Origin of the sequence: Roseateles sp. (assembly GCF_019237615.1) — a bacterium.
Lineage (GTDB): Bacteria > Pseudomonadota > Gammaproteobacteria > Burkholderiales > Burkholderiaceae_C > Pelomonas.
The window spans coordinates 1-43,539 of record NZ_JAFAGT010000099.1 but is presented as its reverse complement, the minus strand read 5'-3'; the positions used below and the strand labels follow the sequence as shown (position 1 = coordinate 43,539).

43 protein-coding genes and 1 tRNA gene are annotated in these 43,539 nt (G+C 69.2%); 21 read left to right on the top strand and 23 right to left on the bottom strand.

Going from position 1 to position 43,539, the window contains the following annotated elements; translation table 11 throughout:
• The coding region (locus JOY88_RS21400; RefSeq protein ID WP_293504673.1) for a class I tRNA ligase family protein at nucleotides 1–1,209 on the top strand (1,209 nt) is incomplete at its 5' end.
• Here JOY88_RS21400 and JOY88_RS21395 read toward each other — a convergent pair.
• Nucleotides 1,151–2,128, bottom strand: a complete 978-nt coding sequence (locus JOY88_RS21395) for an NAD(P)-dependent oxidoreductase (protein ID WP_293504672.1) — start codon at nucleotides 2,126–2,128, stop codon at nucleotides 1,151–1,153. The two genes, JOY88_RS21400 and JOY88_RS21395, sit on opposite strands and share 59 nt — an antisense overlap.
• 84 nt (nucleotides 2,129–2,212) lie before the next feature.
• Here JOY88_RS21395 and galU point away from each other — a divergent pair, with 84 nt between their 5' ends.
• Complete coding sequence (galU, locus tag JOY88_RS21390; RefSeq protein WP_293504671.1) at nucleotides 2,213–3,085, top strand: UTP--glucose-1-phosphate uridylyltransferase GalU; 873 nt, start codon at nucleotides 2,213–2,215, stop codon at nucleotides 3,083–3,085.
• 5 nt (nucleotides 3,086–3,090) lie between these two features.
• On the opposite strand, the gene JOY88_RS21385 is transcribed toward galU, so the two are convergent.
• Genes JOY88_RS21385 through cysM form a run of 3 tightly spaced genes read right to left on the bottom strand, consistent with a single transcriptional unit; the run spans nucleotide 3,091 to nucleotide 4,814 of the window.
• Nucleotides 3,091–3,318: a sulfurtransferase TusA family protein gene (locus tag JOY88_RS21385; RefSeq protein WP_056196293.1), complete on the bottom strand. Its 228-nt coding sequence runs from the start codon at nucleotides 3,316–3,318 to the stop codon at nucleotides 3,091–3,093.
• Nucleotides 3,319–3,322: 4 nt separating this feature from the next.
• Nucleotides 3,323–3,865, bottom strand: a complete 543-nt coding sequence (locus JOY88_RS21380; RefSeq protein ID WP_293504670.1) for an NUDIX domain-containing protein — start codon at nucleotides 3,863–3,865, stop codon at nucleotides 3,323–3,325.
• A 52-nt stretch (nucleotides 3,866–3,917) separates the two neighbouring features.
• The gene (cysM, locus tag JOY88_RS21375; protein ID WP_293504669.1) at nucleotides 3,918–4,814 is read right to left on the bottom strand and encodes a cysteine synthase CysM; all 897 of its coding nucleotides are present in this window, start codon (nucleotides 4,812–4,814) and stop codon (nucleotides 3,918–3,920) included.
• Nucleotides 4,815–4,905: 91 nt separating this feature from the next.
• Here cysM and JOY88_RS21370 point away from each other — a divergent pair.
• Both JOY88_RS21370 and JOY88_RS21365 read left to right on the top strand, forming a co-directional pair.
• Nucleotides 4,906–4,990, top strand: a tRNA-Leu gene (locus JOY88_RS21370).
• Between the two features lie 55 nt (nucleotides 4,991–5,045).
• Nucleotides 5,046–5,627 (top strand): rhomboid family intramembrane serine protease, encoded by a 582-nt coding sequence (locus tag JOY88_RS21365; RefSeq protein ID WP_293504668.1) that lies wholly within the window; start codon nucleotides 5,046–5,048, stop codon nucleotides 5,625–5,627.
• Here the strand turns inward: JOY88_RS21365 and JOY88_RS21360 are convergent.
• Nucleotides 5,624–6,487 carry an NAD-dependent epimerase/dehydratase family protein gene (locus tag JOY88_RS21360; RefSeq protein ID WP_293504667.1) on the bottom strand — a complete coding sequence of 288 codons (864 nt, stop codon included), beginning with the start codon at nucleotides 6,485–6,487 and terminating at the stop codon, nucleotides 5,624–5,626. The two genes, JOY88_RS21365 and JOY88_RS21360, sit on opposite strands and share 4 nt — an antisense overlap.
• A 77-nt stretch (nucleotides 6,488–6,564) precedes the next feature.
• Between JOY88_RS21360 and JOY88_RS21355 the strand changes: the two genes are divergently transcribed.
• The 3 genes from JOY88_RS21355 to JOY88_RS21345 all read left to right on the top strand — a co-directional run bounded on the left by JOY88_RS21355 (nucleotide 6,565) and on the right by JOY88_RS21345 (nucleotide 9,435).
• Nucleotides 6,565–7,584, top strand: coding sequence for a CDP-6-deoxy-delta-3,4-glucoseen reductase (locus JOY88_RS21355; RefSeq protein WP_293504666.1), 1,020 nt, complete (start codon nucleotides 6,565–6,567; stop codon nucleotides 7,582–7,584).
• Nucleotides 7,584–8,312, top strand: coding sequence for a 2OG-Fe dioxygenase family protein (locus tag JOY88_RS21350; protein WP_293504665.1), 729 nt, complete (start codon nucleotides 7,584–7,586; stop codon nucleotides 8,310–8,312). Before JOY88_RS21355 ends, JOY88_RS21350 begins: the two co-directional genes overlap by 1 nt.
• A gap of 67 nt (nucleotides 8,313–8,379) precedes the next feature.
• On the top strand, nucleotides 8,380–9,435 hold the full coding sequence (locus tag JOY88_RS21345; RefSeq protein ID WP_293504664.1) for a Leu/Phe/Val dehydrogenase: 1,056 nt from the start codon (nucleotides 8,380–8,382) through the stop codon (nucleotides 9,433–9,435).
• Between the two features lie 124 nt (nucleotides 9,436–9,559).
• Here the strand turns inward: JOY88_RS21345 and JOY88_RS21340 are convergent, their stop codons facing one another.
• The 4 genes from JOY88_RS21340 to JOY88_RS21325 are packed head-to-tail and all read right to left on the bottom strand — an operon-like array spanning nucleotide 9,560 to nucleotide 13,117.
• The gene (locus JOY88_RS21340; RefSeq protein WP_293504663.1) at nucleotides 9,560–10,282 is read right to left on the bottom strand and encodes an ABC transporter ATP-binding protein; all 723 of its coding nucleotides are present in this window, start codon (nucleotides 10,280–10,282) and stop codon (nucleotides 9,560–9,562) included.
• Nucleotides 10,283–10,298: 16 nt separating this feature from the next.
• Complete coding sequence (locus JOY88_RS21335; RefSeq protein ID WP_293504662.1) at nucleotides 10,299–11,084, bottom strand: ABC transporter ATP-binding protein; 786 nt, start codon at nucleotides 11,082–11,084, stop codon at nucleotides 10,299–10,301.
• A 13-nt stretch (nucleotides 11,085–11,097) separates the two neighbouring features.
• The gene (locus JOY88_RS21330) at nucleotides 11,098–12,180 is read right to left on the bottom strand and encodes a branched-chain amino acid ABC transporter permease (protein WP_293504661.1); all 1,083 of its coding nucleotides are present in this window, start codon (nucleotides 12,178–12,180) and stop codon (nucleotides 11,098–11,100) included.
• 13 nt (nucleotides 12,181–12,193) lie between these two features.
• Nucleotides 12,194–13,117 carry a branched-chain amino acid ABC transporter permease gene (locus tag JOY88_RS21325; protein ID WP_293504660.1) on the bottom strand — a complete coding sequence of 308 codons (924 nt, stop codon included), beginning with the start codon at nucleotides 13,115–13,117 and terminating at the stop codon, nucleotides 12,194–12,196.
• Between the two features lie 296 nt (nucleotides 13,118–13,413).
• On the opposite strand from JOY88_RS21325, the gene JOY88_RS21320 reads away from it, so the two are divergent.
• Together JOY88_RS21320 and JOY88_RS21315 are read left to right on the top strand one after the other, a co-directional pair.
• Entirely contained in the window at nucleotides 13,414–15,297 is a 1,884-nt protein-coding gene (locus JOY88_RS21320; protein WP_293504659.1) for a sensor histidine kinase, read from the top strand.
• Entirely contained in the window at nucleotides 15,290–16,630 is a 1,341-nt protein-coding gene (locus JOY88_RS21315; protein ID WP_293504658.1) for a sigma-54-dependent transcriptional regulator, read from the top strand. The genes JOY88_RS21320 and JOY88_RS21315 overlap by 8 nt, the downstream gene beginning before the upstream one ends.
• Here JOY88_RS21315 and JOY88_RS21310 read toward each other — a convergent pair.
• Genes JOY88_RS21310 through JOY88_RS21290 form a run of 5 tightly spaced genes read right to left on the bottom strand, consistent with a single transcriptional unit; the run spans nucleotide 16,627 to nucleotide 22,491 of the window.
• On the bottom strand, nucleotides 16,627–17,535 hold the full coding sequence (locus tag JOY88_RS21310; RefSeq protein WP_293504657.1) for an amino acid ABC transporter substrate-binding protein: 909 nt from the start codon (nucleotides 17,533–17,535) through the stop codon (nucleotides 16,627–16,629). The genes JOY88_RS21315 and JOY88_RS21310 overlap by 4 nt on opposite strands.
• Nucleotides 17,513–18,811 carry a replication-associated recombination protein A gene (locus tag JOY88_RS21305; protein WP_293504656.1) on the bottom strand — a complete coding sequence of 433 codons (1,299 nt, stop codon included), beginning with the start codon at nucleotides 18,809–18,811 and terminating at the stop codon, nucleotides 17,513–17,515. The genes JOY88_RS21310 and JOY88_RS21305 overlap by 23 nt, the downstream gene beginning before the upstream one ends.
• Complete coding sequence (gene lolA / locus JOY88_RS21300; protein ID WP_293504655.1) at nucleotides 18,808–19,413, bottom strand: outer membrane lipoprotein periplasmic chaperone LolA; 606 nt, start codon at nucleotides 19,411–19,413, stop codon at nucleotides 18,808–18,810. The genes JOY88_RS21305 and lolA overlap by 4 nt, the downstream gene beginning before the upstream one ends.
• Nucleotides 19,410–21,806, bottom strand: a complete 2,397-nt coding sequence (locus JOY88_RS21295) for a DNA translocase FtsK (protein ID WP_293504654.1) — start codon at nucleotides 21,804–21,806, stop codon at nucleotides 19,410–19,412. Before JOY88_RS21295 ends, lolA begins: the two co-directional genes overlap by 4 nt.
• Before the next feature lie 16 nt (nucleotides 21,807–21,822).
• Nucleotides 21,823–22,491 carry a Crp/Fnr family transcriptional regulator gene (locus JOY88_RS21290; protein ID WP_056196243.1) on the bottom strand — a complete coding sequence of 223 codons (669 nt, stop codon included), beginning with the start codon at nucleotides 22,489–22,491 and terminating at the stop codon, nucleotides 21,823–21,825.
• Between the two features lie 163 nt (nucleotides 22,492–22,654).
• Between JOY88_RS21290 and trxB the strand changes: the two genes are divergently transcribed.
• The 3 genes from trxB (at nucleotide 22,655) to rpmG (ending at nucleotide 24,235) form a co-directional block, all read left to right on the top strand.
• The gene (gene trxB, locus JOY88_RS21285; RefSeq protein WP_293504653.1) at nucleotides 22,655–23,614 is read left to right on the top strand and encodes a thioredoxin-disulfide reductase; all 960 of its coding nucleotides are present in this window, start codon (nucleotides 22,655–22,657) and stop codon (nucleotides 23,612–23,614) included.
• Nucleotides 23,615–23,796: 182 nt separating this feature from the next.
• Nucleotides 23,797–24,030, top strand: a complete 234-nt coding sequence (rpmB, locus tag JOY88_RS21280; protein ID WP_268153841.1) for a 50S ribosomal protein L28 — start codon at nucleotides 23,797–23,799, stop codon at nucleotides 24,028–24,030.
• 34 nt (nucleotides 24,031–24,064) lie between these two features.
• Entirely contained in the window at nucleotides 24,065–24,235 is a 171-nt protein-coding gene (rpmG, locus tag JOY88_RS21275) for a 50S ribosomal protein L33 (RefSeq protein WP_025564431.1), read from the top strand.
• A gap of 106 nt (nucleotides 24,236–24,341) precedes the next feature.
• Here rpmG and JOY88_RS21270 read toward each other — a convergent pair whose 3' ends face one another.
• The 3 genes from JOY88_RS21270 to JOY88_RS21260 form a co-directional block, all read right to left on the bottom strand.
• The gene (locus JOY88_RS21270; protein ID WP_293504652.1) at nucleotides 24,342–24,839 is read right to left on the bottom strand and encodes a DUF3016 domain-containing protein; all 498 of its coding nucleotides are present in this window, start codon (nucleotides 24,837–24,839) and stop codon (nucleotides 24,342–24,344) included.
• 98 nt (nucleotides 24,840–24,937) lie between these two features.
• Complete coding sequence (locus JOY88_RS21265; protein WP_293504651.1) at nucleotides 24,938–26,149, bottom strand: DesA family fatty acid desaturase; 1,212 nt, start codon at nucleotides 26,147–26,149, stop codon at nucleotides 24,938–24,940.
• Between the two features lie 156 nt (nucleotides 26,150–26,305).
• Entirely contained in the window at nucleotides 26,306–27,568 is a 1,263-nt protein-coding gene (locus JOY88_RS21260) for an RsmB/NOP family class I SAM-dependent RNA methyltransferase (protein WP_293504650.1), read from the bottom strand.
• A gap of 26 nt (nucleotides 27,569–27,594) precedes the next feature.
• On the opposite strand from JOY88_RS21260, the gene JOY88_RS21255 reads away from it, so the two are divergent.
• Nucleotides 27,595–28,239 (top strand): DUF1345 domain-containing protein, encoded by a 645-nt coding sequence (locus JOY88_RS21255; RefSeq protein WP_293504649.1) that lies wholly within the window; start codon nucleotides 27,595–27,597, stop codon nucleotides 28,237–28,239.
• Here JOY88_RS21255 and purN read toward each other — a convergent pair.
• A complete protein-coding gene (gene purN / locus JOY88_RS21250) occupies nucleotides 28,232–28,864 on the bottom strand; it encodes a phosphoribosylglycinamide formyltransferase (RefSeq protein WP_293504648.1) in 633 nt (210 codons plus the stop codon). The genes JOY88_RS21255 and purN overlap by 8 nt on opposite strands.
• Nucleotides 28,865–28,948: 84 nt before the next feature.
• Here purN and trpS point away from each other — a divergent pair, with 84 nt between their 5' ends.
• From trpS to JOY88_RS21235, 3 genes are read left to right on the top strand one after another with little or no spacing between them, the layout of a single operon-like run.
• A complete protein-coding gene (gene trpS / locus JOY88_RS21245) occupies nucleotides 28,949–29,935 on the top strand; it encodes a tryptophan--tRNA ligase (RefSeq protein WP_293504674.1) in 987 nt (328 codons plus the stop codon).
• A complete protein-coding gene (locus JOY88_RS21240; RefSeq protein WP_293504647.1) occupies nucleotides 29,932–30,339 on the top strand; it encodes a DUF3717 domain-containing protein in 408 nt (135 codons plus the stop codon). The genes trpS and JOY88_RS21240 overlap by 4 nt, the downstream gene beginning before the upstream one ends.
• Nucleotides 30,336–31,679 (top strand): MATE family efflux transporter, encoded by a 1,344-nt coding sequence (locus JOY88_RS21235; protein ID WP_293504646.1) that lies wholly within the window; start codon nucleotides 30,336–30,338, stop codon nucleotides 31,677–31,679. The genes JOY88_RS21240 and JOY88_RS21235 overlap by 4 nt, the downstream gene beginning before the upstream one ends.
• Here JOY88_RS21235 and JOY88_RS21230 read toward each other — a convergent pair.
• The 5 genes from JOY88_RS21230 to ettA all read right to left on the bottom strand — a co-directional run bounded on the left by JOY88_RS21230 (nucleotide 31,651) and on the right by ettA (nucleotide 36,511).
• The gene (locus JOY88_RS21230; protein WP_293504645.1) at nucleotides 31,651–31,893 is read right to left on the bottom strand and encodes a hypothetical protein; all 243 of its coding nucleotides are present in this window, start codon (nucleotides 31,891–31,893) and stop codon (nucleotides 31,651–31,653) included. The genes JOY88_RS21235 and JOY88_RS21230 overlap by 29 nt on opposite strands.
• A gap of 135 nt (nucleotides 31,894–32,028) precedes the next feature.
• Complete coding sequence (locus JOY88_RS21225; protein ID WP_293504644.1) at nucleotides 32,029–33,393, bottom strand: sensor histidine kinase; 1,365 nt, start codon at nucleotides 33,391–33,393, stop codon at nucleotides 32,029–32,031.
• A 10-nt stretch (nucleotides 33,394–33,403) separates the two neighbouring features.
• Nucleotides 33,404–34,123, bottom strand: a complete 720-nt coding sequence (locus tag JOY88_RS21220; RefSeq protein WP_293504643.1) for a response regulator — start codon at nucleotides 34,121–34,123, stop codon at nucleotides 33,404–33,406.
• 91 nt (nucleotides 34,124–34,214) lie between these two features.
• The gene (locus JOY88_RS21215; RefSeq protein WP_293504642.1) at nucleotides 34,215–34,700 is read right to left on the bottom strand and encodes a Spy/CpxP family protein refolding chaperone; all 486 of its coding nucleotides are present in this window, start codon (nucleotides 34,698–34,700) and stop codon (nucleotides 34,215–34,217) included.
• A gap of 146 nt (nucleotides 34,701–34,846) precedes the next feature.
• A complete protein-coding gene (gene ettA, locus JOY88_RS21210; RefSeq protein ID WP_293504641.1) occupies nucleotides 34,847–36,511 on the bottom strand; it encodes an energy-dependent translational throttle protein EttA in 1,665 nt (554 codons plus the stop codon).
• Nucleotides 36,512–36,604: 93 nt separating this feature from the next.
• On the opposite strand from ettA, the gene JOY88_RS21205 reads away from it, so the two are divergent.
• The 5 genes from JOY88_RS21205 to JOY88_RS21185 form a co-directional block, all read left to right on the top strand.
• Entirely contained in the window at nucleotides 36,605–38,173 is a 1,569-nt protein-coding gene (locus JOY88_RS21205; RefSeq protein WP_293504640.1) for an ABC transporter substrate-binding protein, read from the top strand.
• A gap of 177 nt (nucleotides 38,174–38,350) precedes the next feature.
• Entirely contained in the window at nucleotides 38,351–39,832 is a 1,482-nt protein-coding gene (locus JOY88_RS21200; RefSeq protein ID WP_293504639.1) for a DEAD/DEAH box helicase, read from the top strand.
• 2 nt (nucleotides 39,833–39,834) lie between these two features.
• Nucleotides 39,835–40,479: a Rossmann-fold NAD(P)-binding domain-containing protein gene (locus tag JOY88_RS21195; protein WP_293504638.1), complete on the top strand. Its 645-nt coding sequence runs from the start codon at nucleotides 39,835–39,837 to the stop codon at nucleotides 40,477–40,479.
• Nucleotides 40,476–42,347 (top strand): bifunctional tRNA (5-methylaminomethyl-2-thiouridine)(34)-methyltransferase MnmC2/FAD-dependent 5-carboxymethylaminomethyl-2-thiouridine(34) oxidoreductase MnmC1, encoded by a 1,872-nt coding sequence (gene mnmC / locus JOY88_RS21190; RefSeq protein ID WP_293504637.1) that lies wholly within the window; start codon nucleotides 40,476–40,478, stop codon nucleotides 42,345–42,347. The genes JOY88_RS21195 and mnmC overlap by 4 nt, the downstream gene beginning before the upstream one ends.
• Before the next feature lie 104 nt (nucleotides 42,348–42,451).
• A partial coding sequence (locus tag JOY88_RS21185) for a methyl-accepting chemotaxis protein (RefSeq protein ID WP_293504636.1) occupies nucleotides 42,452–43,539 on the top strand: 1,088 nt, incomplete at its 3' end.

The following is a 43,539-nucleotide window of genomic DNA, read 5'->3' as shown; positions in this document are numbered from 1 at the left end:
CCGGTCGACCTCATCGACGGCATCGCGCTCGAGCCGCTGCTCGAGAAGCGCTCGACCGGGCTGCGCCGGCCGGAGACCGCCCCGCGCATCCGCCAGGACACGGCGCGCGAGTTCCCGCACGGCATCCCGGGGTTCGGCGCCGACGCGCTGCGTTTCACGTTCTGCTCGCGCGCCACGCTCGGGCGCAACATCAACTTCGACACCAAGCGTTGCGAGGGCTACCGCAACTTCTGCAACAAGCTCTGGAACGCCACGCGCTTCGTGCTCATGAACACCGAGGGCGCCGACTGCGGCCTGAAGGAGCACACCAAGGACGAGTGCGCGCCCGGCCAGCCCTTCCACGGCTACCTCTCGTTCTCGGCCGCGGACCGCTGGATCGCCGGCGAGCTGCAGCGCGTCGAGGCCGCCGTCGAGCAGGCGTTCGCGGAGTACCGGCTCGACCAGGCGGCGCAGTCGCTGTATTCGTTCGTGTGGGACGAGTACTGCGACTGGTACCTCGAGATCGCGAAGGTGCAGCTGCAGTCGGGCACGCAGTCGCAGCAGCGCGCGACGCGGCGCACGCTGATCCGCACGCTCGAGGCGGTGCTGCGCCTGCTGCATCCGATCACGCCGTTCGTCACCGCGGAGCTCTGGCAGCGCGTGGCGCCCGTCGCCGGCCGCGCGACGGGCACGGCGCACGGCATCGTCACGGCCGCGTACCCCGAGGCCCAGCTCGGCAAGGTCGATGCGGCCGCGGATGCGTGGATCGGCAAGCTCAAGGCCGCGGTCACCGCGGTGCGCAACCTGCGCGCGGAGATGAAGCTCTCGCCGTCCGACAAGGTGCCGCTCTACACGACCGGCGATGCAGGTTTCGCGGACGAAGCGACCGCCTTGTTACGGACGCTAGCCCGCGTCTCCGACGTCACCGCCTTCGCCGACGAGGCGTCGTTCGCGACGGCGGCCGCGAACGCGCCGGTCGCGGTCGCCGGCGACCTGCGGCTCGCGCTGCACGTGGAGATCGATGTCGAGGCCGAGCGCAACCGCCTCGACAAGGAAATCGCGCGACTCGAAGCCGAGATCGCGAAGGCTCAGGCGAAGCTGGCCAACGCCTCGTTCGTGGCGCGCGCACCGGCCGCCGTCGTCGCGCAGGAGCAGCAGCGCGTCGCCGAATTCACGGCAACCATGTCGACGCTTCGAGATCGAGCGGCTCGATTGGCGACAACGGCCTGAGCTCGCGAAAGCCCGACGCGCGCTCGCTCAGGATCTCGTCGATGCGCCGCGCCACCGCCCAGGCGCTGCGCAGCCGCGACTCGCGCGTGGTGCTCGCCACGCGCGGGGTCACCTGGAGCGTTTCGATGCCGTGCAGAGGCCTGCCCTCGTCGAGTGCGCCCGGCTCCAGGCTGTCGAGCCAGACCGCCGCCAGCCGACCGCTCGAGAGCGCGTTCGCGAGCGCGGCCTCGTCGAAGAGACCCGAATGCGCGGTGCTCACCAGCACCTGGTGCGGCTTGCAGAACGAGAGGAAGCGATCGCCGAGCAGCCCGTGGTAGCGGCTGAAGTAGTTGAGCTGCACGCACACGGCATCGCACTGCATGAGCAGCTTGCGCAGGCCGAGCGGCGCCACGCGCCAGCGCTCCCACACGGGGTCGGTGGCGTGCAGCGACGGGTCGTAGCCGCACACCTTGGAGCCGAACGCCGCGAGCAGCGTCGCCATCGAGCGCGCAGCCGGCGCCATGCCGACGAGGCCCACCGTCGCACCGCCGAGCTCGCGACCGATCGGGATGCCGTCCGTGCCCGGCACCGGCACGCGGCGCAGCAGCGAGAGCAGCGCGCCGATCATGAACTCGGCTTCGGCATGCGCCGTGGCCGTGGGGCTGCGCACGACCTCGACGTCGGCGCGCGCGCATGCCTCCAGATCGATGTTCTCGGCGCCCGCGCTCACCCGACCCACGGCCTGCAGCACCGGCGCGTGGTGCAGCGCCTGGTTGTCGATGGTGACCGTCGGCGCGACGATGGCCGCGCGCACGCTGTACAGTGACTTGCGGAACGCGCGCGGATCGTGCGCGAGCTCGGGCGCATGGGTCACGCGGTGGCGGGCCTTGAGCCACTGCATGACCTCCGCTTCCAGCGTATCGACGATCAACAGGTCCATGCGCGCTCGCTGCCGGTGGGCACATCGGTTGCCGGCACGCCGCGCGCGCTCCCCGTGTTCCCTGCCTCGAAGGATTCTACGAACATGCCGCTCCCCGTCCGGAAAGCCGTCTTCCCCGTCGCCGGCCTCGGCACGCGCTCACTGCCAGCGACCAAGGCGATCCCGAAGGAGATGCTTCCGGTCGTGGACAAGCCGCTGATCCAGTACGCCGTCGAGGAGGCCTATGCCGCCGGCGTGCGCGAGATGATCTTCGTGACCGGCCGTCACAAGCGCCCCATCGAGGACCATTTCGACATGACCTTCGAGCTGGAGGTGGCGCTGGAGAACGCCGGCAAGCAGGATCTTCTGGACGTCGTGCGCAGCGTCAAGCCCGACGACATGGAGTGCATCTACGTGCGCCAGCCCCAGGCGCTGGGCCTGGGTCACGCCGTGCTGTGCGGCCAGCGCCTGGTGGGCAACGAGCCCTTCGCGGTGCTGCTGGCTGATGACCTGATGGTGGGCGAGACGCCCGTGCTGAAGCAGATGGTCGAGCAGTTCGCCGACTGGCGCGCCTCCATCCTGGCCGTGCAGGAGGTACCGGCCGAGCACACGCGCCGCTATGGCATCGTCGCCGGCACCCAGGTCAACGACTTGCTGCTGGACGTGAACCGCATCGTCGAGAAGCCCGCACCCGAGGTGGCACCGTCTCGCCTGGGCGTGGCCGGCCGCTACCTCCTGACGCCGGGCGTATTCCACGAGATCGCCAACCAGCCGCGCGGCGTGGGCGGCGAGATCCAGCTGACCGACGGCATCGCCGGCCTGCTGCGCCGCGAGAAGGTGTTCGCCTACCGCTACGAGGGCAAGCGCTACGACTGCGGCAGCAAGGAAGGCTTTCTGCAGGCCAACGTCGAACTGGCGCTCGCCCACCCGCAACTGGGCGCAGGCTTCCGCGAGTTCCTCAAGGGGCTGCCCCTCTAGCGCTTCTAGCGCCGGCGCAGCACATGGATGAACTCGTCGCCCGACGAGTTCTGCTCCACCAGTTCGTTGCCCGTCTGGCGCGCAAACGCCTGGAAGTCGCGCATCGAGCCGGGATCGGTCGCGACGACACGCAGCAGCTCGCCGCTGAGCATCTCGGCCAGGGCCTTCTTGGCCTTCAGGATGGGCAGCGGGCAGTTCAGCCCCCGGGTGTCGATCTCGCGTTGGACGTCCATGGGCTCATTCTCGCTTCATGTTCGCCGGGTCCAGCCATTGCGGCTCTATGCCCTTGCGGCGCAGCCAGGTCGCCAGCGCCTGGCCCGTGCCCTGGGGCCAGCAGCGCACGGCCTCGGGCGCGAACAGCTGGTACTCGGCCAGCTCGGGCGACAACCGGATCTCGCCGCGAGCCGCCGCGTGGTAGGCGATGATGACCTGGTTCATGCGCTGGAAGTCCCAGACGCCCAGCAGGCTCAAGCCGTCGACCGCCAGCGCGGTCTCCTCGGCGATCTCGCGGCGTATGCCTTCCTCGGGCGACTCTCCGGCCTCCATGAAGCCCGTGATCAGCCCGAAGAAGCGCCCCGGCCAGGCCGCATTGCGGGCCAGCAGCACCTGGCCGCCGCGATCAGTGCATTCGATGACGGCGGCCAGCACCGGCGTCGGGTTGTTCCAGTGCGTGAAGCCGCAGGCGGCGCAGCGCAGCCGCTCCTTGTCCCCGCCGTCCTCGGCCAGAGTGATGAACGCCATCTCAGCCGCACAGTCCGGGCAGAAGCGGTAGGGCTTCATGGGCGCCCCATCCCCGAGAGGGAGCAGGCCTCTTCAGGCAGCCGGGCCGGCCTCATGCGGGGAACACGCCCGTGGACAGGTAGCGGTCGCCGCGATCGCAGACGATGAAGGCGATGGTCGCGTTCTCGACCCGGCGCGCAATCTGCAGCGCCACCCAGCAGGCGCCCGCCGCCGAGATGCCCGCGAACAGCCCTTCCTCGCGGGCCAGGCGGCGCGCCATGTCCTCGGCATCGCTCTGGCTGACCAGCACCAGTTCGTCCACGCCGCTGGGGTCGTAGATCTTGGGCAGGTAGGCCTCGGGCCATTTGCGTATGCCCGGGATGCGTGAGCCCTCCGCCGGCTGGGCGCCAATGACGCGTACGGCCGGGTTCTTCTCCTTCAGGAAGCGCGACACGCCTGTGATGGTGCCCGTCGTGCCCATGGCGCTGACGAAATGAGTGATGCGGCCGTTCGTGTCCTGCCAGAGCTCGGGGCCGGTGGTCTCATAGTGCACGCGCGGGTTGTCGGCGTTGGCGAACTGGTCCAGCACGCGCCCCTTGCCCTCGCGGGCCATCTGCTCGGCCAGGTCGCGGGCGTACTCCATGCCGCCGGTCTTGGGCGTCAGGATGAGCTCGGCACCGAAGGCCTTCATCGTCTGCGCGCGCTCGATGGACAAGTCCTCGGGCATGATGAGCAGCATGCGGTAGCCGCGGATGGCGGCCGCCATCGCCAGCGCGATGCCGGTGTTGCCCGAGGTCGCCTCGATCAGCGTGTCGCCGGGCTTGATCTCGCCGCGCTCCTCGGCGCGCTTGATCATGCTGATGGCGGGACGGTCCTTCACGGAGCCGGCCGGGTTGTTGCCTTCCAGCTTGGCCAGCACCACGTTGCCGCGTGCGTCGTCGTCAAGCAGCCGCTGCAGGCGCACCAGGGGCGTGGCGCCGATGACATCTTCCAGGGTCGGGTAGCTCATGGCGGCGATTGTGGCAGCGACCACCAAACCTGGCGCTTGACGAGTGCATAATCCGCCCCTCGCCTTCATGGCGAGCAGCCGTTTCCGACGGGCCCGGGTGGCGAAATCGGTAGACGCAGGGGACTCAAAATCCCCCGCCGCAAGGTGTGCCGGTTCGAGTCCGGCCCCGGGCACCAGGCGAAACGGCCTCCTTCCCCCTTCAGCGCCTCGCCGGCGCACAGCCGCGACCTCATGCCTCCGTTGCCTTCGGTCACCAAAGCCTTCCTGCTGGCTTGCGTCGGTTTCTTCTGCTTCTTCGAGCTGTTCCCCGCCCTCGCGTTCTGGTTCGAGCTCTGGCCGCCTGCGACGGGCGCCTTCATGCCCTGGCAGCTGGTCAGCTACGCATTCCTGCACGGCGACTTCACGCACCTGCTGTTCAACATGCTGGGCCTGTGGATGTTCGGCGGTGAACTGGAGCGCGTCTGGGGCCCGCGGCGCTACGCGCAGATCCTCGTCGCCAGCACGCTCAGCGCAGCCATCGTGCAGCTCATCTTCACCTGGGCCATTGGCTCGGGCTCGCCGACCGTGGGGGCCTCGGGCGCCATCTTCGGCCTGCTGCTGTCCTTCGGCATGCTGTTCCCCAACCGCATCATCGTGCCGCTGATCCCGCCCATCCCGATGAAGGCCAAGTACTTCGTCGCCATCTTCGGCGGGCTGGAACTCATCCTGGGCTTCAGCCGCTCCAGCGGTATCGCCCACTTCGCCCACCTGGGCGGCATGCTGGGCGCATGGCTGCTGATCCACTACTGGCGCACGCCGCGGCGGCGCCGCTAAAGGCCGTCGCGCGGCGTCGGGTAGCGCAGCCTCAGGCGCAGCTCGCGCTTGAGCCTGTCGTTGCGCAGGCGGCGTGATTCGCTCCAGAAGCTCAACTGCATCGCGCTCATGCATTCGGCCGCCTCGGCACGCGTGATGCGCGCGGGGCGCGGCAGTGCGCCCAGATCGGCGGCCAGGTCGAAATAGTCGCCCATCAGCAGCTGGCTGTCGTCGCAGACGTTGACGACCCGCTGCGGCCGCACGCGCAGCAGGGCCAGCAGGCAGGCACGGGCCAGGTCGTCGGCGTGGATGTGGTTGGTGAAGACGTCATCCTCGCGCCGCAGCACCGGCGTGCCGCGCGCCAGCCGCTCACGCGGATGACCGCCCTCGCGGTCGCGGGCATAGATGCCTGGGATGCGCAGCAGCCCAATGCGCGTGCCATGCCGGCGCCCGAAGGCGCGCAACTGGGCCTCGGCGTCGACGCGTCGTCGCGCGCGGTCGGTCGCCGGGCTGGGTGCGCGGGTCTCGTCGATCAGCGCTGCGCCGCAATCGCCGTACACGCCCGTGGTGCTCGCGTAGACCAGCGCCGCGGGCGGCTTGCGCGACAGCGCCGCCAGCAGATGCCGCGTCCGCGGATCTGCATCGCCGGACGGGGCCGGCGGCGCCAGATGCAGCACGAAGTCCGCCAGGCCGGCCAGGCGCACCAGCGTCGCGGGCTCGTCCAGGTTGCCCGACAGCGGCACGGCGCCCGCCTGGCGGAGCGCGGCCGCCCGTTCCGGCGATGAGGTCAGCGCGAACACCCGCCAACGTCCGGCCAGCAGCTTCAGGACGCGCAGGCCGACGTCGCCGCAGCCGATGATCAGTAGCCTCGGGGTGGTCATTCGGGGGTCGGGCAAAATGGCGGGCAGTCTACGGCCCCGGAACTGTCATGCGGGGCCGCGTGTTTTTTCAGTTGCCCATGTCCCACCAGATCACCATCCAGCCCGCCGGCCGCGTCTACCAGACCGAGGGCGACGACACCCTGCTTGCCGCCGCCATCCGCAACGGCGTCGGCCTGCCCTACGGTTGCAAGGACGGCGCCTGCGGTTCCTGCAAGAGCAAGCTGCTCGAGGGCGCGGTCATCCACAGCACCCACCAGCCCAAGGCCTTGTCCGCCGAGGAGGAGGCCGCCGGCTTCGTGCTGACCTGCTGCGCCCGCCCGCAGACGGACTGCACCATCGAGGCGCGTACCGTGCCCGGCGCCGGGGAGTTCCCGGTGCTGAAGCTGCCCAGCCGCGTCACCGCCCTGCTGCGCCCGGCGCCCGACGTGGCCGTGCTGACGATGCAGCTGGCCGCCAACCAGAACTTCCAGTTCCGCGCCGGCCAGTACGTGGAGTTCATCCTGCGCGACGGCGCGCGCCGCAGCTACTCCATGGCCAACGCACCGCACACGCTGCCGGGCCAGATCGAGCTGCACATCCGCCACATGCCGGGCGGCAAGTTCACCGACCATGTCTTCGGCGCGCTGAAGGAGAAGGACATCCTGCGCATGGAGGGCCCGTTCGGCAGCTTCTTCCTGCGTGAGGACAGCACCAAGCCCATCGTGCTGCTGGCCAGCGGCACGGGCTTCGCGCCCATCAAGGCCATCATCGAGCGCGCTCGCCACATCGGATCCACGCGCCCCATGGTGCTGTACTGGGGCGCGCGCAAGGCTGCCGACCTCTACCTGAACGACTGGGCGGCACAGATCGCGGCCGAGTGGCCGACGCTGAGCTATGTGCCCGTGCTCTCCGAGCCCGACGCCGGCTGGGCGGGCCGCACCGGCTTCGTCCACCAGGCCGTCATGGCCGACCTGCCGGACCTGTCGGGCCATCAGGTCTATGCATGCGGCGCGCCCATCATGGTCGAGTCGGCTCACAAGGACTTCGTCGCACAGTGCAGGCTGCCGGACGAAGAGTTCTACGCCGACGCCTTCACCTCCGAAGCGGACAAGCACTGATGTTCGAGCCGCCGTGGACACCGCCTGACCAACTGGTCGATGCGCTCAAGCGCGATGGCGAGGCCGTCCTCGCCCCGGGCGCGCTAGGCACGCTGGGCGTGTCCGCGGCCGAGCTCGACGGCCTCAAGCACTGCTGGGACGACCTGCCGCCCGACGGCTATCTGCGCGACGGCGGCCGCTACCGCTTCCGCCGCCACGGCTGCTTCGTCGCCGACGGCGGCACGCTGACGCCCAGCCCCCACCGCGCCCATTGGCAGCCGCTGGACTACAACGCGCTGCACGGCGGCATCCAGCGCTGGTATGTGCCGCTGGCCCAGCAGATGGCCGATTCGCCCGCCTGGGCCGCGCTGCTGCTGGGCCTGGCCCGCATCGCCTCGGAGCTCAAGGGCGAGCAGCCCTGGTTCATCGAGGCCCACCCCTTTCGCATCGACACCAGCGACGGCATCGGCCGGCCCACGCCCGAGGGCGCACACCGCGATGGCGTCGACTTCGTGGCCGTCCTGCTCGTCGGGCGCCACGACATCAAGGGGGGCGAGTCGCGCGTCTTCGAGGCCGACGGCCCGGCCGGCCAGCGCTTCACGATGACGCAGCCCTGGACCCTGCTGCTGCTGGACGACGCCCGCGTCATCCATGAGACGACGCCCATCCAGCCGCTCGCCGCGGGCGCGCGCGGCTGGCGCGACACGCTGGTCATCACGCTGAGAAGCGGTGGTTTCCAGGGTCCTTAGAATCCGCGACGGCCACGCCAAAAGCGTGGCCGTTTCTTCATCCACTGCGCCAAAAGCGCCGACCGACATGACCTCGACGTCCCTCTTCGGCCTGCCCGAGCAAGCCCCCCATGAGCGCGTGCTGCTCGCCACCGACCCGGCCACCGGCCTCAAGGCCATCCTGGCCGTGCACAGCACCGCCCGCGGCCCCGCCTTCGGCGGCTGCCGCCTGTGGCACTACGACTCCGATGCCGCCGCGCTGAACGACGCGCTGCGCCTGTCGCAGGGCATGAGCCTGAAGAACGCGCTGGCCGACCTGCCCTTCGGCGGCGGCAAGGCCGTCATCCTGAAGCCGGAAGGCGCCTTCGACCGCCCGGCCCTGTTCGCCGCCTTCGGCCGCGCCGTGCAGTCGCTGGCCGGCGCCTACATCACCGCCGAGGACGTCGGCACGACCACCGCCGACATGCGCGGCATGCAGGCCGTCACGCCCTTCGTCAGCGGCATCCCGCGCGAGGGCGCCTTCGGCGGCGACCCCAGCCCCAAGACGGCCTGGGGCGTGTTCGTCTCCATCCGTGCCGGCGCCCGCCTCGTGCTGGGCCGCTCGTCGCTCGAAGGCGTGCGCGTCGCGCTGCAAGGCCTGGGCGCGGTGGGCTGGCACCTGGCTGAATTCCTGCATCAGGCCGGCGCCAAGCTGGTCGTCGCCGATGTGGATCAGGCCAAGGTGGAACGCGCCGTCGCCCAGTTCGGTGCCGTGGCCGCCCATGTGGGCGAGATCCTGGCGACCGACGTCGACGTGCTGGCGCCATGCGCACTGGGCGCGTCGCTGAACGAGCAGACCGTGCCGACCATCCACGCCAAGCTCATCGCCGGCGCCGCCAACAACCAGCTCGCCACGCCCGCCGACGGCGACGCGCTGCAGCGCCGCGGCATCTGCTACCTGCCTGACTACCTGGTGAACGCCGGCGGCATCATCAGCGTCGCACGCGAGTACCGCAACGAGGGCGAGGAAAGCGCCGTGATCGCCGAAGTCAGCAAGATCGCCGAACGCGTCGAGGAGCTGCTGCAGCGCGTGCAGTCCGCCGACTCCACGCCGGCCCGCGTCGCCGACGACTGGGCCCGCAGCAAGCTGGTGCGACCCACCTGAACCTCAAGCAAGACGCCTGGCTCTGCCAGGCGTTTTTTCATCAGGCAGCCGCCATGGAACTGGCTTCGCATGCCGCCGGCGCCCCCCTTGAGGGGGGAAGCGCGCGAGCGCCTCGGGAGGCCATCTACTCGCCGAGATAGGCCGCGCGCACCTTGGGGTCGTCCAGCAGCGCCCGGCCCTGGCCGCTCATCGTCACCTCGCCCGACTCCATCACATAGCCGCGGTCGGCCAGTTGCAGCGCGCGGCTGGCGTTCTGCTCGACGAGCAGGATGGTCACGCCCCGCTGGTGAATGTCGTTCACGACCTCGAAGATCTTGTCCACCATGATGGGCGACAGGCCCATGGACGGCTCGTCCAGCAGCAGCACCTTCGGGCGCGCCATCAGCGCGCGGCCCATGGCCAGCATCTGCTGCTCGCCGCCGGACATGGTGCCGGCCAGTTGCTTGGCCCGCTCCTTCAGCCGCGGGAACAGGCCGAAGACCTTGTCCATGTCCGCATCGATCTCGCCGTCGTTGCGGTTGTAGGCGCCCATCAGCAGGTTCTCGACGATGGTCATGCGCGTGAAGGTGCCGCGCCCCTCCGGCACCATGACCAGGCCCTTCTTGGCCAGGTTCCAGGCGCCCTTGCCCTTGACGGACTCGCCCAGATAAATCACGTCGCCAGCCGCGACGGGCTGCAGGCCGGTGATGGCCTTCAGCGTGGTCGTCTTGCCGGCGCCGTTGGCGCCGATCAGCGACACCAGTTCGCCCTCCTGCACCTCGAAGCTGACGCCCTTGACGGCCTGGATGCCGCCATAGGCCACCTTCAGGCCGTTGACCTTGAGCAGGGTTTGCTTTGCTTCTGCCATGTCATTCTTCTCCCGCTCAGTGCGGCTTGTGGCCGGCGCCCAGATAGGCCTCGATGACCTTCTCGTTGTTCTGCACCTCGGCCGGTGTGCCCTCGGCGATCTGCTTGCCGTAGTCCAGCACCGTCACGCGATCGCACAGACCCATGACCAGCTTCACGTCGTGCTCGATGAGCAGGATGGTGCGGCCGTCGTTGCGAATGCGGTCGATGAGCTCGCGCAGCACGACCTTCTCGGTCGCGTTCATGCCGGCGGCGGGCTCGTCCAGAGCGATCAGCTGGGGGTCGGTGGCCAGCGCCCGGGCGATCTCCAGGCGGCGCTGGTCGCCGTAGCTCAGCGTGCGGGCCTTGAAGTCCGTGTACTTGCCGATGCCGACATAGTCCAGCAGCTCCTGGGCGCGTGCCCTGATGGCGGCCTCCTCGGCCTTGAACCTGGGGGTGCGGAACACCGCGCCGATCAGGCCCGACTTGGTGCGGATGTGGCGGCCGACCATCACGTTCTCGATCGCCGTCATGTCTGCGAACAGGCGGATGTTCTGGAAGGTGCGCGCGATGCCGGCCTTGGCGACCTGGTGCACGGCCTGCGGTGTGTAGGGCGTGCCGCCCAGCGAGAAGCTGCCGCCGTCGGGCGTATACAGGCCCGTGATGACGTTGAAGAAGGTCGTCTTGCCCGCGCCGTTGGGGCCGATGAGGCCGTAGACCTGGCCGCGCTGGATCTGGATGCCGACGTCGGACAGGGCCTGCACGCCGCCGAAACGCTTGGACGCGCCGCTGACGTTGAGAACGATGTTGTCGTGAGTGCTCATGGTCGATCCCTCCTCACTTGCTGGCGGCAGGGGCCGACTTGCCATGCTCCGGCGACGGCCACAGGCCCCGCGGGCGGATCAGCATGATGACGATCATGGCCGAGGCCACCAGCAGCTGGCGCAGGATGGATGCGTCGATGCGGCCCCCCGTCATGTTCTGGATGTCGCCGGCCACGTAGCGCAGCACCTCCGGCAAGGCCGCCAGCATCAGCGCGCCAAGGATGACGCCGGGGATGTGGCCGATGCCGCCCAGCACCACCATGGCGACGATCATGACCGACTCCTGCAGGCTGAAGGATTCGGGCGACACGAAGCCCTGGAAGCTGGCGAACATCGCCCCTGACACGCCGCCGAAGGTGGCCCCCATGCCGAAGGCCAGCAATTTCATGTTGCGGGTGTTGATGCCCATGGCCTTTGCGGCGATCTCGTCCTCCCGGATGGCCATCCAGGCCCGGCCGATGCGCGACTGCTCGAGGCGGTAGCAGACGATGACGCTGCCGACGACCAGGGCCAGGAAGAGGTAGTAGTACAGCGTCACCGAGGGCAACGAGAAGTCGCCGATCTGAATCGATTTGCCGAGGCTGATGCCGAAGAAGTGGAAGGAGTCGATCTGGCCGATGCCGCGCGGGCCGTTGGTGATGTTGAGCGGGTACTCGAGGTTGTTCAGGAAGACGCGGATGATCTCGCCGAAGCCCAGCGTGACGATGGCCAGGTAGTCACCGCGCAGCTTCAGCGTCGGGGCCCCCAGCACGACGCCGAACAGCGCCGCGATGCCGGCGGCCAGTGGGATGACGATCCACAGCGGTGAGTGCAGCCCCTGCGGGAACGCGGCCTGGAAGGCCTCGAAGTTCTCGCTCAGGTGCGGGCTGGCCAGCAGCGCGAACATGTAGGCGCCCACCGCGTAGAAGGCCACGTAGCCGAGGTCCAGCAGGCCCGCGTAGCCGACCACGATGTTCAGGCCCAAGGCCAGCAGCACGTAGAGCAGCGCCAGGTCGATGATGCGCACCGGGCCGTTGCCGAATTGCTGCGCGAACAGCGGCACGACCAGCAGGCCGACGGCCGCCACCGCGAAGGTGATGAATTTCTTGGTTTGCATGTCGGGGCTCCCTTCAGGCGCGATCGGCCACACGCTCGCCCAGCAGGCCCGAGGGACGCAGCGTCAGCACGAGGATGAGGGCGATGAAGGCGAAGATGTCGGCATAGTTGCTGCCCAGCACACCGCCGGTCAGGTCGCCCAGGTAGCCGGCTCCTATGGCCTCGATCAGCCCCAGCAGCACGCCACCCACCACCGCGCCGGCCAGGTTGCCGATGCCGCCCAGCACCGCGGCCGTGAAGGCCTTCAGCCCGGGCATGAAGCCCATGGTGTGCTGCACCGTGCCGTAGTTGGCGGCCCACATCAGGCCCGCCACCGCGGCCAGCGCGGCACCAATGACGAAGGTCGTGGAGATGATGAAGTCGGGCTTCACGCCCATCAGGCCGGCCACGCGCGGGTTCTCGGCGGTGGCGCGCATTGCGCGGCCCAGCTTGGTGTAGTTCACGAGGTACATCAGCCCGGCCAGGATGCACACGGTGAGCCCCAGGATCAGGCACTGCGTGACCGTGATGACGGGCCCCCCGAGGTCGAACGGCGTCGTCGGCAGCAGCAGCGGGAAGGGCTTGGGGTTGGGCTTCCAGATGATCATCGCAATCACCTGCAGCAGCAGCGACATGCCCATCGCGGTGATCAGCGGCGCCAGCCGCGGCGCGCTGCGCAGCGGTCGGTAGGCGATCTTCTCGACCGAGAAGTTCAGTACCGCGCAGACGACGACGGCGCAGCCCAGGCCGATCAGCATCAGCAGCCAGCCGGGCAGGCCCGAATCGCCCAGCGCCGTGACCACGGTCCAGCTGACCATGGCGCCGACCATCAGGATCTCGCCATGCGCGAAGTTGATGAGGTTGATGATGCCGTAGACCATCGTGTAGCCCAGCGCGACGAGGGCATACATGCTCCCCAGCACCAGGCCGTTGATGATCTGTTGAATCAGAGTCTCCATGAGGGCTCCTGGATTTGGTTGGGACGCAGCATGCGCCCGGCGACCCGAGGCAAATCGCAACCCTCGTGCCAATCTGGAGGTTTCAAGGGTATTCACCGACGGTCTGAAACAGCCGACCGTTCGATCCGTCCCACGGGAGCGGTACCGGTCGGATGTTGCGAGTGTCTGCCACGAAAATCCGGGCGGAAATCCGCACAAACCGCACACGCCGCGGGCGGTTCGCCGCCAAGCCCGAAAAAACCGCCCGCAGGCCTGTCATCGTCCCCCGCGCATGGGCACACTAGACGCCCCTCGCCATGGTTGTGCCCGCCTCCCCGCCCCACCCCCGCCCAGGCGTGCTGCGCGCGCTGCGGCTGCTGGGCCGCCCGGGCTTCCATCTGTTCCTGACCGGACTGCTGATGGCACTGGGCTTCGTGCTCGCGCACCGCCTGAGCGAACGCAGCGGCCTCGAGCAGCTGTCAGCCCTCAGCACCGAGCGCCTGGAGCTCTACGCCAGCAACCTGGCCGCAGAACTGGGCCGGCATGCCTCGCTGCCCAGCCTGCTGGCCATAGACCCGACGCTGCAGGCGCTGCTGCAGGCGCCCGACGACGAGCCTGCCCGCCGCGCGGCCAGCCGCATGCTGGCCCGCGTCAACGTGCGCGCCGGCACCCACCAGATCTTCGTCGCAACGCCGCAGGGCGAGGTGCTGGCCGCCAGCGAGGCGCTCAGCGCCCCGACCCGCCTCACCGAGGCACTGGCCCAGGGCCGCGTGCATTTCTTCGCCGCCGACCCCGGCACCGGCAGCACCGACTTCTACCTGCTGCACCCACTGCGCCAGGCCAGTCAGCCGGCGGGCGTCATCGTGGTGCGCTTCAATCTCGCACCGCTGGAGGCGACCTGGGTGGACCTGGGCCTGCGCTCCCAAGGCGAGCGCATACTCGTCGCCGACGACCAGGACGTCGTCATCATGAGCTCCGTGCAGGCCTGGAAGTACGCGGTGCTTGACCACGCCGACCCGTCGCGCCGCCAGGCCCTGCAGGCCAGCGCGCGCTACCCCCAGGCCATAGGCCCCGACCTGGACCTGCCGGCCTCGCTGGAGGTGCAGCAGGGCCAGCAGGTGAAGCTGCCTCTGCCGGGCGGAGCCGCGGGCGCCAAGCCCATGCTGGCCCAGCAGCGCCAGATCGTGCCGCTGGGCCTGCGCCTGGTCGCGCTGTCCGACCTGACCGAGGTGAGGCAGCGCGCGCAGTACGCGGCCTGGGGCGGCGCGGCCTTCGGCGCCAGCATCGGCCTGCTGGTGCTCTACCTGTCGTCGCGCCGGCGCGCGCTGCGCCAGCTGACCCAGACCCAGGCCGCGCTGCGCCAGGCCCACGCACAGCTGGAGCAGCTGGTGGACAGCCGCACCGCCGAGCTGCGCCAGACCAACGACGCGCTCAAGACCCAGATCGCCCAGCGCCTGAAGACCGAGGGTGAGCTGTTGCAGGCCAGCAAGCTGGCCGTGCTCGGCCAGATGTCGGCGGGGCTGTCGCACGAGGTGAACCAGCCGTTGACGGCGCTGCGCGCGCTGGCGCGCAACTCCATCCGCCTGCTGGAAAGCGGCCGCCCGGACGCCGTGAGCGCCAACCTGCAGATCATGGACGACATGGTCGAGCGCATGAGCCGAATCACCAGCCAGCTCAAGAGTTTTGCGCGCAAGGCCGACGAGCAGGTGGCAGGCGCCGTCGCGCTGCTGGACTGCGTGCGCAACGCGCTGCTGCTGCTGGAGCATCGCAGTCGCACGCTGGGCCTGCAGGCCGAGATCGACGTACCCGCGGGCCTGCGCGTGCGGGCCGAGGCCAACCGGCTGGAGCAGGTGCTGGTCAACCTGTTCGGCAATGCCATCGACGCGATGCGCAACGAGGCCGAGCGCCGGCTGATCGTGCGCGCCACCGCCCAGGACGGCGGCCGTCGCGTCCTCGTCAGCGTGCAGGACTGCGGTGCCGGCGTCGGCGCGGCCGACCTGCAGCGGCTGTTCGAGCCCTTCTTCACGACCAAGCCGGCCGGGGAAGGCCTGGGCCTGGGCCTCGTGATTTCGGCCAAGATCGTGCATGAGTTCGGCGGCACGCTGCGCGCCGAACGCCTGGGGAATGGAAAACAAGGCATGAGTTTCGAGTTCGACCTCGCCGTCGAGACCTGGGAAGCAACGGAGCAAGCAGATGTTTGAGGGCTACAAGGTCGTGTTCGTCGAGGACGACCTGCCGGTGCGGGTCAGCCTCACGCAGACGCTGGAGCTGGAGGGCCTGGCCGTCGTCCCCTGCCGCAACGCCGAGGAAGCACTGCCCCACATCCAGCCCGGCGCGCAGATCGTCGTCGTCACCGACGTGCGCCTGCCCGGCATGGACGGGCGCGCGCTGCTCGCGCATGCGCAGGCCACCGACCCGGCCATCCCCACCATCCTCATCACCGCCCATGGCGACGTGGCCATGGCCGTGCAGTCCATGCGCGCCGGGGCCTACGACTTCATCGAGAAACCCTTCGCGCCCGAGCGCCTGCTGGACGTGGTCCGCCGCGCGCTGGATCTGCGCACGCTGCGCCACTCGGCCGACGAGCTGCGCGCCCAGCTGCAGCGCGCCAGCGGCATCGAGGCGGCCCTGCTGGGCCAGTCGCCGGCCATGCAGCAACTGCGCCGCCAGGTGCTGAACCTGGCCGGCACGTCGGCCGACGTGCTCATCGTCGGCGAGACCGGCACCGGCAAGGAACTGGTGGCGCGCTGCCTGCACGACCAGAGCCCGCGCCGCGACCGCCATTTCGTCGCCATCAACTGCGGTGGCCTGCCCGAGGCGCTGTTCGAGAGCGAGCTGTTCGGCCATGAGCCCGGCTCGTTCACGAGCGCCGCCAAGCGCCGCATCGGCAAGATCGAGCATGCCAACGGCGGCACGCTGCTGCTGGACGAGATCGAGACCATGCCCATCGCGCTGCAGATCAAGCTGCTGCGCGTGCTGCAGGAGCGCCGCGTCGAGCGGCTGGGCTCCAACGAGGAGCTGCCGGTCAACGTGCGATTCATCGCCGCCAGCAAGGGCGAGCTGCGCGAGCAGGCCAGCCGCGGCGAGTTCCGCAGCGACCTCTACTACCGCCTCAACATCGCGACGCTGCACATCCCGCCGCTGCGCGAGCGCCGCGAGGACGTGCCGCTGCTGTTCCAGCATTTCGTCGCCCAGGCCTGCATCCGCTACGAGCGCGCGGCACCCGAGCTGACGCCAGAGAAGCTGCGCGAGCTGATGGCGCATGACTGGCCTGGCAACGTGCGCGAGATCCGCAACGCGGCCGACCGCTTCGTGCTGGCGCTGGACGACCTGGACCCGCAGGCCGCGCTGCAGGCCCTGCCCAGCCTGCCGCTGGCCAAGCAGATGGATCTCGTCGAGAAGACGCTGATCGAGCAGGCCCTGCGCCGTGCCCAGGGCAAGGTGCCAGCCGCCATGGAACTGCTGGGCACGCCGCGCAAGACGCTGTACGACAAGCTGCACCGGCATGGCATCCAGCTGGATGCGTTCCGCTAGCGGTACTTTTCAGGGTCCGGCGAGTCGGTCGGGTTTGCGATCACGCGGCGGAAGGCCGCACTCATCGGCAGCTTCAGGTTCAGCCCCTGCGAGGGCAGCGGCGACTCGAACCAGCGGCGATAGATCGCATGGATCTCGCCGCTGCGGTAGAGCCCGGCAAGCACCTCGTCGACCAGCGCCTTGAACTGCGGGTCGCCCTTGCGCAGGCCTATGGCATAGGGCTCGATCGTCAGCGCCTGGTCGGAGAGGCGGTAGTCGTCCGCGCCCGGCCCCTGCTGCGCCAGCAGGCTGCGCAACACCACGTCGTCCATCAGGAAGGCCGCCGCGCGGCCGCTGCGCAGCAGCTGGAAGCCCTCGGGGTCGTCCAGGCCGCCGAGGATGCGGATGCCAAGGCTCTGCTGCTCGTTGACCTTGGCCAGGTGCTGGATGCTGGTGGTGCCAATGGTGGACGCGACGGGCCGGCCGCGCAGGTCCGCCAAGCTCTGCACGCGGTCGCTGGCGCGCGCCAGCAGCCGCGTCTCGGCAACGAAGATGGTCAGCGAGAAGGCCTGGCTGCGTGCGCGCTCGGCCGTATGCGTCGTGATGCCGCACTCCATGTCCAGCGTGCCGTTGATGACCAGCGGCATGCGCGTCGCCGAGGCCACCTCGACGCGACGCACCTCCAGGTCGGGCAGGTCCAGCTTCTCGCGCACGGCCGCGATGACGCGCTCGCACAGCTCCACCGAGTAGCCCGTGGGCCGCAGCTGCGCGTCGAGGTAGGAAAAGGGCAGCGAGGCCGGCCGGTAGCCGATGACGATGACGCCGGTCTCGCGCACCCGCGCCAGCGTGGGGCCGTCGGCCGCGTGGGCCGCCAGGCCGAGGCACAGCGCGGCCAGCGCCGCGCTAGCCCTGGCCAGCCGCCTCATCGTCCAGCCGGCGCAGTTCGGCCAGCTTGTCGGCAATGCGCAGCTCCAGGCCGCGCGGCACGGGCTCGTACCAGCGCCGGCCCTCGAGCCCGTCGGGCAGGTACTGCTCGCCGGCCGCGTAGGCATTGGGCTCGTCGTGTGCGTAGCGGTAGGCCTTGCCATAGCCCAGCTCCTTCATCAGCCGCGTCGGCGCATTGCGCAGATGCACGGGCACGGGGCGGCTGCTGTCCTGCTTGATGAAGGCCTTGACCTCGTTGAAGGCCTTGTAGACCGCGTTGGACTTGGGCGCGATGGCGAGGTAGACGGCCGCCTCGGCCAGCGCCAGCTCGCCCTCGGGCGAGCCCAGGCGCTCGTAGGCCTCGGCGGCGTCCAGCGTGATGCGCAGCGCACGCGGGTCGGCCAGGCCGATGTCCTCGCTGGCCATGCGGATCAGGCGGCGCGCGATGTAGCGTGCATCGACGCCGCCGTCGATCATGCGCGTGAACCAGTACAGCACGCCGTCCGGGCTGCTGCCGCGCACGGACTTGTGCAGCGCAGAGATGACGTCGTAGAACTGGTCGCCGCCCTTGTCGTAGCGGCGCAGTTGCTCACCCAGCGCGCGCTCCAGCAGCGCCTCGTCGATGGTGGCGCCGTTGGCCATCGATGCGGCAGATTCCAGCGCATTCAGCAGCCTGCGGGCGTCGCCGTCGGCATAGCCGATGAGCCGGTCGGCGGCCTCCTGCGTGGGCGGCTGGATGCCCAGCTCCTGTGCGCCGCGCTCGATGAGCGCCTGGAGCTCGCTCGCGTCCAGGCTCTTGAGCACCTGCACCTGGGCGCGCGACAACAGTGCGGAGTTGACCTCGAAGCTGGGGTTCTCGGTCGTCGCGCCGATGAAGGTGAACAGGCCCGACTCGACGTGCGGCAGGAAGGCATCCTGCTGGGCCTTGTTGAAGCGGTGTACCTCGTCGACGAACAACACCGTGCGCCGGCCCTGCTGCGCGGCGAGCTGGGCGCGGTCGACCGCCTCGCGGATGTCCTTCACACCGCCCAGCACGGCGCTGATGGGGATGAACAGCGCGTCGAAGGCGCCAGCCATCAGCCGCGCCAGCGTCGTCTTGCCGACGCCGGGCGGCCCCCACAGGATCATGCTCTGCAGGCGGCCGGCGTCGAAGGCCGCCCGCAGCGGCATGCCGGGGCCCAGCAGGTGCCGCTGGCCGATGACCTCGTCCAGCGTCTTAGGCCGCAGGCGCTCGGCCAGCGGCGGCGCGGGCGGCTCGGCGTCGAAGAGCCCCGTCATTGCTCGATCAGATCGGCTCCGGCCGGCAACTTGAACTGGAAGCGTTCAGGCGCCACCGGCACGTTGGCCTGCACGGCGCTGAAGTCCAGCCGCGAGTGCTGGCCGAAGCCGTCGACGATCTCCATCGCCGCCAGCTCCTTGCCCTTGAAGCCGAGCCTGAGGGACTGGATGGTCGACTCCGCCTGCTTTGGACTGGCCTGCACCCAGTCCAGCCCCGCCTCGGCCGGCAAGGCCTTCAGCGCGAAGTCGCGTTCGAGGTTCGTGCCGGCCAGCAGGGCTGCGGGCGTCGCGCCCAGCGCGTCCGCCAGCTTGCGCGAGCTGGCCTGGTTCAGGTCGGCATCGTAGATCCAGACCTTAGTGCCGTCAGCGACGATGACCTGCTCGAAGGGCTTCGCATAGGCAAAGCGAAACCGGTTGGGGCGCTGGAACTCGAACGATCCGGACGAGACCTTCTTGCGCTTGCCGTCGGGCGAGGTGACGGTCTGCGTGAAATTGGCCTTGCCGCTCTTCACGTCGCGGGCGAAGTCGCGCAGCGCGTCGACGGCGTCGGCGTGGGCGATGCTGGACATCAGCAGCGTCAGGGACAGCAGGAGTTTCTTCATTCGTCTCGCTTGGGAACAATCAATTCGCGGCTGCCGTTGGACGCCAGCGCGCCCACCAGGCCCGAGTTCTCCATCTGCTCCAGCAGCCGCGCGGCGCGGTTGTAGCCTATGCGCAGGTGACGCTGCACCAGCGAGATGGACGCCTTGCGATGCTGCAGCACGATGGCAACGGCCTGGTCGTACATGGGGTCTTGCTCGCCGCTGGACTCGCCCGGCGCCGGCGCCTCGCCGCCCATGTCGTCGAGCACGCCGCCTTCGAGGATGCCTTCGATGTAGTTGGGTTCACCCTGCGACTTGATGTACTCCACAACGCGGTGCACCTCGTCGTCGCTGACAAAGGCTCCGTGCACGCGGACGGGCAGGCCCGTGCCGGACGGCATGTAGAGCATGTCGCCCATGCCCAGCAGCGCCTCGGCGCCCATCTGGTCGAGGATGGTGCGGCTGTCGATCTTGGAGCTGACCTGGAAGGACAGGCGCGTCGGGATGTTGGCCTTGATGAGGCCGGTGATGACGTCCACCGATGGCCGCTGGGTGGCCAGGATCAGGTGGATGCCGGCCGCACGCGCCTTCTGCGCCAGACGGGCGATCAGCTCCTCGATCTTCTTGCCGACCACCATCATCAGGTCGGCCAGCTCGTCGATGACGACGACGATGAAGGGCAGGCGCTCCAGCGGCTCGGGCTCCTCGGGCGTCAGGCTGAACGGATTGGGGATGCTGACGCCGTTGGCCTTGGCCTCGTCGATCTTCTTGTTGTAGCCGGCCAGGTTGCGCACGCCGACCTTGGACATGATCTTGTAGCGACGCTCCATCTCGCCGACGCACCAGTTCAGCGCGTTGCCGGCCTGCTTCATGTCCGTGACGACCGGCGCCAGCAGGTGCGGGATGCCCTCGTAGACGCTCATCTCCAGCATCTTGGGGTCGATGAGGATGAGGCGCACGTCGCGCGCCTCGGCCTTGTAGAGCAGGCTGAGGATCATCGCGTTGATGCCCACGGACTTGCCCGAGCCGGTGGTACCGGCGACGAGGCAGTGCGGCATCTTGGCGAGGTCGGCCACGACGGGCAGGCCCACGATGTCCTTGCCCAGGCCCATGGTCAGCTGGGATGCGGCGTCGGCATAGACCTGGGAGCCGAGGATCTCGGACAGGCGTATGGTCTGGCGGCGCGCGTTGGGCAGCTCCAGCGCCATGTAGTTCTTGCCCGGAATGGTCTCGACGACACGGATGGACGTCAGGCTCAGGCTGCGCGCCAGGTCCTTGGCCAGGTTGACGACCTGCGAGCCCTTCACGCCGGTGGCCGGCTCGATCTCGTAGCGCGTGATGACCGGGCCCGGTGACGCGGCGACCACATGCACCTCGACGCCGAAGTCGCGCAGCTTCTTCTCGATGAGGCGGCTGGTCATCTCCAGCGACTCGGGCGTCACCGTCTCCTGGCGGCCGGGCGCAGCGTCCAGCAGGTCCACCTGCGGCAGCTTGGCGTCGCCGGCGTCGACGAACAGCGTCTGCTGGCGCTCCTTGGCGACGCGCGTGGACTGCGGCACCTCGGCGACCGGCGGCTCTATGACCAGCGGCGCATGCTCGACCCCGCCCTGCTCCCACTGGCGCTCGGCCTGGCGCTCGACCTCGACGTCCTGCTCGCGCTCCTTGACGGCCTGCTCGCCGGCCTTCTGGTCGGCCTTGATCTCGCGCTGCTCGATGCGACGCTCGCGCAGTTGCTCGAGGCGCTCGCCTATGGACTCGGCCACATGGCCCCATGAGAAGCGCAGCGCCCAGGACATGCCTGTCAGCAGCAGCACAATCCAGACGACGCCCGAGCCGGCGAAGCCCAGGCCTTTCATGCCCAAGGGTCCCAGCATGTAGCCCACTAGGCCGCCCGCATGCCCCGGCAGGCGCGGCTCGACGGCGTAGAGCCGGCTCCATTCCAGCGCGCAGCTGGCGCCGATCAGCAGCAGCACGCCGGCCCACCAGCGCAGGCGCCGGCTCCAGCGCACGGGCTCCGGCGTGTCGTGGCGCAGCAGGCCCGCAAGGCCGCGCAGCCAGGCGCGCACCGCCAGCAGCGGCAACCACCAGGCCGAAAAGCCGAACATGAAGAGCAGACCGTCCGACGTCCAGGCGCCCAGGCCGCCGACACGATTGCCGACTAGGTCACGCTGGCCGCTGGTCGAGAAGGCGGCGTCGCGCAAGTCATGCGTGGCCAGGGCCAGCACGAGCAGCGCCAGCAGCAGCGCCGTCAGCGCCAGCCACAGCGGCGTGCGCAGCAGCCGCGAAGCGGCGGACGGCGGCGGCGCCTCGCGCCTGGGCGCCTGGCGGCGGGTGGTTTTGGCGGGACTGGCGGGTTCGCTGGCGGCGCCGGATTCGTCCTGACCGCCCAGCAGGGAACCGAGGGGAAAACTCATCCCCGCATTGTGCCGCTCAGTCGTGAGTCAGGCGTTCCTTGATGACCACCGAACCGTTCTCAAGCGTTTCAATGACGCCGCGCTCCTCCAGGTCCTTCATGACGCGGCTGACCATCTCGCGCGACGCGCCGACGACCTTGGCCATGTCCTGACGCGACACCTTGCCGCGGATCAGCTTGATGCCCTTCTCGTCCTCGGACATGTCAAGCAGCGTGCGCGCGACGCGGCCATAGACGTCCAGCAACGCGAGGGACTCGATCTGGCGGTCGGCATTGCGCAGCCGCGCGACGAGGCCACGCAGGATGCCGTAGGACAGGCTGCTGCTCTCCGGCAGGCAGCGCGCGAACTCCAGCCGACCCAGCACCAGCATGTCGGTCTGCACCTCGGCGCGCACCGTGGCCGAATGGGGCTCGTTGTCGATCAGGCTCATCTCGCCGACGTAGTCGCCCGACTGCAGCACGGCCAGGATGACCTCGCGGCCGCGATGGTCAGCCGTCAGCACGCGGGCGCGGCCGTTCAGCAGGATGAAGAGCGCGTTGGACTTGGTGCCCTGCTCGACGATCAACTCGCCGCGCTTGAAGCGGCGTTTGACGACGCTGTCGGCGATGGACTGCGCCTGGTCGGTGGTCAGCATCGAGAACAGCGGAACCCGGCGGATCAGGTCCAGGTTGGAAATCATCGCCATGTGCAATCTCCAGGTTTGGGGCGCAGGCTGGCGACCGGAAAATACGCCTGCCTAAAATGGCGTGCATTTTGCACACGTGGAAGGGCTTGCCTCAATGGTTGATGTCGGGGTTTTCACCCCGGCACCGGCTTGCAAGCCCGTTCACCGCCCTCATTTCCCCGCCATGACCGCAACCACCCAACACCACGGCCTGCTCATCCTTGGCTCCGGCCCCGCCGGTTACACGGCCGCCATCTATGCCGCCCGCGCTAATCTCAAGCCCACGCTGATCACCGGCATGGCCCAGGGTGGCCAGCTCATGACGACGACCGACGTCGACAACTGGCCGGCCGACGTGATGGGCGTGCAGGGACCCGAACTGATGCAGCGCTTCCAGCAGCATGCCGAGCGCTTCCAGACCCAGATCGTCTTCGACCACATCAATGCGGTCGACTTCTCCAAGCGCCCCTTCACGCTGACCGGCGACAGCGGCGTCTACACCTGCGACGCGCTCATCATCGCGACAGGCGCCTCGGCCAAGTACCTCGGCCTGGACTCCGAGCAGGCCTTCATGGGCCGCGGGGTCAGTGGTTGCGCAACCTGCGACGGCTTCTTCTACCGCGGCCAGGAAGTCTGCGTCGTCGGCGGCGGCAACACGGCCGTCGAGGAGGCGCTGTACCTGTCCAACATTGCCAGCACCGTCCACCTGATCCACCGCCGCGACAAGTTCCGCGCCGAACCCATCCTGGTGGACAAGCTGATGGAAAAGGCCGCCGCCGGCAAGATCAAGCTGCACCTGTTCCAGCAGCTCGACGAGGTTCTGGGCGACGCCTCGGGCGTCACCGGCGTGCGCACGCACAACGTGCAGGACGGCAGCAAGGCCGAGATCCCCGTGCACGGCTGCTTCATCGCCATCGGCCACCAGCCCAACACCGACATCTTCAAGGGCCAGCTGGAGATGAAGGACGGCTACATCATCACCAAGAGCGGCCTGAACGGCTTCGCGACGATGACCAGCGTGCCGGGGGTGTTCGCCGCCGGCGACGTGCAGGACCATGTGTACCGGCAGGCCATCACCAGCGCCGGCACGGGCTGCATGGCCGCCCTGGACGCGCAGCGCTTCCTGGAGCAGGGCAAGGGCTGAGCCGGCGGGGGCCGCCAAGGCCCTTCCGGACTCGCGGGTTTACCGCTATACTCGCGGGCTTGCCTGCCGGATGGACCGCATCCGACGCTCCTGAGCCGAGGATTTAGCAGGCATTTGCGGTCAAAGGGCTGCCCGAAAGGTTTCGGGAGGCTGGTCAGAGAAGTCAAACCGGAGAAGCGTCAATGGCACGCGTCTGTCAAGTCACGGGCAAGAAGCCCATGGTCGGGAACAACGTTTCCCACGCCAACAACAAAACCAAGCGTCGGTTCCTGCCGAACCTGCAATACCGCCGTTTCTTTGTGGAATCGGAAAACCGCTGGGTGCGCCTGCGCATCAGCAACGCCGCTCTGCGTTTGATCGACAAGGTCGGCATCGACCAAGTCGTCGCCGATCTGCGCGCCAAGGGCGAGCTCTGATCGCCGCTCACTGATCCACTAAAGGAATACGACCATGGCATCCAAAGGCGGCCGCGAAAAGATCAAGCTGGAGTCCACTGCGGGCACCGGCCACTTCTACACGACGAACAAGAACAAGAAGACCACGCCCGAAAAGCTCGAATTCATGAAGTTCGACCCCAAGGCGCGCAAGCATGTCCTGTACAAGGAAATCAAGCTGAAGTGATGCGCCGGGGCGGCCCAGCCGCCCCGCCCTCCCGGCAAAACAAACCCGCCAAGCGGCAACGCTGGCGGGTTTGTTCTTTTTGGCCACCCTCCGGGGCGGCCGCCTCTCAGTGGCCTGGCGCCTTGGCCACGGCCGGGTTGAACTCGCGATCCATCCAGCGGTCGATCATGCGCTTCTCGTAGCGCAGTGGGTCACCGCTGTAATAGGCGTTGAATTCATCCTGGTAGTTCAGGTCGCGCAGGCGCGTCTTACCCTGCTGAACGACCTTGTCGCCCTCGCGAACCTCGTAGCTCAGCTCGATGGACGGCGGTGTGACCGAGCGCATCACGCGCACCCATTGGCCGCTGCGCCGCATGAAGGGCTCCACCTCGCCCGCAAGGTCGACGTCCGACACGTCGACGCGAACGTCACGCCCGGGCAGGCGCTTCTCGAACTGCCCCACCAGGTGGGCTTTGATGTCCTTCAACACCTCCATATCCCGGAAGCCGTTGTTGTCCTTGATGTCCGAGAATTTCTCGGGGTGGATGAAATTGACCTGCACGTCTGCCTGCGCGGCAGCCGATGCAAGAGCCATCACGGCCAGGACGATCCAGCGGGTCTTCATGGCAAATCTCCTCTATCAGCACTGCATATCCCAAGTCTAGGCCCCGCCATGAAAAAGGGCGCCCCGTGGGGGCGCCCTTTACGCGGGGAAACCCGGGGTCAGGCGTGGGCAGCGCGCAGGCGCATCGAGAAGGCCTGCAGCTCGGCAATGCCGCTTTCTTCGGCGCGGCGGCACCAGGCCTGGAGATCGACCACCAGCTGCTCGGCCGACACGTTTGTGCGCGTCCACATCTGGCGCAGCTCCTCGCGCATGGTCACCAGCTTGTCGATGGCGGGGCTCGCGGCACGGGCGTTGGCGAGATCGCCGTGCACGGCCACCGGGATGCGCTCCTCGTCACGGTGCAGCCAACGCTGCGCCTGCTTGAACTGCGCGAAGCGTTCGCTGTGCTTGCCGCCCTCGGCCTTGATCTTGGCCAGCTCGGTGGCACAGGCCGCCTTCAGGTCGCGGGCATAGCTCGCCATGACCTCATAGCGGTTGGCGATCAGCGCCTCCAGCGTGCGGGCGTCGGCCGGCTTGACCTCGCCCAGGCTCAGCTTGGGCGCCGTCTTGCGAACCTTGGCCCAGCCCAGCATCTCCAGGCCGCGGATGTACATCCAGCCGATGTCGAACTCGTAGGGCTTGACCGAGAACTTGGCCGACGTCGGGTAGGTGTGGTGGTTGTTGTGCAGCTCCTCGCCGCCGATGATCAACGTCCAGGGCGTCAGATTGGTCGAGGCGTCCGGCGCCTCGAAATTGCGATAGCCCCAGTAGTGGCCGATGCCGTTGACGACGCCGGCGGCCCAGAACGGGATCCAGGCCATCTGGATGGCCCAGATGGTCGCGCCGATGGCGCCGAACAGCGCCACGTTGATGATCAGCATCAGCGCCACGCCCTGCCAGCTGTACTTGCTGTAGAGGTTGTTCTCGATCCAGTCGTCGGGCGTGCCGCGGCTGTACTTGGCAATGGTCTCGGCGTTCTTGGCCTCGGCACGGTAGAGCTCGGCGCCCTCGGCCATGACCTTCTTCAGGCCGCGGGTCTGCGGGCTGTGCGGGTCTTCCTCGGTTTCGCACTTGGCGTGGTGCTTGCGGTGGATGGCGACCCACTCGCGGGTGACCATGCCGGTCGTCAGCCACAGCCAGAAACGGAAGAAATGGGACGGGATGGGACCGAGGTCCAGAGCCCGGTGAGCCTGGGAACGATGCAGGAAGATCGTGACCGAAGCGATCGTGATGTGGGTCACAACCAGCGTGTAGATCACCAATTGCCAGGCGCTGAAACCCAGCAGGCCGGAGCCCACCCAGTCGATCAGCGCGTTCAGGAAGTCGTTCATGCGTCCAGGACCTCGGCCAAAGCGGCCATGCGAAGGAATGTCAATTGTAGGGGAGCGCCCCCAAATTCAAGGGAATGGGGGCACCGTATTCAGGCGGGCGCGTGCGAATCGGCGCGTTCCTTGATCGCCATCAAGCCGCTCTCAGGCGAACCACTCTCAGTCGGCCCGCTCCCAGGCGGCTGCGAAGAAGCCGTCCATGGCGTGCCGGTGGGGCCACAGCCTGAGCATGCCGTTCTCCACCAGCTCGCCCGCGCGCTCCACCTGCACCTTGGCCAGCGCCTCGTCCGCCGGCAGCAGCTTGAAGTCGGGGTGGGCGGCGGCGAACTCGGCCGCGATGATCTCGTTCTCGGCGTCCAGCAGGCTGCAGGTGGCATAGACCAGCCTCCCACCCGGCTTCACGAGGCGGGCCGCGCTGGCCAGGATGGCACGCTGCTTGTCCTGCAGTTCGGCCACGCCCTGGGGCGACTGGCGCCATTTCAGGTCCGGGTTGCGGCGCAGCGTGCCCAGGCCCGAGCAGGGTGCATCGACCAGCACGCGGTCGATCTTGCCGGCCAGGCGCTTGATGCGCTCGTCGCGCTCATGGGCGATCTGCGCCGGATAGACGTTGGACAGGCCGCTGCGCGCCAGCCTCGGCTTGAGCGCGTCCAGCCGGTGGCCCGACACGTCGAAGGCATAGAGCCGGCCCGTGTTGCGCATCGCCGCGCCCAGCGCCAGCGTCTTGCCGCCGGCGCCGGCGCAGAAGTCCACGACCATCTCGCCGCGCTTGGGCGCCAGCAGCAGGGCCAGCAGCTGGCTGCCCTCGTCCTGCACCTCGACGGAGCCGCCGGTGAACAGCGCCTGCTTGTTCAGCGCCGGCTTGCCCTCGACGCGCAGGCCCAGCGGCGAATACGGCGTCGGCGTAGCCGCGATGCCGGCTTGCGCAAGCTGGGCCTGGGCTTCCTCGCGCTTGAGCTTGAGCGTGTTGACGCGCAGGTCCAGCGGCGCGGCCTCGTTCAGCGCGCCGGCCAGCTGCCAGAACTCGTCCTGGCCCAGGCGCGCCTGCAAGGGCTCGGCGAGCCAGTCGGGCATGTTGTGGCGCAGCCTGGGCGCCAGGCTGCCGGGCGCAATGGCCTGCACCTGCTCCAGCCACTGCTTCTCGGCCGGGCTGAGCGCGCTGCGCAGGAAGCTGTCGCTGCCGCGCCAGGCCAGCATGGCCAGGCGGCGGTTCAGCGGACCGCTGCCGCTCTGGGCCAGGTTCTGGAATTTGAGCCGCTCGCGTAGCAGCGCGTAGACGGTCTCGGCCAGGCAGGCGCGCTCGCGCTGGCCAAGGTTCTTGTGTTGACGGAAGAAGGCCGAGACGGTGGCGTCGGCGGGCGCGTCGAGCTTGTTTACGGCGGCGATCAGCTCGGCGCACAGCTCCAGCAGGGCATTAGGATGCATCGCCGCATTATCCCAAGCCGCCCCGCATGAATCTCTGGACCCAGTTGCGCCTGCGCCCACGCCTGCTCGCGGCGATCCTGATCGGAAGCCTGCTGGCCGCGGTCTGGCCCGGCATGCTGGCCTGGCAGACGCGCCTGTTGATCGGCTGGAACCTGTCGGTCTGGATCTATCTGCCGCTGATCGTCTGGATGATGCTGGCGGGCGACGGCGCGAGCCATGTGCAGCAGCGGGCCCGCCGCCTGGCCGAAGGCGTTCCGGTGGTGCTGATGCTCGCCGTGCTGGGCGCGCTGGCCAGCCTGGCGGCCATCACGCTGGAGCTGCAGGCCGCCAAGCAGTCGCACCAGCCTGCCTACCTGCTGCTGGTGCTGGCCACCGTCTGCGGCTCCTGGCTGCTGCTGCCGGTGGAGTTCGCGCTGGCCTATGCCAGCCTCTACCACCGCCCCGGCCAGGCGGCGCTGGGCCTGCAGTTCCCGGGCGACGACGGTCCGCCCGACTACGGCGACTTCCTCTATTTCTCGATCACGCTGGCCGCCACGTCGCAGACCTCCGACGTCGGCGTCAGCTCCCGGCCGATGCGCCGCCTCGTACTGGTGCAGACCCTGCTGGCCTTCACCTTCAACACGGGCGTGCTGGCGCTGGTCATCAACATCCTGGCCGGATTGATCAGTTGAGCAGCAGCTGTTGCGGCGCGCCGTCGCGATGGCAGACGCGCTCGCCGTCCCAGACCAGCGCATCCTCGACGCACCAGCGCACCGACTGCGGATAGATGCGGTGCTCGGCCGCCAGCACACGCGCCGCCAGCGACGGCGCATCGTCCCCCGCCAGCACAGGCACGACGGCCTGCATGACGATGGCCCCATGGTCCAGCTCCGCGGTCACGAAGTGCACCGTCACGCCGGCCACCTTGCAGCCCATCTCCAACGCACGCTCATGCGTGTGCAGGCCCGTGAAGGCCGGCAGCAGCGACGGGTGGATGTTGAGCATGCGACGCGCGTAGCGGGCCGTGAAGCCGGGCGTCAGGATGCGCATGAAGCCGGCCAGCACGACCAGGTCGGGCGCAAAGCCGTCGATGACGCGAGCCAGCTCGGCGTCGAAGTCCTCGCGGCTGGCAAAGGCCTTGTGATCGACGACCGCGGTGGCGATGCCGTGCTGGGCCGCGAACTGCAGGCCGCCCGCGTCGGGCCGGTTGCTGATGACGGCGACGACCTGCGCCGGCCAGCCCTCGGCCCTGCAGGCCTTCACGATGGCCTCCATGTTGGAGCCCCGCCCCGAAATCAACAGCACCAGTCTCTTCATGGGCCGGCAGTGTAGGTCGCACCCCTGCCGTTCGGCAGGCCAAGCCCGTTGAACGACAATCCGCGCCCCATGTCGACACCCGCCATCACCCGCCCGCGCGTGCTCTCGGGCATGCGCCCGACCGGCGCCCTGCACCTCGGCCACTACCACGGCGCCCTCAAGAACTGGGTCGGGCTGCAGGACACGCACGACTGCTTCTTCTTCGTCGCCGACTGGCATGCGCTCACCACCCAGCGCCCCAGCGGCGAAGCGCTGACGCACCACGTCTACGGGATGGTCACCGACTGGCTGGCCGCCGGCATTGACCCCGAGCGCTGCACGCTGTTCCTGCAGAGCCGCATGCCCGAGCACGCCGAGCTGTTCACGCTGCTGGCCATGTGCACACCGTCGAGCTGGCTGGCGCGCATGCCCAGCTACAAGGACCAGGTCGCCGCCGACCCCGAGCTGGCCACCTATGGCTTCCTCGGCTACCCGCTGCTGCAGGCAGCCGACATCCTGCTCTACAAGCCCGCCAGCGTGCCGGTCGGCGAAGACCAGGCGGCCCATGTCGAGGTGACCCGTGAGGTCGCGCGCCGCTTCAACCGCCTCTATGCCGAGGCCGCACCCATCTTCGTCGAGCCGCAGGCGCTGCTGACCGAGACCGCGCGCGTGCCCGGCCTGGACGGCCAGAAGATGAGCAAGAGCCTGGATAACGCCATCGCGATGCGCGACGACCCCGAGGTCACGGCCGCCAAGATCCGCACCATGCCCACCGATCCGCAGCGAGTGCGTCGCAACGACGCCGGCGACCCGGCCCGCTGCCCGGTCTGGCCGCTGCACCGGATCTACAGTGACGACGCCACGCGCACCGCCTGCGACACGGGCTGTCGCACCGCCAGCATCGGCTGCCTGGACTGCAAGCAGCCGCTGATCGAGGCCATCCAGCGCGAGCAGGCCCCCTGGCGCGAACGCGCTGCGGCGCTGGACCCGCAGCAGGTGCGGTGGACGCTGGAGCTGGGCACCGAGCGCGCCCGCGCCGTCGCCCGCAAGACGCTGCGCGAGGTGCGCGCGGCGATGGGGCTGGTCGCTTGACTTCAAGGATTCACGTCACGGACCTCGAGGCCGCCATCAACTGGTGGCGCGAGCGCTCGCCCTCGCCTGACGGCATCAGCGCGGCGCCCGAGGTGGGCGCGCTGGCCGAGGCCTATGCGCTGCTGGCCTGGGAGCGCGCCAGCGAGCTGGACATCGATGCCCTGAGCGACAGGGCGCTGGGAGCATGGCTGACCTGGTACGAGACCACGCCCGACTCGCCCTGCATCGCCATCTGCTCCACGGCCCAGGGCGACCCTGCCTGCAAGGGCTGCGGCCGCAGCTTCGACGAGGTGCAGCAATGGCCGGCACTCGATCCGTTCGAGAAGCGCATGGTGTGGCAGCGCATCACGCACGAAGGCACGGCCTGGCGCTTCAACCGCTACGCGGAACGGGTGCTGAAGTGAACCGCATCCGCTTCATCGACAGCGCTCGCCGCCTCGTTCCGCTGGCCTGGCCCGTCCTCGTGGGCCAGATCGCGGTGATGATGTTCAGCACCATAGACACGCTGATGATGGGCCGCGTCAGTCCCGAGGACCTGGCCGCGCTGGCGGTCGGCTCGGCGGCCTATGTGTCCATCTTCGTCGGCCTGATGGGCGTCGTGCTCGCCGTCGGCCCCATAGCGGGCCGGCAGTTCGGTGCCCAGGATCTGGCCGGTGCCGGCCGCAGCTTCGTGCAGGCGCAGTGGCTGGCGCTGCTGCTGTGCATCCCGGGCTGCCTGGCGCTGTGGTTCCCCGACCCCTTCACGGCCCTGGCCCAGTTGGACGCCGCCCAGGCCGCCAAGGTGCGCGCCTACACCCGGCCCGAGGCCTTCGCTCTGCCGGCCGCCCTGCTCTTCACGGCCTTCCGCGGCTTCTCGACGGCCGTCAGCCGGCCAAAGGCCGTCATGGCGATGCAGCTGACCGGCCTGGCCGCCAAGGTGCCGCTGAACGCCATCCTCGTGTTCGGCTGGGGCCCCGTGCCGGCACTGGGCGTGGCAGGCTGCGGCTGGGCGACGGCCATCGCGCTGATCGGCCAGGCCGCCGTGGCGATGCTCCTGCTCCGGCGCGACGCCTTCTACCGGCCCTTCCACATCCCGCAGCTGTGGCGAACCCGGCCGCTCTGGGGCGAGCTCGCGGCGCTCGTGAAGCTTGGCCTGCCCATGGGCGGCTCCATCCTCGTCGAGGTGACGGGCTTCACCTTCATGGCCTTCTTCATCGCGCGCCTGGGCGCGACTCCGGTGGCCGGGCACCAGATCGCCGTCAACCTCGTCGCGATGATGTTCATGATCGCACTGGCATTTGCAACGGCGGCCGGCACCCTGGTGGCCCAGCATCTCGGCGCCGCGCAGAAGCGCGAGGCACGCATCGTCGGCCGGCACGCGATGTCGCTGGCGGCGCTGACCGCCGCGGCCGTCGGCGCCATCGTCGCGGTCGCGCGCGAACCCATCGTCGCGCTCTACACCAACAACCCCGCGACGGCAGCGGCCGCGCTGCCGCTGCTGGTGTGGGTCTGGTTCTTCCACCTCGGCGACGCGCTGCAGACGGTGGCCGCCTATGTGCTGCGCGCGTACCAGGTCGCGACACTGCCCATGGTCATCTACGTGGTCGCCCTGTGGGGCCTGGGCATAGGCGGCGGCTACTTCCTCGCCTTCGGCCGCGATGGCGCCGGCGCGGTTGGCTTCTGGCAGGCAGCCACGGCGGGGCTCATGATGGCCGGGCTGCTGCTGAGCCTGCTGCTCAAGCGCGTCTTCGACGAGAACCGCTGATGACGAAGCCGCACGGGCCGGCCTCGTAGACAACGTGCAGGGGCTGGCCGCGGCTGACGAGCTTGCGTAGGGCCTTGTCCAGCGAGGCGAGGTCGCCCTTGATACTGCCGAGGTGCCGGACCTCGGCATCGCGCGGCGGATCAGCCACGGCGATGTCGATGCTGTCCTTGTGAACGTCCAACCCGACGGACAGGGTGCTAGATTCCTTGCCCATGGCCCAACTCCTTGCTCACTCGCAACGCCCCGGCAGACCACCTGTCGGGTGCCTTGGTGTGGCTCTGCCGGCCTCGCGCCGGCAACCTACGGCATCGCAGGAGTCGGGCCGCCCGACATCACGAAGCCATCTTGTCTAGTTCCTTGCCGCCGGCAGGAACAGCACGAAGCGGCTGCCGCCGCCGTCGCGCGGCAGACAGCGCACGCTGCCACCATGGCGCTCGGCGATCTGCTTGACCAAGCTCAGGCCCAGGCCCACGCCGCCCGCCATCTCGGCATGGCCGGGCAGGCGGTAGAAGGGCTCGAAGATGCGCTCGCGCAGCTCGGCCGGCACGCCGGGACCGCGGTCGGCGACGACGAATTCATAGCCGCCGGCCACCGGGCGCAGCGCCAGCTCGACGTCGGGCCCGCCGTAGCGGCGCGCGTTGTCCAGCAGGTTGCGCAGCGCGCGGCGCAGCAGGCGCTCCTGGCCGTCGACGCGGGCGGAATCGCTCTCCGGCTCGAAGGCGGCTTCCGCGCGGGCGGACTCCTCGGCGCCCAGCGCGAGCAGCTCGACGACATGGGTCTCGCCGACCGCGCTGCCGGCCTCCAGCCGGCTGGCCAGCAGCACCTCCTCGACGAGGGCGTCCAGCTCGGCGATGTTGACGTCGATCTCATTGGCCAGGCGCTGGCGCTGCGCCGGTGCCGCGTCGTCCAGCATCGCGAAGGCCATCTTCAACCGCGCCAGCGGCGAGCGCAGCTCGTGGCTGGCGTTGGCCAGCAGGGTCTGGTGGGAGCGCAGCAGCGTCTCGATGCGGTCGGCCGCCTGGTTGAAGCTGCTGGCCAGCGCGGCCACCTCGTCGCGGCCGCCGTCGTCCACACGGTGGTGCAACTGGCCGGCGCCGAACTGCTCGACGCCGCGCTTGAGGGCCTCGAGCCGGCGCGTCAGCCGGCGCACGACCGGGTAGGCCCCCGCCGCGACGCCGATGAAGAGCAGCACCAGCACGACGGCCAACGTCGATACGCCCGGCGCGCCCGGCGACACCGGGCGGCGCAGCCAGGGGCCCGTCCACGGGCCGTCGTCGATACGCGGCGGGCGAACAGCACCCGCCGCTGAGGTGCCGGCCTGAGGATTCGGCGGACGCACGCTGCGCACCATTTCCAGGCTGCGGCCATCGCCCAGCCCGGTGCTGACGATGATGGCACCCGGCTCGTCGGCGCGACGCTGGAACATCAGCGTCGTCGCGATGCGCTTGCCGTCGGCATCCTCCAGCGCGAGCGGCATGCGCAGGCGCAGGCCCCAGTCAGCAAAGGCTTCGGCCTGCTCGGCGCGCGGCGCCGTGGCCGGCGGCAGCGCGAGCTTGAGCAGCCCGGCCATCGCGTTCAGCCGCTCGCCGGCCGCCAGCTCGACACTGCCGCGCTCCTGCTCGATGTGGCGCTGGAACAGCCAGGCCGAGCCGAAGGCGAAGGCCAACAGCAGGGCAACCAGCGTCAGATAGATGCGGACGTAGAGTGACTTCAAGCCGGGGCGTTCAGGCGGCGTCCGCGTCGGCGTCCTGCTTGCGGGCAAAGACATAGCCGGCTCCACGCACGGTCAGCACGCGGCGGGGATTCTTGGGGTCGTCCTCGATGACCGCGCGAATGCGAGAGATGTGCACGTCGATGGAACGGTCGAAGGCCTCCAGCGGATGGCCCTTGAGTGCGTCCATGATCTGGTCACGGCTCAGCACGCGGCCTGGGCTCTGCGCCAGCACGACCAGCAGGTCGAACTGGTGGCTGGTCAGGTCGCAGATCTTGCCGTCCAGGCGCGCCACGCGGGCGGCCAGGTCGATCTCCAGGCGGCCGAAACGCAGCACCTCGTCGCCGTCGAGCTTGGGCTCCAGGCGACGCAGCAGCGCCTTGATGCGGGCCTGCAGCTCGCGCGGCTCGAAAGGCTTGGCGAGGTAGTCGTCGGCGCCCAGCTCCAGGCCCAGGATGCGGTCCATGGGCTCGCCGCGGGCCGACAGCATCAGCACCGGCTGGTGGCGCCAGCGCGGGTCACCCCGCATCCAGCGGCAGAAGTCCAGGCCGTCGCCGTCGGGCAGCATCAGGTCCAGCACCAGCAGCTCGAAGCGGCTGTGGGCCAGGGCCTCGCGGGCCTGGGACAGGCTGCCGGCAGTGCTGACCTCGAAGCCGGCGGCGCGCAGATAGTCGCCCACCATGCCGGTCAGGCGAACATCGTCATCGATCAACAGAAGTCGTGCGCTACTCATCACCGGACCAAGAGAGGAAATGGGTGGCCGGCGCGTCTCGGCGCCGGCGGAACGGGGCTCAAGCATCGCAGAACTCCTCGCCGACGGCCAATCAGCCGGTATGCCGGGCCGCCATGCGGGCCTGGCGCTTCTTCATGATGTCACCAATCTTGGCGCGCTGCTCGGGCGTCAGCACGCGCGCGGCGTCGATGCTGGCCTGGCTGAGGCGCTTGGAGGCGGTCTCGCGCAGGGCGCTGAGCTGCACGCGCACGGCCTCGATGGCGGCGGCGTCGATGTTGGTGGCCGTGTAGAGCGCGGCCATCTGTTGGTGCAGCTTCATGCCGGCGTCGCGCTGGCCGGAAAGGTCCTGGCGCGCTGCCTTGAAGATGGCCTCGATCTGGCTGCGCTGCGCATCCGTCGCGTTGACCGCGTCGAGCAGGTGATCCATGTGGCCGCCGAACAGGTCGCCTGGCATCATCATCGCCGGGCCGCCCCGGGGACCGGGGCCGGGCTGGGCCTGGGCGGCAACGCCCCCAACGGCCAAGGCAGCCGCCACGGTGGTGACGCGCAACAGGTTCTGGATCTGCAAGGCTTTCATCAAGAAGTCTCCTGAAAGAAGAAGAAGGCGTGAAGTCATCTTCCAGGCGGCCTGTGTGGCATCTTTGGGGACGGGGTAAAGAACTGTGAAAGCAAACAGGGCCTGTTTTGCTTTTGTTGAACCACCCCGCCCCGCACGGGCCGGCCTTACTTGATGGGCTTGAAGCGCATGCGCTTGGGGCGCGCGCCTTCCTCGCCGAGGCGCTTGCGCTTGTCGGCTTCGTACTCGTGGAAGTTGCCGTCGTAGAAGAACCACTGGGAGTCACCCTCGCAGGCCAGGATGTGGGTGCAGATGCGGTCCAGGAACCAGCGATCGTGGCTGATCACCATGGCCGAGCCGGCAAACTCCAGCAGCGCTTCTTCCAGTGCGCGCAGCGTTTCGACGTCGAGGTCGTTGGACGGTTCGTCCAGCATCAGCACGTTGCCGCCCTGGGCCAGCGTCTTGGCCAGGTGCAGGCGACCGCGCTCACCGCCGGACAGCGAGCCGACGAGCTTCTGCTGGTCGTTGCCCTTGAAGTTGAAGCGGCCCAGATAGGCGCGGCTGGGCATGACGAACTTGCCGACCGTGATGTTGTCCAGGCCGCCGGAGACGTCCTGCCAGACGGTCTTGTCGGCTTCCAGGCTGGCGCGACTCTGGTCGACAAATGCCAGCTTGGCGGTCTTGCCGATCTTGACGTTGCCACTGTCCGGCTGCTCCACGCCCTGCAGCATGCGGAACAGCGTCGACTTGCCGGCGCCGTTGGGGCCGATGATGCCGACGATGGCGCCGGCCGGCACCTTGAAGCTCAGGTTGTCGATCAGCACGCGATCGCCGAAGCTCTTGCTGACGTTCTCGAACTCGATGACCTCATTGCCCAGGCGCTCGGCCACGGGGATGAAGATCTCGTTCGTCACGTTGCGCTGCTGGTACTCGACGTCGCTCAGTTCCTCGAAGCGGGCCAGACGCGCCTTGCTCTTGGCCTGGCGGCCCTTGGCGTTGGAGCGCACCCACTTGAGTTCCTCCTTCATCGCCTTCATGCGCGCGTCTTCGGACTTCTGCTCCTGCTCCAGGCGGCGTTCCTTCTGGTCCAGCCACTCGGTGTAGTTGCCCTTCCAGGGGATGCCGTGGCCGCGGTCGAGTTCCAGAATCCACTCGGCGGCGTTGTCGAGGAAGTAGCGATCGTGGGTGATGGCCACGACAGTACCGGGGAAGCGCTGCAGGAACTGCTCCAGCCACTCCACGCTCTCGGCGTCCAGGTGGTTGGTGGGCTCGTCCAGCAGCAGCATGTCGGGCTTGGACAACAGCAGGCGGCACAGCGCCACGCGGCGCTTCTCGCCGCCGGAAAGCACGCCGATGACGGCGTCCCAGGGCGGCAGGTTCAACGCGTCGGCGGCCAACTCCAGCTGCAGGTCGGTGTTCTCCGAGCCGGCGGCGGCGATGATGGCTTCCAGCTCACCCTGCTCGGCGGCCAGCGCGTCGAAGTCGGCATCCGGCTCGGCGTAGGCGGCGTAGACCTCGTCCAGGCGCTTCTTGGCGGCCAGCACGCCGCCAATGCCCTCTTCCACGGCCTCGCGCACGGTCTGCTCGGGATTGAGCCTGGGCTCCTGCTCCAGGTAGCCGATCTTGATGCCCGGCATCGGGATGGCTTCGCCCTCGATCTCCTTGTCGACACCGGCCATGATCTTCAGCAGCGTCGACTTGCCAGAGCCGTTGACGCCCAGCACGCCGATCTTGGCGCCGGGGAAGAAGGACAGCGAGATGTCCTTGAGGATGTGGCGCTTGGGGGGAACCGTCTTGTTGACGCGGTTCATGCTGAAGACGTACTGGGCCATGGGCAAATCCTGTGAGGCTGAAATGGCGGCAGGCCCCGGAAGAGGCCTGCGTTGCCTGCTATTGTCGCCGAGCCCGCGTTTTGAGGAAGTCAGATGCTCCGTCTCGCCGCCGTCCTGCTCGCCTTCGCCACCGCTTGCGCCCAGGCCCAGACCCTGCGCTGGTCTGCCCAGGGTGACATGCAGACCACTGACCCCCATTCGCAGAACGAGGTTACGACCAACAGCCTGAACAACCAGGTCTACGAGACCCTGACGCGGCGCACGAAGGACATGGGCATAGCGCCCTCGCTGGCCACCGAATGGACCCAGGTCTCGCCGCGGGTCTGGCGTTTCAAGCTGCGTCCCGGTGTGAAGTTCCATGACGGCACGCCCTTCACGGCCGACGACGTCGTGTTCTCCATGCAGCGCCTGCGCGACCCGAACGCACCCCAGCGCGTCTATGCCAACGCTGTCGGCATCCCCAAGGCCGTGGACCCTCTGACCGTCGTCTTCGAGCTGGACCGGCCCAACCCCATCGTGCCCGAGCTGATGTCCACGCTCTACATCATGAGCCGGCGCTGGTGCGAGGCACATCGCGTCACGCGGCCGCTGGACTTCAAGCAGCAGGAGGAGTCCTATGCCAGCCAGAACGCCAACGGCACCGGCCCTTTCATGCTGGTCAGCCGCCAGCCCGGCGTGAAGACGGTCTTCAGGCGCAACCCGAACTGGTGGAACCGGTTCGAGGGCAACCTGCAGGAGTTCATCTACCTGCCCATCGCCAACGACGCGACGCGCACTGCGGCACTGATCTCGGGCGAGGTGGACTTCGTGCTCGACCCGCCGCCGCGCGACGTGGCCCGGCTGCGCACCCTGCCCCAGCTCAAGGTGCTGGACGGCGAGGAGAACCGCCTCGTCTACATCGGCATGGACCAGACGCGCGACCAGTTGCTCCACGGCCGCTCGCCCGACGGTCGCAACCCCTTCAAAGACCTGCGAGTGCGCAAGGCCCTCTATCACGCCATCGACATCGAGGCCATCAAGACCAAGCTGATGAGTGGCTACTCGGCCCCAACCGGCGGCCTGACCCCCTCACCGCGCGGCGCCTATGGCGACGCCGCGCTGGAGACCCGCCTGCCCTATGACGTCGCGCTGGCGCGCAAGCTGATGGCCGAGGCCGGCTACGCGGACGGCTTCGACGTGACGCTGGACTGCCCCAACAACCGCTACATCAACGACGAGCGCATCTGCATCGCGCTGGCCAGCATGTGGGCGCAGATCAAGGTCAGGGTCAAGGTCAACGCCATGCCCCGCAGCCTCTTCTTCCCCAAGTTGGAGAAATTCGACACCAGCCTGTATCTGGCCGGCTGGGGCGGCGGATCCACCGACGCCGAGATCATGCTGACGCCCGTGCTGCGCAACCGCGGCAGCCAGGGCGTGGGCGTGTCCAACTACGGCGGCTCCATCAACGACGAGGCCGACACCATCGCCGCCGCCTCCACCGTCGAGACCGACCCGAAGAAGCGCGAAGTCCTGGTCAAGTCCGCGCTGCGAGCCTTCCGCGAACAGGTCAACATCATCCCGCTGCACCGGCAAGTCATCCCCTGGGCCATGAAGCGCGAGGTCAGCATCCCGCACTCGCCCAATAACTGGACCAACATGGACTGGGTCACGGTTTCGAAATAAAGCACGCGGCCGCAGCCGCTAGAATGCCCCCCAACGCCGCGCCTCTCAGTCTTGCGCGGCGTTTCACTTTTCTGCAGCCCCGCACGCGGCCTGGCTTGCCCGAAGACTGGTGTCGCCGCCCCGGCGTCACGGCAAGCCCCGGTGATTTGTTGGCGTGCCCTCCCCACCTTGGATTCGATGAGTTTCGACACCCTCGGCCTCGCAGCTCCGCTGCTGAAGGCCATCGCCGACGCCGGCTACACCACCCCCACTCCCATCCAGGCCCAGGCCATTCCCGCCGTGCTGAACGGTGGCGACCTGATGGCCGGCGCCCAGACCGGCACCGGCAAGACCGCCGGCTTCACGCTGCCCATGCTGCACCGCCTGTCCACGGGCGAGAAGCTGCTCAACAAGCGCGGCAAGCCCGCCATCCGCGCCCTGGTGCTGACGCCCACCCGCGAGCTGGCCGCCCAGGTCGAGGAAAGCGTGCAGACCTACGGCAAGTACCTGCCGCTGAAGAGCATGGTCATGTTCGGCGGCGTCGGCATGCAGCCGCAGATCAACAAGCTCCGTGACGGCGTCGACATCCTCGTCGCCACGCCCGGCCGCCTGCTGGACCACGCGCAGCAGGGCACGCTGGACCTGTCACAGGTGCAGATGCTGGTGCTGGACGAGGCCGACCGCATGCTGGACATGGGCTTCGTGCACGACATCAAGAAGGTGCTCGCTCTGCTGCCCGCCAAGAAGCAGAGCCTGCTGTTCAGCGCCACCTTCAGCGACGAGATCAAGAACCTCGCCGACCGCCTGCTGAACCAGCCGGCGCTCATCGAGGTCGCCCGCCGCAACCAGACCAACGACCAGATCGCGCAGAAGGTCCACCCGGTGGGCCGCGAGCGCAAGAAGGAGTTGCTGGTGCACCTCATCAAGAGCGGCGACTGGCACCAGGTACTGGTCTTCACGCGCATGAAGCATGGCGCCAACCGCCTGACCGACTACCTGAACGACCAGGGCATCAGCGCCATGGCCATCCACGGCAACAAGAGCCAGGGCGCGCGCACCAAGGCGCTGGCCGACTTCAAGTCGGGCGACCTGACCTGCCTGGTGGCTACCGACATCGCCGCCCGCGGCATCGACATCGACCAGTTGCCCCACGTCGTCAACTTCGAGCTGCCCAACGTGCCCGAGGACTATGTGCACCGCATCGGCCGCACCGGCCGCGCCGGCGCCCAGGGCGAGGCCGTCAGCCTGGTCTGCGTGGACGAGAACGGCTTCCTGCGCGACATCGAGAAGCTCATCAAGCGCGAGATCCCCAAGGAAATCGTGCCCGGCTTTGCGCCTGACCCCAATGAGCGCGCCGAGCCCATCGTGCTGGGTCGCACCGTGCTCAACCCCAACGGCAGCCGGGGCCGCAACCCCAACCCGCCGGCCCACGCCGGCCGTGGCGGGCGCCCAGGTGGCGGTGGTGGTGGTGGCCGTGGTGGCGACAACCGCGGCGGCCAGCGCGATGGCGGCCGTCCGGGCGGCAAGCCGCAGGCTCACGCCGGCCACGGTGGCGCCAAGCCCGCAGCCAAGCCGCATTCGCAGCACGCACCGCGCTCGGCCGCCAGCCAGCCGAGCCGGGGTGACGGCAGCGCGCCGCGCCACAACAATGGCCCGCGCCTGACGCAACCCAAGCGTTGAGCATGGGCCAGCCCCGCGCCGACTGGATCGCCGGTGCCACCGGCCTCGTCGGGCGGGCCTTTTGTGCCGAACTGCGTTCCGGTCTTGCACTCGTGCGCAAGACCACCTCGGGCCTGCCTGTACCGACGGCCATCGCCGACTACGGCAGGCCCGGGTCCTTTCTAGCTCTGCCTGCGCCGCGCCGCGTGTTCATCGCGCTCGGCGCCACGATGGCGCAGGCCCGCTCACGCGAGGCGTTTCGCGCCGCTGATTTCGACGCCGTCGTCGCCGTTGCTCGCGCGGCCTGCCGGGCAGGTGCGACGCACTGCGGCCTGGTCTCCGCGCTCGGCGCCAACGCGCGATCGGCGGTCTTCTACAACCAGGTCAAGGGCGAAGCCGAGGACGCACTGATCGCGCTGGGCTTCGAGCGCCTCGTCATCGCGCGCCCCTCGCTACTGGACGGCGAGCGCGAGCACCTCGGCCAACCCCATCGCAGCGCCGAGGCCTGGGCGCTGCGCTTCACACGTCCGCTGGCCGGCCTCATCCCCAAGGCCTGGCGGCCGATCTCACCGCAGCGCATCGCCCGCGCCATGCGCCTCGCGCTGGAAGCACCTGGCCCGGCAGTGCGCGTCATGGAGTCCGGCGAGATGCAAAGCCTGGGCGCATGAAGTCGCTGGCCGTCCCGCCGGCCGAGGTCGATTTCTCCGACCCCGCCGCTCCCGCCTCCCCCGCCTTCGGCGACGTCTACCACTCGCGCGCCGGCGGGCTCGCGCAGGCCCGCCATGTCTTCATCGCCGGCAACGGCCTGCCCGCGCGCTGGCAGGGCCGCGCGCGCTTCGTCGTGCTGGAGACGGGATTCGGCCTGGGCAGCAACTTCCTCGCGACCTGGGACGCCTGGCGGCAGGATCCGGCACGCTGCGAGCGGCTGGTGTTCGTCAGCGTCGAGAAGCACCCGCTGCGCCGCGAGGACCTGGCCCGCGCCCATGCCGCCAGCCCGCTGCCCGAGCTGGCCGCCCAGCTCATCGCGCGCTGGCCGCCGCTGACCTCGGGCCTGCACACACTGAGCTTCGAGGGTGGCCGCGTCGAACTGCTGCTGGGCCTGGACGACGCGCGCGTGCTGCTGCGCGAGCTGGTGCTGCAGGCCGACGCTTTCTACCTCGACGGCTTCGCGCCCTCGCGCAACCCCGAGCTTTGGGACGCCTGGCTGCTGAAGAGCCTCGCCCGCCTCGCCGCGCCCGGCGCGACGGCGACGACCTGGAGCATCTCGCGCCCCATGCGCAAGGCCCTGGCCGCCTGCGGCTTCGAGGTCGGGCTGGCGCCAGGCTTTGCCAACAAGCCGGAGATGAGCGTCGCCCGCTTCGCGCCCCGCCACGTGCCGCAGCGCCCGGCTGGCCGCGAGGCCATCGCGCCAGCTGCGCGTCACGTCGTCATCGTCGGCGCAGGCCTCGCGGGCGCGGCCTGCGCATTGGCCTTGTCGCGCGAGGGCCTGGCCTGCACCGTGGTCGACGCGCTGGCCGCCCCGGCGCTCGCCAGCTCGGGCAACCCGGCTGGCCTCTTCCATGGCACCGTCAACCCCGACGACGGCCCGCATGCCCGCTTCAACCGCGCCGCAGCGCTGGCCACGCAGGCATTGCTGGCCGAGCTGGGCCTGCCCCACCAGCATGGGCTGCTGCGGTTGGAGACGCGGCTGGCGCCGGCCGCCATGCATGGCGCGCCAGGCTATGTCGAAGCCCTGTCGGCAGCTGATGCCTCGGCACTTGCAGGCATGACGCTGACCCACCCGGCCTGGTTCTACCCCGGCGGCGGCGCCGTCGATCCGGCCGCCTACACACGCGCCATGCTGGCCGCCAGCGGCGCCGAGTTGAGGCTGGACTGCAGCGTCGCGGCGCTGCACGAGGCGGCCGAAGGCTGGCAGTTGCTGGGTGCCGATGGCGGCATCATCGCCGACGCGCCGCTGGTCGTGCTGGCCGGTGGCCATGGGCAACTGCCCCTGCTCGGCGATTGGGGCAACGACCTCGTCGTGCAGCGCGGCCAGCTCAGCCACCTGGCCGATGCGCCCTGGTGCCCGGCCCTGCCCATCGCCGGCGAGGGCTATGCCATCGCCGACGGCCTGGGCGGCCTGTGGTGCGGCGCGACGGCGCAGGACGGCGACCTCGACCCCGCGCTGCGCGAGGCCGACCAGGCCGAGAACCTGACCCGCTACTCGCGCCTGGCGCGCCTGGCGCCGGCCCAAGCCCCGCGCGGCGCGCTGGCCGGCCGCGTCGGCTGGCGCCTCATCGCGCCCGACCGCCTGCCGCTGATCGGTGGCCTGGCCGTGCCCGGCCCGCTGGAGGAGCAGTTGCGGCTGCAGCCACGCCGACCCGGACTCATCGTCTGCACCGCCTTCGCCTCGCGTGGCATCACCTGGGCGGCGCTGGCGGGGCGGCTGGTGGCCGCGCTGGCGCTGGGCTCACCCCGGCCGCTGGAGGCCGACCTGCTGGACGCCGTCGACCCGCTGCGCTTCGCGCTGCGCCGCCAGCGCAGGCCCGGGCGCTGACCCCGGCTTCGCGCAACTATTGCCGGTTTGCGTGACTCGTCGACGCGCCGGCTCACCGGCACGGGCGGCACACTGCGCGCTGTTTTTCCGATGGAGACGACGGCATGTTCGGTTCTGGCAGCGGTTCGCAATCGATGAAATGGGCGCTGTGCGCCGTCACCGGCGTGGTGACAGTGGGCGTCGGCATGGCCCTCGCGGGCCTGGGCGACACCGCCGGCTCCGCCAAGGCCTGGCTGAGCGCCAGCCTGGTGCTGACCTGGGTTGCGGCCGCGGCCGGACTGCTACAGGGCAGCAAGAGCACCGGTCTGCGTGCGGCCACCGAGGCTGCCGAGGCGCTCGCGCGCTTCGACCTGACCCATCCCATTCCCAGCGGCGGCACCGGCGGCGTGGGGCGGCTGCTGACGGCCCTGGAGGCCACCCAGCGTGCGCTGCAGAAGATCATCGGCGAGATGCGCAGCGCCGCCGACAGCATAGGCACTGCCAGCACCGAGATCGCCAGCGGCAACCTCGACCTCAGCCAGCGCACCGAGCAGACGGCCAGCAACCTGCAGAACGCGGCCTCGTCGATGTCCGAGCTGACCGGCACCGTCAAGCAGACAGCCGACGCGGCGATGACAGCCAACCAGCTCGCCAGTTCGGCCGCCTCGGTGGCGCAGCGCGGCGGCGAGGCCGTGTCACAGGTCGTCGCGACGATGGACGAGATCAGCCAGAGCTCGCGCAAGATCAACGACATCATCGGCGTCATCGACGGCATCGCCTTCCAGACCAACATCCTGGCGCTGAACGCCGCCGTCGAGGCGGCCCGCGCCGGCGAGCAGGGCCGGGGCTTCGCCGTGGTGGCCTCCGAGGTTCGCTCGCTGGCCCAGCGCTCCGCGGGTGCGGCCAAGGAGATCAAGACGCTGATCGGCGCCAGCGTCGAGCGCGTGGACTCCGGCACCCAGCAGGTGCAGGCCGCCGGCAGCACCATGGCCGAGATCGTCGCCAGCGTGCAGCGCGTGACCGACATCATGGTGGAAATCTCGGCGGCCGGCGACGAGCAGAGCGCGGGCATCGAGCAGATCAACCAGGCCGTGATGCAGATGGATCAAGTCACGCAGCAGAATGCCTCATTGGTGGAAGAAGCTGCCGCTGCTTCGGAATCGATGCAGGAACAGGCAGCCAATCTTGCGCGCGTGGTCAGCGTTTTCAAACT

Coding starts and splice junctions, on each gene's coding strand:
- JOY88_RS21200 (WP_293504639.1), top strand. CDS start 38,351: ATGAGTTTCGACACCCTCGGCCTCGCAGCTCCGCTGCTGAAGGCCATC.
- JOY88_RS21345 (WP_293504664.1), top strand. CDS start 8,380: ATGACCTCGACGTCCCTCTTCGGCCTGCCCGAGCAAGCCCCCCATGAG.
- JOY88_RS21260 (WP_293504650.1), bottom strand. CDS start 27,568: ATGCATCCTAATGCCCTGCTGGAGCTGTGCGCCGAGCTGATCGCCGCC.
- lolA (WP_293504655.1), bottom strand. CDS start 19,413: ATGAAGAAACTCCTGCTGTCCCTGACGCTGCTGATGTCCAGCATCGCC.
- JOY88_RS21270 (WP_293504652.1), bottom strand. CDS start 24,839: ATGAAGACCCGCTGGATCGTCCTGGCCGTGATGGCTCTTGCATCGGCT.
- JOY88_RS21290 (WP_056196243.1), bottom strand. CDS start 22,491: ATGGCGATGATTTCCAACCTGGACCTGATCCGCCGGGTTCCGCTGTTC.
- JOY88_RS21365 (WP_293504668.1), top strand. CDS start 5,046: ATGCCTCCGTTGCCTTCGGTCACCAAAGCCTTCCTGCTGGCTTGCGTC.
- mnmC (WP_293504637.1), top strand. CDS start 40,476: ATGAAGTCGCTGGCCGTCCCGCCGGCCGAGGTCGATTTCTCCGACCCC.
- JOY88_RS21255 (WP_293504649.1), top strand. CDS start 27,595: ATGAATCTCTGGACCCAGTTGCGCCTGCGCCCACGCCTGCTCGCGGCG.
- JOY88_RS21230 (WP_293504645.1), bottom strand. CDS start 31,893: ATGGGCAAGGAATCTAGCACCCTGTCCGTCGGGTTGGACGTTCACAAG.
- JOY88_RS21295 (WP_293504654.1), bottom strand. CDS start 21,806: ATGAGTTTTCCCCTCGGTTCCCTGCTGGGCGGTCAGGACGAATCCGGC.
- purN (WP_293504648.1), bottom strand. CDS start 28,864: ATGAAGAGACTGGTGCTGTTGATTTCGGGGCGGGGCTCCAACATGGAG.
- JOY88_RS21380 (WP_293504670.1), bottom strand. CDS start 3,865: ATGAAGCCCTACCGCTTCTGCCCGGACTGTGCGGCTGAGATGGCGTTC.
- rpmG (WP_025564431.1), top strand. CDS start 24,065: ATGGCATCCAAAGGCGGCCGCGAAAAGATCAAGCTGGAGTCCACTGCG.
- JOY88_RS21310 (WP_293504657.1), bottom strand. CDS start 17,535: ATGAGGCGGCTGGCCAGGGCTAGCGCGGCGCTGGCCGCGCTGTGCCTC.
- JOY88_RS21265 (WP_293504651.1), bottom strand. CDS start 26,149: ATGAACGACTTCCTGAACGCGCTGATCGACTGGGTGGGCTCCGGCCTG.
- cysM (WP_293504669.1), bottom strand. CDS start 4,814: ATGAGCTACCCGACCCTGGAAGATGTCATCGGCGCCACGCCCCTGGTG.
- JOY88_RS21220 (WP_293504643.1), bottom strand. CDS start 34,123: ATGAGTAGCGCACGACTTCTGTTGATCGATGACGATGTTCGCCTGACC.
- JOY88_RS21325 (WP_293504660.1), bottom strand. CDS start 13,117: ATGGAGACTCTGATTCAACAGATCATCAACGGCCTGGTGCTGGGGAGC.
- JOY88_RS21355 (WP_293504666.1), top strand. CDS start 6,565: ATGTCCCACCAGATCACCATCCAGCCCGCCGGCCGCGTCTACCAGACC.
- JOY88_RS21385 (WP_056196293.1), bottom strand. CDS start 3,318: ATGGACGTCCAACGCGAGATCGACACCCGGGGGCTGAACTGCCCGCTG.
- galU (WP_293504671.1), top strand. CDS start 2,213: ATGCCGCTCCCCGTCCGGAAAGCCGTCTTCCCCGTCGCCGGCCTCGGC.
- JOY88_RS21315 (WP_293504658.1), top strand. CDS start 15,290: ATGTTTGAGGGCTACAAGGTCGTGTTCGTCGAGGACGACCTGCCGGTG.
- rpmB (WP_268153841.1), top strand. CDS start 23,797: ATGGCACGCGTCTGTCAAGTCACGGGCAAGAAGCCCATGGTCGGGAAC.
- JOY88_RS21350 (WP_293504665.1), top strand. CDS start 7,584: ATGTTCGAGCCGCCGTGGACACCGCCTGACCAACTGGTCGATGCGCTC.
- JOY88_RS21340 (WP_293504663.1), bottom strand. CDS start 10,282: ATGGCAGAAGCAAAGCAAACCCTGCTCAAGGTCAACGGCCTGAAGGTG.
- JOY88_RS21360 (WP_293504667.1), bottom strand. CDS start 6,487: ATGACCACCCCGAGGCTACTGATCATCGGCTGCGGCGACGTCGGCCTG.
- JOY88_RS21305 (WP_293504656.1), bottom strand. CDS start 18,811: ATGACGGGGCTCTTCGACGCCGAGCCGCCCGCGCCGCCGCTGGCCGAG.
- JOY88_RS21205 (WP_293504640.1), top strand. CDS start 36,605: ATGCTCCGTCTCGCCGCCGTCCTGCTCGCCTTCGCCACCGCTTGCGCC.
- ettA (WP_293504641.1), bottom strand. CDS start 36,511: ATGGCCCAGTACGTCTTCAGCATGAACCGCGTCAACAAGACGGTTCCC.
- trxB (WP_293504653.1), top strand. CDS start 22,655: ATGACCGCAACCACCCAACACCACGGCCTGCTCATCCTTGGCTCCGGC.
- JOY88_RS21195 (WP_293504638.1), top strand. CDS start 39,835: ATGGGCCAGCCCCGCGCCGACTGGATCGCCGGTGCCACCGGCCTCGTC.
- JOY88_RS21395 (WP_293504672.1), bottom strand. CDS start 2,128: ATGGACCTGTTGATCGTCGATACGCTGGAAGCGGAGGTCATGCAGTGG.
- JOY88_RS21320 (WP_293504659.1), top strand. CDS start 13,414: ATGGTTGTGCCCGCCTCCCCGCCCCACCCCCGCCCAGGCGTGCTGCGC.
- JOY88_RS21335 (WP_293504662.1), bottom strand. CDS start 11,084: ATGAGCACTCACGACAACATCGTTCTCAACGTCAGCGGCGCGTCCAAG.
- JOY88_RS21330 (WP_293504661.1), bottom strand. CDS start 12,180: ATGCAAACCAAGAAATTCATCACCTTCGCGGTGGCGGCCGTCGGCCTG.
- JOY88_RS21215 (WP_293504642.1), bottom strand. CDS start 34,700: ATGAAAGCCTTGCAGATCCAGAACCTGTTGCGCGTCACCACCGTGGCG.